The sequence below is a fragment of the Bacteroides faecis MAJ27 genome, assembly GCF_900106755.1.
Lineage (GTDB): Bacteria > Bacteroidota > Bacteroidia > Bacteroidales > Bacteroidaceae > Bacteroides > Bacteroides faecis.
In genome coordinates this window covers 115343-173013 of sequence record NZ_FNNN01000003.1, presented here as the reverse complement: position 1 = coordinate 173013, position 57671 = coordinate 115343, and the positions used below count along the sequence as shown (strand labels likewise).

At 44.0% G+C, this 57671-nt stretch carries 50 protein-coding genes, 1 tRNA gene and 2 pseudogenes (2 of these 53 running past the window's edge); 35 read left to right on the top strand and 18 right to left on the bottom strand.

Annotated features, from left to right (window positions below; all coding sequences use genetic code 11):
* Positions 1–450, bottom strand: partial view of a BamA/TamA family outer membrane protein gene (locus BLW31_RS04035; protein ID WP_010537827.1) — the beginning only. It extends 885 nt beyond the left edge of the window; the window shows 450 of its 1335 coding nt (coding positions 1–450); its start codon is at positions 448–450; its stop codon lies off the left edge, out of view.
* 174 nt (positions 451–624) lie between these two features.
* Between BLW31_RS04035 and BLW31_RS04030 the strand changes: the two genes are divergently transcribed.
* The 14 genes and pseudogenes from BLW31_RS04030 to BLW31_RS03965 all read left to right on the top strand — a co-directional run bounded on the left by BLW31_RS04030 (position 625) and on the right by BLW31_RS03965 (position 16286).
* Positions 625–2025 (top strand): C1 family peptidase, encoded by a 1401-nt coding sequence (locus BLW31_RS04030; RefSeq protein WP_010537828.1) that lies wholly within the window; start codon positions 625–627, stop codon positions 2023–2025.
* A 13-nt stretch (positions 2026–2038) separates the two neighbouring features.
* Positions 2039–3563 (top strand): annotated as a pseudogene (locus BLW31_RS04025) (Na(+)-translocating NADH-quinone reductase subunit A).
* Between the two features lie 49 nt (positions 3564–3612).
* Positions 3613–4785, top strand: coding sequence for an NADH:ubiquinone reductase (Na(+)-transporting) subunit B (locus tag BLW31_RS04020; RefSeq protein WP_010537830.1), 1173 nt, complete (start codon positions 3613–3615; stop codon positions 4783–4785).
* Positions 4786–4797: 12 nt separating this feature from the next.
* A complete protein-coding gene (locus tag BLW31_RS04015; RefSeq protein WP_010537831.1) occupies positions 4798–5472 on the top strand; it encodes a Na(+)-translocating NADH-quinone reductase subunit C in 675 nt (224 codons plus the stop codon).
* 21 nt (positions 5473–5493) lie between these two features.
* Positions 5494–6135 carry an NADH:ubiquinone reductase (Na(+)-transporting) subunit D gene (locus BLW31_RS04010; RefSeq protein WP_010537832.1) on the top strand — a complete coding sequence of 214 codons (642 nt, stop codon included), beginning with the start codon at positions 5494–5496 and terminating at the stop codon, positions 6133–6135.
* Between the two features lie 140 nt (positions 6136–6275).
* The gene (nqrE, locus tag BLW31_RS04005; protein WP_010537833.1) at positions 6276–6902 is read left to right on the top strand and encodes an NADH:ubiquinone reductase (Na(+)-transporting) subunit E; all 627 of its coding nucleotides are present in this window, start codon (positions 6276–6278) and stop codon (positions 6900–6902) included.
* A gap of 18 nt (positions 6903–6920) precedes the next feature.
* On the top strand, positions 6921–8195 hold the full coding sequence (gene nqrF / locus BLW31_RS04000) for an NADH:ubiquinone reductase (Na(+)-transporting) subunit F (protein WP_010537834.1): 1275 nt from the start codon (positions 6921–6923) through the stop codon (positions 8193–8195).
* Between the two features lie 391 nt (positions 8196–8586).
* Complete coding sequence (locus tag BLW31_RS03995) at positions 8587–9921, top strand: DEAD/DEAH box helicase (protein WP_010537835.1); 1335 nt, start codon at positions 8587–8589, stop codon at positions 9919–9921.
* A 299-nt stretch (positions 9922–10220) separates the two neighbouring features.
* Positions 10221–11288, top strand: coding sequence for a 3-phosphoserine/phosphohydroxythreonine transaminase (gene serC / locus BLW31_RS03990; RefSeq protein ID WP_010537836.1), 1068 nt, complete (start codon positions 10221–10223; stop codon positions 11286–11288).
* A gap of 115 nt (positions 11289–11403) precedes the next feature.
* Positions 11404–12324, top strand: a complete 921-nt coding sequence (locus tag BLW31_RS03985) for an NAD(P)-dependent oxidoreductase (protein ID WP_010537837.1) — start codon at positions 11404–11406, stop codon at positions 12322–12324.
* 123 nt (positions 12325–12447) lie between these two features.
* Entirely contained in the window at positions 12448–13695 is a 1248-nt protein-coding gene (locus tag BLW31_RS03980) for a DUF1015 domain-containing protein (RefSeq protein WP_010537838.1), read from the top strand.
* 232 nt (positions 13696–13927) lie between these two features.
* Positions 13928–14536, top strand: a complete 609-nt coding sequence (locus BLW31_RS03975; RefSeq protein WP_010537839.1) for an IMPACT family protein — start codon at positions 13928–13930, stop codon at positions 14534–14536.
* Between the two features lie 52 nt (positions 14537–14588).
* Positions 14589–15674 carry an HpaII family restriction endonuclease gene (locus BLW31_RS03970; protein WP_010537840.1) on the top strand — a complete coding sequence of 362 codons (1086 nt, stop codon included), beginning with the start codon at positions 14589–14591 and terminating at the stop codon, positions 15672–15674.
* 42 nt (positions 15675–15716) lie between these two features.
* Positions 15717–16286, top strand: a complete 570-nt coding sequence (locus BLW31_RS03965) for a nitroreductase family protein (protein WP_010537841.1) — start codon at positions 15717–15719, stop codon at positions 16284–16286.
* Between the two features lie 196 nt (positions 16287–16482).
* Here BLW31_RS03965 and gcvP read toward each other — a convergent pair whose 3' ends face one another.
* The 4 genes from gcvP to BLW31_RS03945 all read right to left on the bottom strand — a co-directional run bounded on the left by gcvP (position 16483) and on the right by BLW31_RS03945 (position 21705).
* Positions 16483–19332, bottom strand: coding sequence for an aminomethyl-transferring glycine dehydrogenase (gene gcvP / locus BLW31_RS03960; protein ID WP_010537842.1), 2850 nt, complete (start codon positions 19330–19332; stop codon positions 16483–16485).
* Positions 19333–19459: 127 nt separating this feature from the next.
* Entirely contained in the window at positions 19460–20098 is a 639-nt protein-coding gene (locus BLW31_RS03955; RefSeq protein ID WP_029425528.1) for an MBL fold metallo-hydrolase, read from the bottom strand.
* Positions 20099–20119: 21 nt separating this feature from the next.
* Positions 20120–20740 carry a 16S rRNA (guanine(527)-N(7))-methyltransferase RsmG gene (rsmG, locus tag BLW31_RS03950; protein ID WP_010537844.1) on the bottom strand — a complete coding sequence of 207 codons (621 nt, stop codon included), beginning with the start codon at positions 20738–20740 and terminating at the stop codon, positions 20120–20122.
* A gap of 113 nt (positions 20741–20853) precedes the next feature.
* The gene (locus BLW31_RS03945) at positions 20854–21705 is read right to left on the bottom strand and encodes a DUF3298 and DUF4163 domain-containing protein (protein WP_022301608.1); all 852 of its coding nucleotides are present in this window, start codon (positions 21703–21705) and stop codon (positions 20854–20856) included.
* 224 nt (positions 21706–21929) lie between these two features.
* Here BLW31_RS03945 and BLW31_RS03940 point away from each other — a divergent pair, with 224 nt between their 5' ends.
* Complete coding sequence (locus BLW31_RS03940) at positions 21930–22163, top strand: YecH family metal-binding protein (RefSeq protein WP_010537846.1); 234 nt, start codon at positions 21930–21932, stop codon at positions 22161–22163.
* A gap of 438 nt (positions 22164–22601) precedes the next feature.
* Positions 22602–23090, top strand: a complete 489-nt coding sequence (locus BLW31_RS03935; RefSeq protein WP_022301607.1) for a hypothetical protein — start codon at positions 22602–22604, stop codon at positions 23088–23090.
* A gap of 16 nt (positions 23091–23106) precedes the next feature.
* On the opposite strand, the gene BLW31_RS03930 is transcribed toward BLW31_RS03935, so the two are convergent.
* Both BLW31_RS03930 and BLW31_RS03925 read right to left on the bottom strand, forming a co-directional pair.
* A complete protein-coding gene (locus BLW31_RS03930) occupies positions 23107–24030 on the bottom strand; it encodes a cation diffusion facilitator family transporter (RefSeq protein ID WP_010537849.1) in 924 nt (307 codons plus the stop codon).
* 4 nt (positions 24031–24034) lie between these two features.
* Complete coding sequence (locus BLW31_RS03925; protein ID WP_022301606.1) at positions 24035–24214, bottom strand: hypothetical protein; 180 nt, start codon at positions 24212–24214, stop codon at positions 24035–24037.
* 138 nt (positions 24215–24352) lie between these two features.
* Here BLW31_RS03925 and BLW31_RS03920 point away from each other — a divergent pair, with 138 nt between their 5' ends.
* From BLW31_RS03920 to BLW31_RS03905, 4 genes are all read left to right on the top strand, one after another.
* Positions 24353–24751, top strand: coding sequence for a hypothetical protein (locus BLW31_RS03920; protein ID WP_029425530.1), 399 nt, complete (start codon positions 24353–24355; stop codon positions 24749–24751).
* Positions 24752–24886: 135 nt separating this feature from the next.
* Positions 24887–27109, top strand: a complete 2223-nt coding sequence (locus tag BLW31_RS03915) for a TonB-dependent receptor (protein WP_022301605.1) — start codon at positions 24887–24889, stop codon at positions 27107–27109.
* Between the two features lie 47 nt (positions 27110–27156).
* On the top strand, positions 27157–27516 hold the full coding sequence (locus BLW31_RS03910; RefSeq protein ID WP_022301604.1) for a heavy-metal-associated domain-containing protein: 360 nt from the start codon (positions 27157–27159) through the stop codon (positions 27514–27516).
* Positions 27517–27577: 61 nt separating this feature from the next.
* Complete coding sequence (locus BLW31_RS03905) at positions 27578–29794, top strand: heavy metal translocating P-type ATPase (RefSeq protein ID WP_010537852.1); 2217 nt, start codon at positions 27578–27580, stop codon at positions 29792–29794.
* Between the two features lie 161 nt (positions 29795–29955).
* Here the strand turns inward: BLW31_RS03905 and BLW31_RS03900 are convergent, their stop codons facing one another.
* A complete protein-coding gene (locus BLW31_RS03900; RefSeq protein ID WP_010537853.1) occupies positions 29956–30792 on the bottom strand; it encodes a helix-turn-helix domain-containing protein in 837 nt (278 codons plus the stop codon).
* A gap of 89 nt (positions 30793–30881) precedes the next feature.
* Between BLW31_RS03900 and lipB the strand changes: the two genes are divergently transcribed.
* The gene (lipB, locus tag BLW31_RS03895; protein ID WP_029425531.1) at positions 30882–31547 is read left to right on the top strand and encodes a lipoyl(octanoyl) transferase LipB; all 666 of its coding nucleotides are present in this window, start codon (positions 30882–30884) and stop codon (positions 31545–31547) included.
* Here lipB and BLW31_RS03890 read toward each other — a convergent pair.
* The 7 genes from BLW31_RS03890 to BLW31_RS03860 all read right to left on the bottom strand — a co-directional run bounded on the left by BLW31_RS03890 (position 31544) and on the right by BLW31_RS03860 (position 40012).
* Positions 31544–32476, bottom strand: coding sequence for a PorV/PorQ family protein (locus BLW31_RS03890; RefSeq protein ID WP_029425532.1), 933 nt, complete (start codon positions 32474–32476; stop codon positions 31544–31546). The two genes, lipB and BLW31_RS03890, sit on opposite strands and share 4 nt — an antisense overlap.
* An 11-nt stretch (positions 32477–32487) precedes the next feature.
* The gene (locus BLW31_RS03885; RefSeq protein WP_029425533.1) at positions 32488–34035 is read right to left on the bottom strand and encodes an N-acetylmuramoyl-L-alanine amidase-like domain-containing protein; all 1548 of its coding nucleotides are present in this window, start codon (positions 34033–34035) and stop codon (positions 32488–32490) included.
* Position 34036: 1 nt separating this feature from the next.
* The gene (locus BLW31_RS03880) at positions 34037–36025 is read right to left on the bottom strand and encodes an OPT family oligopeptide transporter (RefSeq protein WP_010537857.1); all 1989 of its coding nucleotides are present in this window, start codon (positions 36023–36025) and stop codon (positions 34037–34039) included.
* A gap of 97 nt (positions 36026–36122) precedes the next feature.
* Complete coding sequence (locus BLW31_RS03875; protein ID WP_010537858.1) at positions 36123–36530, bottom strand: DUF1573 domain-containing protein; 408 nt, start codon at positions 36528–36530, stop codon at positions 36123–36125.
* 688 nt (positions 36531–37218) lie between these two features.
* The gene (locus BLW31_RS03870) at positions 37219–37818 is read right to left on the bottom strand and encodes a DUF4923 family protein (RefSeq protein ID WP_010537859.1); all 600 of its coding nucleotides are present in this window, start codon (positions 37816–37818) and stop codon (positions 37219–37221) included.
* Positions 37819–37824: 6 nt separating this feature from the next.
* Positions 37825–38433 carry a ribosome biogenesis GTP-binding protein YihA/YsxC gene (yihA, locus tag BLW31_RS03865; protein ID WP_010537860.1) on the bottom strand — a complete coding sequence of 203 codons (609 nt, stop codon included), beginning with the start codon at positions 38431–38433 and terminating at the stop codon, positions 37825–37827.
* 124 nt (positions 38434–38557) lie between these two features.
* Positions 38558–40012: a sodium:solute symporter gene (locus tag BLW31_RS03860; RefSeq protein ID WP_010537861.1), complete on the bottom strand. Its 1455-nt coding sequence runs from the start codon at positions 40010–40012 to the stop codon at positions 38558–38560.
* 144 nt (positions 40013–40156) lie between these two features.
* On the opposite strand from BLW31_RS03860, the gene recR reads away from it, so the two are divergent.
* The 3 genes from recR to BLW31_RS03845 are packed head-to-tail and all read left to right on the top strand — an operon-like array spanning position 40157 to position 41806.
* Positions 40157–40774, top strand: coding sequence for a recombination mediator RecR (gene recR / locus BLW31_RS03855; protein ID WP_010537862.1), 618 nt, complete (start codon positions 40157–40159; stop codon positions 40772–40774).
* A gap of 36 nt (positions 40775–40810) precedes the next feature.
* Positions 40811–41260, top strand: a complete 450-nt coding sequence (locus BLW31_RS03850; RefSeq protein WP_010537863.1) for a hypothetical protein — start codon at positions 40811–40813, stop codon at positions 41258–41260.
* A 6-nt stretch (positions 41261–41266) separates the two neighbouring features.
* Positions 41267–41806 (top strand): GNAT family N-acetyltransferase, encoded by a 540-nt coding sequence (locus BLW31_RS03845; protein WP_010537864.1) that lies wholly within the window; start codon positions 41267–41269, stop codon positions 41804–41806.
* Here the strand turns inward: BLW31_RS03845 and BLW31_RS03840 are convergent.
* Positions 41803–42393: a YqgE/AlgH family protein gene (locus BLW31_RS03840; protein ID WP_010537865.1), complete on the bottom strand. Its 591-nt coding sequence runs from the start codon at positions 42391–42393 to the stop codon at positions 41803–41805. The two genes, BLW31_RS03845 and BLW31_RS03840, sit on opposite strands and share 4 nt — an antisense overlap.
* Positions 42394–42541: 148 nt before the next feature.
* The gene (locus tag BLW31_RS03835; RefSeq protein ID WP_010537866.1) at positions 42542–43858 is read right to left on the bottom strand and encodes an aminotransferase class I/II-fold pyridoxal phosphate-dependent enzyme; all 1317 of its coding nucleotides are present in this window, start codon (positions 43856–43858) and stop codon (positions 42542–42544) included.
* Between the two features lie 158 nt (positions 43859–44016).
* Here BLW31_RS03835 and BLW31_RS03830 point away from each other — a divergent pair.
* The 11 genes and pseudogenes from BLW31_RS03830 (at position 44017) to BLW31_RS03780 (ending at position 57421) form a co-directional block, all read left to right on the top strand.
* Positions 44017–44090 (top strand) — tRNA-Asp (locus tag BLW31_RS03830).
* A gap of 238 nt (positions 44091–44328) precedes the next feature.
* Positions 44329–44481: pseudogene (locus BLW31_RS23970) on the top strand (Arm DNA-binding domain-containing protein); the annotation flags it as partial.
* A 662-nt stretch (positions 44482–45143) separates the two neighbouring features.
* Positions 45144–45551: a hypothetical protein gene (locus tag BLW31_RS03820; protein ID WP_029425534.1), complete on the top strand. Its 408-nt coding sequence runs from the start codon at positions 45144–45146 to the stop codon at positions 45549–45551.
* Positions 45552–45554: 3 nt separating this feature from the next.
* Positions 45555–46859: a DUF3440 domain-containing protein gene (locus tag BLW31_RS03815; RefSeq protein ID WP_010537869.1), complete on the top strand. Its 1305-nt coding sequence runs from the start codon at positions 45555–45557 to the stop codon at positions 46857–46859.
* Complete coding sequence (locus BLW31_RS03810; protein WP_010537870.1) at positions 46856–47398, top strand: IbrB-like domain-containing protein; 543 nt, start codon at positions 46856–46858, stop codon at positions 47396–47398. The genes BLW31_RS03815 and BLW31_RS03810 overlap by 4 nt, the downstream gene beginning before the upstream one ends.
* Before the next feature lie 338 nt (positions 47399–47736).
* A complete protein-coding gene (locus tag BLW31_RS03805; RefSeq protein ID WP_010537871.1) occupies positions 47737–50568 on the top strand; it encodes a hypothetical protein in 2832 nt (943 codons plus the stop codon).
* A complete protein-coding gene (locus tag BLW31_RS03800; RefSeq protein ID WP_010537872.1) occupies positions 50565–52391 on the top strand; it encodes a hypothetical protein in 1827 nt (608 codons plus the stop codon). The genes BLW31_RS03805 and BLW31_RS03800 overlap by 4 nt, the downstream gene beginning before the upstream one ends.
* A 19-nt stretch (positions 52392–52410) precedes the next feature.
* The gene (locus BLW31_RS03795; protein WP_022301077.1) at positions 52411–52983 is read left to right on the top strand and encodes a DUF3575 domain-containing protein; all 573 of its coding nucleotides are present in this window, start codon (positions 52411–52413) and stop codon (positions 52981–52983) included.
* A gap of 6 nt (positions 52984–52989) precedes the next feature.
* Positions 52990–54513, top strand: coding sequence for a DUF3868 domain-containing protein (locus tag BLW31_RS03790; RefSeq protein ID WP_010537874.1), 1524 nt, complete (start codon positions 52990–52992; stop codon positions 54511–54513).
* A 36-nt stretch (positions 54514–54549) separates the two neighbouring features.
* Positions 54550–56247: an Mfa1 family fimbria major subunit gene (locus BLW31_RS03785; protein ID WP_010537875.1), complete on the top strand. Its 1698-nt coding sequence runs from the start codon at positions 54550–54552 to the stop codon at positions 56245–56247.
* A 220-nt stretch (positions 56248–56467) separates the two neighbouring features.
* Positions 56468–57421: a FimB/Mfa2 family fimbrial subunit gene (locus BLW31_RS03780; RefSeq protein ID WP_010537876.1), complete on the top strand. Its 954-nt coding sequence runs from the start codon at positions 56468–56470 to the stop codon at positions 57419–57421.
* Positions 57422–57527: 106 nt separating this feature from the next.
* Here the strand turns inward: BLW31_RS03780 and BLW31_RS03775 are convergent, their stop codons facing one another.
* Positions 57528–57671 carry the final stretch of a helix-turn-helix domain-containing protein gene (locus BLW31_RS03775; protein ID WP_010537877.1) on the bottom strand. Its footprint extends 816 nt past the window's final position, so the window shows 144 of its 960 coding nt (coding positions 817–960); its start codon lies beyond the right edge, outside the window — the gene reads right to left on this strand; the stop codon is at positions 57528–57530.

Below are 57671 nucleotides of genomic sequence, written 5' to 3'. Positions count from 1 at the left end.
GGTGAACAGGTTCAGACCTCCTTCGAACATCAGGGCGATAGCCATCGGAACAACCGAACGCTGCTGGGTAGTGTCACTCGGGTTCATACGGAAAGTCATCAAGGCGCTACCGCCGATCAGAAATCCGAAATCAGGAGTATAGCTGGGACCACCTAATATATTGTAGTGTAAATTACGTTTCGCTACCCGCTGACGTCGCAATTCTTTTTTGGAAAGGGTGGGAGTGGAGTCTGTCGGGGCAATCTCCCCATCTGTTGAATAAGATTCTTCATGAGCCGTAACAACTTCGTTGTTTGTCAGACTTACTTCACTATTTGTAGAAACGACTTCGTTGACAGAAGTTGCAGTCATTTGCAGTTCATCGCTTTTTACTGCTGTGTCAGCTGTTTGGGCCAACGAAATATTGATGAATAGAAACATCATCAATATACCTATTGTATATCTCTTCATATTCTTTCTTGAAATCCGCTGCAAAGGAAACTATTTTATTTCGATTAGTTTTCATTCTCATAGATAATAAATCTAAAAAAGAATCGTATTTTTGCCAATTAATAGTATGTAAAACGGAATTGCATACGGATTACTATTAGCATACAGGCAAAGTTAATTAATAAACGATCTATAATGAATAAACGAATTTTATCAGTTTTTGTTTGCTGTGCCCTTTACTATTCTGCACAGGCACAGGACGCGAAAGGAGGCATCAGCGCTGACATGATGCAGCAAATCAAACAGAGTTATCAAGGCACTTCTACCGACAAGGCTATCCGGAACGCCATCAGCAACAACGATATCCGTAAGCTTGCCCTGAATCAGGACAACATGAAGGGGATGGATACGCATTTTTCTGTCAAAGTGAACTCCAAGGGTATCACCGACCAGAAATCGTCCGGACGTTGCTGGCTCTTCACCGGTCTGAACGTAATGCGTGCCAAAGCCATCGACAAATACAATCTGGGTTCTTTCGAATTCTCGCAAACCTATCCTTTCTTTTTCGATCAGCTGGAAAAGGCTAATCTGTTCCTGCAAGGCATCATCGATACCAGCGACAAGCCGATGAACGATAAAATGGTGGAATGGCTGTTCCGCAATCCGTTGAGCGACGGCGGTACATTCACCGGAGTGGCGGACATCGTAAGCAAATACGGTCTCGTCCCCAAAGACGTGATGCCCGAAACGAACAGCAGCGAAAACACCGTCCGCATGGCGAGTCTGATCGCTCTGAAACTTCGCGAACAGGGTTTGCAGCTCCGTGACATGGCATCGAAAAACGCCAAGCCTGCCGCCATGGAGAAAGCAAAAACAGAAATGTTGAGTACCATCTACCGCATGCTTGTCCTGAACTTGGGTGTACCTCCCACAGAATTCACATGGACGCAATACAACGCCAAAGGCGAGCCCGTAGAAACCGCTACTTACACCCCGCTTTCTTTCCTGAAGAAATACGGTGACGAAAAGCTGATCGACAACTACGTAATGCTGATGAACGACCCCAGCCGCGAGTACTACAAATGTTATGAAATAGACTACGACCGCCACCGCTACGACGGCAAGAACTGGACATACGTCAACCTCCCGATAGAGGACATCAAAGAAATGGCGATCGCCTCTCTGAAAGACAGCACCATGATGTACTACTCCTGCGACGTAGGCAAGTTCCTGAACTCTGACCGTGGTCTGCTCGACGTCAAAAACTATGATTACGACTCACTGATGGGCACTACCTTCGGCATGGACAAGAAGCAGCGTATCCAAAGCTTCGCCAGCAGCTCCAGCCACGCCATGACCCTCATGGCAGTCGATCTGGACAAAAACGGAAAACCGGCCAAATGGATGGTTGAAAATAGTTGGGGTGCCGGAGCCGGCTATCAGGGACATCTCATCATGACCGACGAATGGTTCAACGAATATACCTTCCGTCTCGTTGTGGAAACAAAATACGTGACTCCGAAAGCACTCGAAGTCTTGAAACAAAAACCGATCCGCCTGCCGGCATGGGATCCAATGTTTGCCGGCGAAGAATAATCAACCGACAATCATGCTGCATCGACTTATACGCCGCAAGGTCTTCCAGCCTGCTTTATTGAAGAACGTGTGCGAACACAAAAGGAATTACGGATATTTTTCCGTAATTCCTTTCTTTTTTCCTCCCGAATCACATTATTATTTATTACTTTTGCGGCAAATTTTATGAAACCATTATTTTATATAGCATGGCAAATGTAATAAAGTTACGTAAAGGCCTTGACATAAACCTGAAAGGTAAAGCTGCTGAGACGTACACAACAGTGAAAGAGCCGGGATTTTACGCACTCGTACCCGATGATTTTCCTGGAGTGACACCGAAAGTGGTAGTGAAAGAGCAGGAGTATGTGATGGCTGGTGGACCCTTGTTTATTGACAAGTATCATCCTGAAGTGAAATTTGTTTCGCCCGTAAGTGGCGTAGTGACGAGCGTTGAACGTGGTGCTCGCCGCAAGGTATTGAACATCGTGGTGGAAGCTGCAGCTGAGCAGGACTACGAGGAATTTGGTAAGAAGAACGTATCCTCCATGGATGCGGAGGCAGTGAAGTCCGCTTTGTTGGAGGCAGGTCTGTTTGCGTTTATCAAGCAACGTCCGTATGACATCATTGCAGACCCGACAGTGACACCGAAAGGCATCTTCGTTTCCGCATTCGATACCAATCCGCTGGCTCCCGACTTCGAATTCGCATTGAAAGGCGAAGAAGCGAACTTCCAGACAGGACTTGATGCCCTCGCCAAACTGGCAAAAACTTACTTGAGTATCAGCGTGAAACAGAAAGCTGCTGCACTGACACAGGCTAAGAACGTTACCATCACCGCTTTTGACGGACCGAACCCTGCCGGCAACGTAGGTGTTCAGATCAACCACCTCGACCCCGTTTCAAAGGGCGAAACAGTGTGGACAATCGATCCGCAAGCCGTTATCTTCATCGGTCGCCTCTTCAATACAGGTCGTGTGAACTTCACTCGTACAGTAGCCGTGACAGGTTCCGAAGTGTTGAAACCTGCTTACTGCAAACTTCAGGTAGGTGCATTGCTGACCAACGTATTTGCCGGAAACGTAACAAAAGATAGAGATTTGCGCTACATCAGCGGTAACGTGCTGAGCGGCAAACAAGTTTCTCCGAACGGATTCCTGGGCGCTTTCCATAGCCAGCTGACTGTAATCCCCGAAGGTGACGACATCCACGAAATGCTCGGATGGATCATGCCACGCTTCAACCAGTTCAGTGCCAATCATTCATATTTCAGCTGGTTGATGGGCAAGAAGGAATACACGCTGGATGCACGTATCAAAGGTGGCGAACGTCACATGATCATGTCTGGCGAATATGACAAAGTGTTCCCGATGGATATCCTGCCCGAATACCTGATTAAAGCAATCATCGCCGGTGACATCGACCGCATGGAAGCGCTGGGTATCTACGAAGTGGCTCCCGAAGACTTCGCACTCTGCGAATTCGTCTGCTCTTCGAAGATGGAACTGCAACGCATCGTCCGTGCCGGACTCGATATGCTGCGTGCTGAAATGGCATAATCCGCATGGCAAATTGTAAATTGTAAATCGTAAAATAGTAAATATATTAATGAAAGCGTTAAGAAATTATCTCGATAAGATAAAGCCGAACTTTGAAGAGGGCGGTAAATTCCACGCATTCCAGTCGGTGTTCGACGGCTTCGAAACATTCCTGTTCGTGCCCAGCAAGACTGCGAAAACGGGAACGCACATACACGACGCGATCGACAGCAAGCGTATTATGTCGATTGTGGTTATTTCGTTAGTACCGGCGTTGCTGTTCGGTATGTACAACGTAGGTTACCAGCATTTCACCCATACAGGTGCTACTGGCAGCTTCATCGAAATGTTTATCTACGGATTCCTGGCTGTATTGCCTAAAATAATCGTATCTTATGTAGTAGGTCTGGGAATTGAGTTCGTTGTAGCTCAATGGAAGAAGGAAGAAATCCAGGAAGGATTCCTCGTTTCCGGTATTCTGATCCCGATGATCGTTCCGGTAGACTGTCCGCTGTGGATTCTTGCCGTAGCTACTGCATTCTCTGTGATTTTTGCAAAAGAAGTATTCGGTGGTACAGGTATGAATGTGTTCAACGTAGCGTTGATCACCCGTGCATTCCTGTTCTTCGCTTATCCTACTAAGATGTCCGGTGATGCTGTTTGGGTATCCGGCGACACGATTTTCGGTATGGGACAGGCAGTAGACGGTCTGACTGTTGCTACTCCGTTGGGACAGGCAGCTACTTCGGGTTCGGTTCCTCCGTTCAGCATGGATATGATCACAGGTCTGATTCCCGGTTCTATCGGTGAAACCAGTGTGATCGCTATCTTGATCGGTGCCGTTATCCTGTTGTGGACAGGCGTTGCAAGCTGGAAAACAATGATTTCCGTATTCGTTGGTGGTGCATTCATGGCTTGGGTATTCAATGCTATCGGCATGGAAAACAATACAATGGCTCAGATGCCTTGGTACGAACACCTTGTACTGGGTGGTTTCTGCTTCGGTGCTGTGTTCATGGCTACCGACCCCGTGACGTCCGCACGTACGGAAAGAGGTAAATACATCTTCGGATTCCTCATCGGTGTGATGGCTATCGTTATCCGCGTGCTGAACCCGGGTTATCCTGAAGGTATGATGCTCGCCATCCTGTTGATGAACATCTTCGCTCCGCTGATTGACTACTGTGTAGTACAGAGCAACATCAGCCGCCGCGAAAAACGCGCTGTTAAGTCTAACCAATAATACCGAATGAAAATGAATACAAATAGTAATAGTTATACTATCATTTATGCTTCGGTAATGGTTGTTATCGTTGCATTCCTGCTGGCATTCGTTAGTTCTTCACTGAAAGCTACACAAGACAAGAATGTGCAGTTGGACACTAAAAAGCAGATTCTTGCCGCATTGAACGTTAAGAATGTGGAAGATGCTGATGCTGAGTATCAGAAATATGTAAAAGGTGATATGCTGATGAACGTAGACGGCACACTGGCTGAAAATACAGACGAGTTTGCTACTAACTACGAGAAAGAAGCCAAAGAACACCAACGTCTGCACGTATTCGTATGTGATGTGGACGGCCAGACTAAATATGTGTTTCCAGTTTACGGTGCCGGTCTTTGGGGCGGTATCTGGGGATATGTTGCCCTGAATGAGGACAAAGACACTGTTTACGGTGTTTACTTCTCACACGCAAGTGAAACTCCGGGGTTGGGTGCGGAAATCGCTACTGAACATTTCCAAAATGAATTTGTGGGCAAAAAGACACTCGAGAATGCTGCTGTTGCCCTGGGTGTTGTAAAGAACGGCAAGGTAGAGAAACCTGATTACCAGGTAGACGGTATCTCTGGTGGTACAATCACTTCGGTGGGTGTGGACGCCATGCTGAAAGCTTGCCTGAATAGTTACATAAGTTTTTTAACTAAATAATAAAGGAGGAGGATAAAGAATATGGGACAACTGTTTTCAAAGAAGAATAAAGAAGTATTCTCTGCTCCGTTGGGAATCGATAATCCGGTAACCGTACAGGTGCTTGGTATCTGTTCTGCACTTGCTGTTACTGCCAAACTGGAGCCTGCTATCGTGATGGGGCTTTCCGTAACGGTTATTACGGCTTTCTCTAACGTGGTTATTTCACTGTTGCGTAAGACGATTCCAAACCGTATCCGTATCATCGTTCAGTTGGTAGTGGTAGCGGCTTTGGTTACCATCGTAAGTGAAATTCTGAAAGCGTTTGCATATGATGTAAGCGTACAGCTCTCGGTATATGTAGGTTTGATTATTACCAACTGTATCCTGATGGGACGTCTGGAAGCATTTGCCATGCAGAACGGTCCTTGGGAATCATTCCTTGACGGTGTTGGTAATGGTTTGGGTTATGCCAAAATTCTGGTGATCGTAGCATTCTTCCGCGAACTGCTTGGTTCGGGAACTCTGCTTGGCTTCAATATCTTGAACTACGAGCCTATCCAGAACATCGGTTATGTGAACAACGGTCTGATGTTGATGCCGCCGATGGCATTGATCATCGTAGCTTGCATTATATGGTATCAGCGTGCACGTCACAAAGAGCTGCAAGAAGAAAGTAATTAATATAAATGAAGAATGGAGAATGATGAATGAAGAATTGTCTGTGCAGTATCTGCTGTCGGGGCATTCGTTTACATCATTCCTGATTTATTAGTATGTGTAACACTCTTAAGTTCTTCATTCTTAATTCTTAATTAAAATATATGGAACATTTATTAAGTTTATTCGTCCGCTCCATCTTTGTGGACAATATGATATTCGCATTCTTCTTGGGTATGTGCTCATACTTGGCTGTATCAAAGAATGTGAAGACTGCTGTAGGACTGGGTATCGCGGTAACTTTTGTGTTACTGGTTACACTTCCGGTGAACTATTTATTGCAAACGAGAGTGCTGGCTGCCAACGCTATTATCGAAGGCGTTGACCTCAGCTTCCTGAGTTTTATTCTTTTCATTGCCGTTATTGCCGGTATCGTGCAATTGGTAGAGATGGTGGTAGAACGTTTCAGCCCGTCGCTGTACGCTTCACTGGGTATCTTCCTGCCGTTGATTGCCGTAAACTGTGCTATCATGGGTGCTTCTTTGTTTATGCAACAACGCATCAACCTGGGTGCAAGCGATCCGAAATACATCGGTGATGTATGGGATGCTCTTTCTTATGCACTCGGTTCGGGTATCGGTTGGCTGCTGGCTATCGTTGGTCTGGCTGCTATCCGCGAGAAGATGGCTTACTCTGATGTGCCTGCTCCGCTGAAAGGACTGGGTATTACATTTATCACTGTAGGTCTGATGGCAATCGCATTTATGTGTTTCTCTGGTTTGAACATCTAAAAAGAAAGGAATAAGACAATGGATATGAATTTAATATTATCAAGCATTGGGGTATTCCTTGTGGTTATTCTGTTGCTTGTTGTTATCTTGCTGGTTGCCAAGAAATTTCTGGTGCCTTCAGGAAACGTGAAACTAACGATCAATGGCGAAACAGGACTGGAAGTAGAGTCCGGTTCTACATTGCTTAATACGCTGGCTGTAAACGGAGTATTCCTGTCATCCGCTTGTGGTGGTAAGGGCTCTTGCGGACAGTGCAAATGTCAGGTACTCGAAGGTGGCGGCGAAATCCTGCCTTCTGAAGTTCCTCACTTCAGCCGTAAGCAGCAGCAAGACCACTGGCGTCTGGGCTGTCAGGTGAAAGTGAAAAGTGACATGGCTATCAAGATCGACGAGTCGGTACTTGGCGTGAAAGAGTGGGAGTGCGAAGTTATCTCCAACAAGAATGTGGCTACATTTATCAAAGAGTTTATCGTGGCATTGCCTAAGGGTGAACACATGGACTTTATCCCAGGTTCTTACGCACAGATCAAGATACCTAAATTCTCAATGGATTACGATAAGGACATTGACAAGAGCCTGATCGGTGACGAATATCTGCCTGCATGGGAGAAATTCGGCTTGATGGGCTTGAAATGTAAGAACGAAGAGGAAACAATCCGCGCTTACTCTATGGCCAACTACCCTGCTGAAGGTGACCGTATCATGCTGACTGTACGTATCGCTACCCCTCCGTTCAAGCCGAAAGAACAAGGTCCCGGATTTATGGATGTAATGCCGGGTATCGCTTCTTCTTATATCTTTACGCTGAAACCGGGTGACAAGGTAATAATGAGTGGTCCTTATGGAGACTTCCATCCGATTTTCGACTCTAACAAGGAAATGATGTGGATCGGTGGTGGTGCCGGTATGGCTCCGTTGCGTGCACAGATCATGCACTTGACGAAAACATTGCATACGACCGACCGCAAGATGTCATACTTCTATGGTGCCCGTGCGCTGAACGAAGTATTCTATCTGGAAGACTTCCTGCAAATTGAAAAGGATTTCCCGAACTTCACATTCCATCTGGCACTCGACCGTCCGGATCCTGCTGCTGATGCTGCCGGTGTGAAATATACTCCGGGCTTCGTACACAACGTAATTTATGAAACTTACTTGAAGAACCACGAAGCTCCTGAAGATATTGAATACTACATGTGTGGTCCTGGTCCGATGTCGAAAGCTGTAGAGAAGATGCTCGACGATCTGGGCGTTCCGGCTCAGAACCTGATGTTCGATAACTTCGGCGGATAACAGAGAGAGATTACTCCAAGACCTGTTTCCAGAATAACATGACATCAGTCTATGAAAAGACTGAAATGAAACTTTTGGAATATATGGCGGGAAATTTGAAAAAGACGATGGTCCTTTTCAGATTTCCCGCCTTCTTTTATAGATGTCGTCTGACCGATTTTATTGCTTCAGTACTTCTTATCAGTTGCCTCGGTGCTTAGTAGCAGTCACCTCGGTGCTTAGTAGCAGTTGCCTCGGTGCTTAGTAGCAGTCACCTCGGTGCTTAATGGCAGTAGTCACGGGGCTCAGCATTGTTCGGCTCGGTGCCCGGCAGTCGTCAGTTCGGTGCTCAGTAATCCAATAATTTGGCTACATCTTCTATTGAAGAACCTTTTTTTGTATCTTTGTCCCCATGTTAGAGAAAAATGAAATCATACAGTCCGCTCTTCAGAATCTGAAGATTGAATCTTTGAACCCGATGCAGGAAGCTGCACTCGAACAGGGAACGGGTAAGAAAGATGTTATCCTGTTGTCACCGACAGGTTCGGGTAAGACATTGGCATATCTTTTGCCTCTGCTGCTTACACTCAAACCGAATAACGATAGTGTGCAGGTACTGATCCTGGTCCCTTCCCGTGAGCTGGCTTTACAGATAGATACCGTATTCCGGAGTATGGGAACTTCGTGGAAGACTTGTTGCTGCTACGGTGGTCATCCCATTGCCGAAGAAAAGAAAAGCATCGCCGGAAATCACCCTGCTATTATAATAGGTACTCCGGGACGTATTACCGATCATCTGGCCAAAGGAAACTTTGATCCCGAAACCATCGGAACCTTGATTATCGATGAATTTGACAAGTCACTGGAGTTCGGCTTCCATGATGAAATGGCGGAGATTATTGCCCAGCTTCCCGGTTTGAAAAAGCGTGTATTGCTTTCGGCTACTGATGCCGAAGAAATCCCCCGGTTCACAGGGCTGAACCGGACGGTCAAACTGGATTTCCTTCCGGAAACTTCTCACGAGCAAGAGACCCGGTTGAAACTGATGAAGGTGCTTTCTCCTTCCAAAGATAAGATTGATACGCTTTATAATCTGCTTTGTACATTAGGAAGCAGTTCCAGTATTGTGTTCTGTAACCATCGGGATGCAGTGGACCGGGTACATAAGTTGCTGGAAGATAAGAAACTGTCTGCCGAACGTTTTCATGGCGGTATGGAACAGCCGGACCGTGAACGGGCGTTATATAAATTCCGTAACGGTAGCTGCCATGTACTGATCTCTACCGACTTGGCTGCCCGCGGACTTGATATCCCGGAAATAGAGCATATCATCCACTATCATCTGCCGGTGAACGAGGAAGCATTTACACATCGTAACGGACGTACGGCACGCTGGGACGCAACGGGTACATCTTACCTTATTCTTCATGCTGAAGAGAAACTTCCGGAATATATTCCTCAAGACATGGAAACAATGGAGTTGCCCGAAAATCCTGCCCGTCCTCCCAAATCCGTTTGGACTACTATATATATAGGTAAGGGGAAAAAGGAGAAGTTGAGCCGGATGGATATTGCCGGGTTCCTCTATAAGAAAGGTAATCTGACCCGCGAAGATGTAGGGGCGATTGATGTGAAAGAGCATTATGCTTTTGTAGCCGTTCGCCGGGCTAAAGTAAAACAGCTTCTGAACCTCATTCAAGGTGAGAAAATCAAGGGGATGAAGACTATTATCGAAGAAGCCAAGTAGGAGATTTTTCTTTTATTTTTCACTGTGTTTCTTTATAAATATTCATTTAGCAAGCATTTTTCTTTCACTCTATAAGTGATTATTCCCGTCAGGTTATATTTTCACCTTTTATCCCTTACTTGACATGTATAGATAACAATATGGTGTATATATGTTGTATAAACCAATAAAAAGAAAGAGAAATCTGCTTTAAAACAGTATTTTTATAAGGAAAGATTTGTGCACCGGAAATAAATTCGTAAATTCGCAAGGTCAAAAGACATAAACTAACGAAATGTTAAACCAAAAACAAACTTCAAATGAAAAAGCATAATTTCAATGCAGGACCTTCCATTCTTCCGCGTGAGGTGATAGAGGATACAGCGAAGGCTATTTTAGATTTCAACGGCTCTGGTCTCTCTCTGATGGAAATCAGTCACCGCGCCAAAGACTTCCAACCTGTGGTTGACGAAGCAGAGGCATTATTCAAGGAATTACTCAATATCCCCGAAGGTTATTCGGTACTGTTCCTGGGCGGTGGTGCTAGTATGGAGTTCTGCATGGTACCTTTCAACTTCCTTGAAAAAAAGGCTGCTTATCTGAATACAGGTGTGTGGGCAAAGAAAGCAATGAAAGAAGCTAAGGGGTTTGGTGAAGTTGTAGAAGTTGCTTCTTCCGCTGAAGCTACATATACTTACATCCCGAAAGATTACACAATTCCTGCTGACGCAGATTATTTTCACATAACCACAAATAACACGATTTACGGTACAGAATTGAAAAAAGACCTTGACTCTCCGGTTCCAATGGTTGCCGATATGTCTTCTGATATTTTCTCACGTCCGATCGACGTTTCTAAATATATCTGTATTTATGGTGGTGCGCAGAAAAATCTGGCTCCTGCCGGTGTTACATTCGTTATCGTGAAGAATGATGCAGTAGGTAAAGTGTCCCGTTACATCCCGTCAATGCTGAACTATCAGACTCATATTGACAACGGTTCTATGTTCAACACTCCTCCGGTAGTGCCTATCTATGCTGCATTGCTGAACTTGCGCTGGATCAAAGCACAGGGTGGTGTGAAAGAAATGGAACGTCGTGCTATCGAAAAGGCTGATATGCTGTACGCTGAAATCGACCGTAACAAAATGTTTGTAGGTACTGCTGCCAAGGAAGACCGTTCACGCATGAACATCTGCTTCGTAATGGCTCCCGAATACAAAGACCTGGAAGCTGACTTCATGAAGTTCGCTACAGAAAAAGGTATGGTAGGTATCAAAGGACACCGTTCAGTGGGTGGTTTCCGTGCTTCTTGCTACAATGCTCTGCCGAAAGAAAGCGTACAGGCTTTGATCGACTGCATGCAGGAATTTGAAAAACTTCATTAATAATATAAACAGAGTCACCACAGATTGCACGGATTTACACTGAAATCTTATTGAATATAGTGTGTAGACCGGTGAAATCTGTGGTGAATCTTTTTTCAAAAGATACAGATTAATTATGAAAGTACTTGTAGCTACTGAAAAACCGTTTGCCAAAGTTGCTGTAGACGGTATCCGTAAAGAAATCGAAGCAGCCGGATATGAGCTTGCTTTGCTGGAGAAATATACCGATAAGGCACAGTTGCTGGACGCAGTGAAAGATGCTAACGCTATCATTATCCGTAGTGATATTATTGATGCAGAAGTGCTGGATGCTGCCAAAGAATTGAAGATTGTAGTTCGTGCAGGTGCAGGATACGATAATGTAGACCTGGCTGCTGCCACTGCTCACAATGTTTGTGTAATGAATACTCCGGGACAGAACTCGAATGCAGTTGCCGAACTGGCTTTAGGGATGATGGTATACGCCGTTCGTAACTTCTATAACGGTACTTCCGGTACAGAATTGATGGGTAAGAAACTGGGTATCCATGCGTACGGAAATGTGGGTCGTAACGTTGCCCGTATAGCTAAAGGCTTCGGAATGGAAGTATATGCTTACGATGCTTTCTGCCCGAAAGAAGTGATCGAGAAAGATGGTGTGAAAGCTCTTGATTCGGCAGAAGAACTGTACAAGACTTGTCAGGTAGTGTCTCTTCATATTCCGGCAACTGCTGAGACGAAGAACTCTATCAATTACGCTTTGCTGAAGGACATGCCGAAAGGTGCTATGCTAGTGAACACTGCCCGTAAGGAAGTGATCAACGAAGCCGAGCTGATCAAATTGATGGAAGAACGTGCTGACTTCAAGTATATGACAGATATCATGCCTGCTGCTAACGCTGAATTTGCAGAGAAGTTTGCCGGACGTTATTTCTCTACTCCGAAGAAGATGGGTGCACAGACTGCCGAAGCAAATATCAATGCCGGTATTGCTGCTGCTCAACAGATTGTCGGTTTCCTGAAAGACGGTTGCGAGAAGTTCAGAGTAAACAAGTAAGTTATATTCTGAATAAAAACACTCTGTTACAGAATGTCTTTTTTAGAAATAAGTAGTATATTTGAGCCACAGATTTTCATGAAGTCTGTGGCTTTTAATTTATATATATAAAATACTAATATCATGGCAATAATTAAACCTTTCAAGGGCGTTCGTCCGCCGCAAGACCTGGTTGAACAGGTTGCTTCACGTCCTTACGATGTGTTAAATTCAGAAGAAGCACGTGCAGAAGCAGAAGGAAACGAAAAGTCTCTTTATCATATCATTAAGCCCGAAATAGATTTTCCTGTTGGCACGGATGAGCACGATGAGTGTGTTTATAAGAAAGCTGCCGAGAACTTCCAATTGTTTCAGGATAAAGGCTGGTTAGTGCAGGATGCTAAGGAAAACTATTACATCTACGCCCAGACCATGAACGGGAAAACTCAGTACGGGCTGGTAGTAGGCGCTTATGTTCCTGATTACATGAACGGCATCATCAAGAAGCACGAACTTACCCGTCGTGATAAGGAAGAAGACCGTATGAAGCATGTCCGTGTGAACAATGCGAATATCGAACCGGTATTCTTTGCTTATCCCGATAATGCGAAACTGGATACAATCATTCGGAAATATACCGCCGAGAAGCCTGTTTATGACTTCATCGCTCCGGGTGACGGCTTCGGGCACACTTTCTGGATTGTTGACCAGGACGAAGATATTGCTTCGATAACTGCTGAATTTGCTAAAATGCCGGCTCTTTATATTGCCGACGGACATCACCGTTCCGCTGCCGCCGCTTTGGTGGGGGCTGAGAAAGCAAAGCAGAATGCGAATCATCGCGGTGATGAGGAGTATAACTACTTCATGGCTGTATGTTTTCCTGCCAATCAGCTGACTATCATCGATTATAACCGTGTAGTAAAAGACCTCAACGGACTGACTCCCGAACAGTTTCTTGCAGCATTGGACAAGAACTTTGTTGTAGAGGAAAAGGGAACTGAAATTTACAAACCGTCCGGTTTACACAATTTCTCGCTCTATCTGGGTGACAAGTGGTATAGTCTGACTGCAAAGGCAGGCACGTACAATGACAATGATCCTATCGGTGTACTTGATGTTACTATTTCTTCAAATCTGATTTTAGACGAGATTTTGGGAATAAAAGACCTCCGTTCCGATAAGCGTATCGACTTTGTTGGTGGTATCCGTGGTCTGGGAGAATTGAAGAAACGTGTCGACAGTGGAGAGATGAAAGTAGCTTTGGCACTTTATCCTGTATCCATGAAGCAACTGATGGACATTGCTGACACCGGTAATATTATGCCGCCCAAAACGACTTGGTTCGAACCGAAACTTCGTTCGGGACTAGTAATTCATAAATTGGATTAAAGTATATACTTTATAAAAATCGAGCGGTCAATCTCTCACAATCAACAAGATGTTTGTGAGAAGTTGACCGCTTGTTTGTGTTGAAATAACCGCTCGATTGCCTCTGAATGGCCGTTCGAATCTGCCTGAAAACCTGCCCGATTGAATCAAATGAGGCAGTCGTTTCGGTGAGATACTCTAATATTTTCGGGCAGCAGATGGAATTTCATCAAGAAAGCCGTATCTTTGCGGCATGACTGCTGAAGATACTTATAAAACTATCGTCGAACCTTCCGAAGGTATTTATACAGAAAAGCGAAGCAAGTTTATTGCCATCGCCTTGCCTGTGCGTACCCTTGATGAGATAAAAGCACATCTTGAAACGTATCAGAAGAAGTATTATGATGCCCGGCACGTATGCTATGCTTATATGTTGGGTGCGGCGCGAAAGGATTTCCGCGCCAATGATAATGGTGAACCTTCGGGAACGGCGGGAAAGCCCATCCTCGGGCAAATAAACTCTAATGAGCTGACTGACATTCTGATTATTGTAGTCCGTTATTTTGGAGGGATCAAGTTGGGTACGAGCGGACTGATTGTTGCCTATAAAGCAGCCGCTGCCGAAGCAATTTCCGCCGCTACCATTATAGAAAAAACGGTGGATGAGGAAGTGACTGTGATGTTTGAATACCCTTTTATGAACGACATTATGCGTATTGTAAAGGAGGAAGAACCGGAAATTCTCAGTCAGTCGTACGATATGGATTGTAGCATGACGTTGCGTATCCGTCGTTCCATGATGCCCAAACTGCGTGCACGATTGGAGAAAGTAGAGACTGCACGGATTCTTGAAGAAGAGTAATCCATTGCAGCTTGTCAGGCAGAATGAATGTAATAAAGAAAAGTAAGAATATATGGCATTTGAAGCAACAAAAAGAGAATGGTGTGAACTCTATACTTTCTTTCGTCTATTGGCGGAAGGAAAAGTAGCGTTGGGCACGGCTAAGGCGAAGAAGGGAGAGATCAGCTGGCCTGTCGCAATGATTCAACGGGAAGAACATGACGGAACACGCTGTTATTATATAGAAAAAGAGAGTGTCCGCATCAAAGGCGAAAATAGTGAGAAGTCCGTTCCCCGGGAAGATTTCGGGATTGTGGCAGAGTTAATCTTACAGGCCGTCAAATCTTCTTCGGAAGAGGAGGTCACTTCTCCCGATGGCGTGGAAGAGTTTCTGGATGAGGTCGCTATTTTCGATTTGGAAGCAAAGACGGAAGATCGTACCGATTTTTATATTGCTTTCTGGCATCCGGAGGCACCGTTGAGCGGGTTCAGCGTTCGTTCGCGGCTGGGGGCTATGAACCCGTTGTTGGACGGAGGCCGCACAGCCAACTTGAAACTGGAACAGAGCGGAGTCAAATTTGCGACTCCTACCGTAAATAAGATTAATGCGTTGCCGGAAGCTCCTAATGAAGTGGCAGAGCGAATGTTGCTGATTGAACGCTTGGGCGGGGTACTCAAATATTCGGACGTGGCAGATCGGGTATTCCGTAGCAATCTTTTGATGATTGATTTACATTTCCCCCGTGTGCTGACTGAAATGGTACGCATCATGCATTTGGATGATATTACCCGTATCAGCGAATTGACGGAAGTAATCAAACAGATGAACCCGTTGAAGATAAAAGATGAGCTGGTAAACAAACATGGTTTTTATGAGTTTAAAATAAAGCAGTTCTTGATGGCGTTAGCATTGGGCATGCGTCCGGCGAAGATATATACAGGACAGGATTCGGCTGTTGAAGGTATCTTGTTGATGGATGGGAGCGGAGAAGTACTTTGCTATCATAAGTCAGAAAGACCGGTGATGGAGGATTTTCTGTTTCTGAATACCCGTTTGGAGAAAGGTTCTCTGGATAAGGACAAATACGGTTTTCTGGAAAGAGAAAACGGAACGTATTACTTCAAACTGAATGCCAAGATCGGGCTCGTAAAACGATAATTGCAAGTGGTGAACGAGTTGTAAGTATAGTAAATATAGTATATGAAAACGAATGAAGTTTTAGAGAACATCAAAGCGCGTCGTAGTGTACGGGCTTATACTGACCGGCAGGTTTCGGAAGAAGACTTGCAGGCTATTCTGGAAGCTGCCACTTTTGCCCCCAGTGGGATGCACTTGGAGACGTGGCATTTTACTGCCATTCAGAATGCAGATAAACTGTCTGAATTGAATGAACGGATTAAAGGAGCTTTCGCTAAAAGTGACGAGCCGAAATTACAGGAACGCGGTCACAGCAAAACGTATTGCTGTTATTATCATGCCCCGACTTTAGTGATCGTATCCAATGAACCGACGCAATGGTGGGCCGGTATGGACTGTGCCTGTGCTATTGAGAATATGTTTTTGGCTGCCCATTCTCTGGGGATCGGTTCTTGCTGGATCAATCAGTTAGGAACAACTTGCGATGATCCCGAAGTCCGTGAATTGATAACTTCGCTGGGTGTACCGAAAGACCATAAAGTATATGGCTGTGTAGCTTTGGGATATGCCGATCCTAAAATCTCAATGAGGGAGAAGGCGGTCAAGGCTGGAACAGTGACTGTTGTCAGATAGGACCCAGCTATGTTTCCGGCAAACATGGAATGAAGGCAGTATGATAACCGGAAGATTCCGGCATCGTTTCTTATGTTCATTTAGCTCGGTGCTTATCGGAATACTTCGGTGCCTGCAAAGGTAAGCCCGGAGCTCAGCAAATGCGAGCCCCGGGCTTATTTTTTCCTGTGTACAGATTTCCTCTGGAAGTTTATTCTTATTCGAACCTTCCGTAGCGGGTCGGCAATAACTTCCGGTCTCCCAACGTATTGTCTACGCGGGCCACGTTCACCCAGAATTTATTATCACGTACGCTTTCTATCGGATACGCAGCTTTTTCGCGTGTATAAGAATGTTCCCAATTATCATTCACAATCTCATATTCGGGATGCGGGGCATTGATTAATACATTGTCATTCTTGTCTGCTTCTCCATCTTTCACTTCTTGGATTTCTTTCCAGATATTCAGCATGACATCCACGAAATTATCCAGCTCTGCTAAACTTTCGCTTTCGGTCGGCTCAATCATCAGCGTACCGTGAACAGGGAAGGAGAGAGTCGGTGCATGATAGCCATAATCCATCAGGCGTTTGGCAATATCATTCTCAGAGATTCCCGTTTCTTCATGTACTTTGCGGCATTCCAGAATCATTTCGTGTCCAACGAAACCGGTAGCTCCCCGATAAACAATACCGTAAGTATCTTTCAGACAGGCAGCCAGATAGTTGGCATTGAGAATGGCGATTTTAGTTGCCTGAGTCAGCCCTTCTGCTCCCATCATCCGGATATAACCGTACGTGATAGGCAAGATACCCGCACTACCGAACGGAGCTGCGGAAACTTGGTTTTGTGTATTGCCGAAGATCGAGTGTCCCGGTAAGAACGGCACCAGATGCTCTGCTACACAGATAGGACCTACACCCGGACCGCCACCACCATGCGGTGAAGCAAACGTCTTATGTAAGTTCAAGTGACAAACATCTGCACCGATGAATCCCGGATTGGTCAATCCTACTTGTGCATTCATGTTGGCCCCGTCCATATATACTTGTGCGCCGCAGGCATGGATAATCTCACAGATTTCTTTTATTTCCGTTTCGAAGATACCGTGTGTTGACGGATAGGTAATCATCAATGCTGCCAGTTCTTCTTTGTTTTCCAAGGCTTTGGCACGCAGGTCGTTCATATCCACATTTCCTTGCTCATCGCATGCGCAGGTGACGGTCTCAAATCCGGCTTGTATGGCAGATGCCGGATTTGTGCCGTGTGCCGAAGCCGGAATCAATATCTTATTGCGGTGTCCCTGACCGATACTTTCAAGATATGCACGAATAACGCGCAGGCCGGCATATTCTCCCGCAGCACCCGAATTTGGCTGCAGGCTGACACCTGCAAATCCGGTGATAACCTTCAGATCCTCACTCAGATTGCCGATCAGTTCACGATATCCTTCTGCCTGATCTTCCGGTACTAACGGGTGCATGCTCATAAATTCCGGACGACTCAAAGGCAGCATTTCAGCGGCTGCATTGAGCTTCATAGTGCACGATCCGAGAGAAATCATAGACTGTGCCAATGAAATATCCTTCCGGTCCAGACGTTTGATGTAACGCATCATTTCCGTTTCCGTATGGTATTTGGAGAATACTTCATGCGTGAGAAAAGAGGTGGTACGTTTCAGCGTTTTGTCGATGTTGCTCTTTTCCGGTACATCTTCTACCTTCTGGTAATCCTTGCCGGCAGCGATGGCGAAGATGGAAAGCAGCACATTCGTAGCTGCTACATCTGTTGTCTCGTCAATGCTGAAGCCTACATCTCCATTCTCATAATAGCGCAGGTTTACTTCCTTGCTCAATGCAATCGTGCGAATCTGTTGGGCTGAAACGTGTTCCGGCAGTTCGAAACGTAGTGTGTCGAAATACTGTGTATTGACTTGGGTATATCCGAATTTCTTTAATTGCTTGTCAAGGAAAACGGTGATGCTGTGGATGCGCGAAGCAATCGTTTTGATTCCTTCCTGTCCGTGATATACGGCGTAGAAGCCGGCCATTGTTGCGAGTAATGCCTGAGCCGTACAAATATTGGAAGTCGCTTTTTCCCGTTTGATGTGCTGTTCGCGTGTCTGCAGGGCCATTCGGTAGCAGAGTTTGCCATATTTATCTTTGGACCATCCGATGATTCGTCCCGGCATATTCCGCTTGTACTCGTCACGTGTGGCGAAGTAACCAGCCGAAGGACCACCGTAAAACATCGGTGTACCCAGGCGTTGTGTGGTACCGAATACAATATCCGCTCCCCATTCTCCCGGAGGAGTCAGCAGGGCAAGGCTCAGAATATCGGCGGCAACGGCAACTTTACAGTCCGCGTCATGTGCTTTCTTCGTAAAGTCGGCATAGTTTTCTACATTTCCGCTGGAATTAGGATATTGAAGAATGCAGGCGAAGATTTCCGGTGAGGGTTCAAATTCTTTGTATCTGCCTACGCGCAATTCAATTCCTTGTGGAATGGCACGTGTAGTCATTACTGCTAAAGTCTGCGGGAAAATGTTTTCGTCTACAAAGACTACATTGGCACCTGCTTTCTGCTGAGTGCGTGAACGAAGTGCGTACATCATGGTTACGGCTTCGGCAGCGGCAGTCGCTTCATCCAGCAGCGAACAGTTGGCAAGCGGCATAGCGGTGAGATCACAGACGGCGGTCTGGAAATTCATCAATGCTTCCAGTCTTCCCTGTGATACTTCCGTCTGATAAGGCGTGTAGGAAGTATACCACACGGGATTTTCGAATACATTCCGTTGGATAACGGCAGGAGTAATTGTATTATACCACCCCAATCCGATGTACGTAGTATACAGTTTGTTTTTACTTGCCAGTCCGGCAATGTGTTTCCCAAATTCGTATTCCGTCAACGGACTAGCCAGTGCCAGTGGTTCCTTCAGGCGGATGTTGGCAGGAATGGTTTTGTTGATCAGTTCATCCAGTGAGTCTACGCCTATTTTACGAAGCATCACGGCTGTGTCTTGTTCATTGATGCCGATGTGACGGCTAGCTAACAAATCTGTTTTCATAATTTTTGATTTATAAGTATCAGGTATTAAGTATTAGGTATTACCCATGCGGATATGAATATCATAAAGCTACGGTTATCATCAGCTACGGTTAATACCTAATACCTAATACTTAATACCTGAATTACTATCTGAAAAATGGGTTCTCTGCTTTTTCCATTCCGATGGTCGTAGGTGCACCGTGTCCGGGGTAGACGACTGTCTCGTTAGGAAGTACGAATAGACGGCTGCAAATGTGATCGATCAGTTCGTCGAAGTTGCCTCCTGACAGGTCGGCGCGACCGATACTGCCTTGAAACAATACGTCACCGGAGAACATGCAGTTGTCTTCTTTACAATAATACACGAGGCTGCCGGGTGAGTGTCCGGGAACATGGATTGCTTCCAGCTTGGTGTGTCCGAAGGTGATAATATCTCCGTCGTGCAGATATTTTCCCAATGGAACCGGCTTTTCCTGTAATTGGAAGCCGAACATGCGGCTTTGTTTCGGAGCTTCATCAATCCAGAACTCATCCGCTTTGTTGGCTTCTGCCGACAGACCGAATTCTTTCAGCATAAATGGATTGCCGAAGATGTGATCCAGATGTAAATGAGTATTCAGCAGATGCTTTACATTCAATTCATTGGTGAGGATGAACTTCTTTAGTGCTTGTTTTTCCTCTTCATAGAAGCAGCCCGGATCAATGACCACCGCTTCTTTTGTGTCATCCCATAAAACGTAGCAATTTACGGGAAACATATTAAATTCAAATCTCTTTATTTTCATGGTTTTGATAACTCCTGATTCCTATATTTGTGAATATACTACCTTTTTGGTTTCAAAGAACTCTTCCTCAAAGTCTTCGCTCAGGCTGTGAATGACTGTTTTATGCTTGAACGGCATTGTTTCGTGCTCCAGTTCGCCTCCTTTGAGACAGATCAGTCCGTTAGGCAGAGCATTCTGCTGCTTGGGAGAAATGTTCTTTTTGATAATCTTGATCAGATCCGCCAAAGGCATTACGGCACGACTTACCACAAAGTCGAACAGTTGTTTTTCCTCTTCTGCACGGGCATGGCGGAAGGTGACGTTTTTCAGTCCGATGGCATTTGCCACTTCTGTTGCCACGCGTACTTTCTTACCGATGCTGTCTACCAGATGAAACTTGGTGTCGGGGAAAAGAATTGCGAGCGGAATGCCGGGAAAGCCTCCTCCTGTACCCAGATCCATGATGCTGGTTCCGGGACGGAATTGAATCACTTTGGCGATGCCTAATGAATGGAGCACATGATGCTCGTATAAATTCTCGATGTCTTTGCGGGAGATGACGTTGATTTTCGCATTCCAGTCGATGTAGAGGTCGTATAGAGCAGCAAACTGTTGGCGCTGCTCTTCCGTCAGATCCGGAAAATATTTCAGTATGATTTCCACTTTAAGTATTTTGAATGGTGAATTTAGAATTATAAGTGAAATGAATATCCTCTTGCATCACACGGGGCAATAACAATAGGATATTCATTGGTGTTCAATCTTTTAATAACTGTTTAATTTTTCAAATCTCCGAGAATAGGGTTGCTGCCCAGCAGGTGTTCCATTATGGCGTATGGAATCGTGACTTTGACAGGACCCATCGAATACGGTGTGATATCGTATATATTATAGTAGAAGGTGATACCTTCCTTGCTCAGATAAAAGTTTTCTGTCGGTGTGATGTCTCCGGTCGAGGCATATCCCATGTCTTCCAGTGCCTCGTGTGTTGTCACTTTGTTGTCGGCCATCAGCTGGTTCCATATCAGGTCTGTCAGGGCTTCCTGATAGTCGCCTACAAAAATATCGTCGAGGCGAAGCGGACGCATCAGGGTAAGGTCCATATTTAGGAAAGTTGACATGTACATGCCATGTGCGCCTCCGGTATATTCGTTATAGTCAACGCGGTATACAAGCAGGTCTTTCTCATATAGTTGCACATGACTTTCGATACTCTTGTAGTAGGAATACCATGCGCCTACCACTGCATCGCTCTCTTTATTCTTTTCGTCTTCGGCATACATAGGCTCCTGGTCGTGGCGGTACTCGTCAATATAGCTCTGAGCGTATTGCTTCACTACTGCTTCCGGTTTTTCACCGATATATTTGTCTCCGAAGCATACGGAGATGAAGTATGCATTCAGACTATCTTTCAGCATATCATCCGATGACTTGACAGGATAGGCGAAGTTGACGATAATATTGCATGCCGGTTTGGCTGTATCATTAAAGAGGTGTGCCGTCTCGTTTACCTGTATACTATCGAATTGTAATGCTCCTGTATTTTTGTTCATCTTGTCATGACAAGAAAACAAAAAGCCGCTTACCGAAAGTATAACCGCAAGCAGGCTGACATATTGTTTTTTCATACCCGTTTTTTCTATAAATTCAACATTGATCATATCTATCACTATCGACAAATATAAATGAAATAACCGAATACTGCGAATAAAAAAGGAAAAATATTCAGCTAGTTTTTTGGGTAATGCATATAGGGGATGCCATTGTTAATGATTCTTTTTTTCTTGCTTTTGTCACATATGTTACAGTTTTAATCGATGCACTGCACTTATCTTTGCAGAAAAAATAGATTATGGAACAGTTACATGCACATGAAGTCCTTCACATGATGGAGGGAAATAGTTATACTGAAGCAACTCTGAGAGCTGCAATCGTGGAGAAGTTTGGCGAACATCAGCGTTTTTATGCTTGTTCGGCAGATAATATGGAAGTAGACGAACTGATAGAGTTTCTCAAAAGAAAAGGGAAATTCATGCCAGCCGGTGAAGAGTTTACGGTGGATATCAGTAAGGTTTGCAGCCATTGATTCTTGGCGGGTGCTGTGGATAGCCAAGCGGTATAGTAGTCAATAGGAATAATTAGACAAAGAAATGACGAGGGTGTGTCAAAACTCAATTTTTAAGAAGATGAACTTTTAATTTGAAATTAGAACATCCTAAAAGACTAAAGAAAGGGGCATATCATTACTCAAAACGAAGTTTGATATGCCCCTTTTAGATGTTATAGTTACAATCTGTAATTTTTCGGAGTAGTCATTTTAGTTTCGACATACCCTCGTTTTTTTCTTCAGGGTGTGAGGGGGGATGAAAAGGGTTTGTTAGTTGTAGGTTGCCCCTGTTGTTTTTCTTAGCTAGGGAAATTTTCATAGGTAGGGAAATCCCTATTTGCAAATAGGAAGAAGTCTTTGCAAAGAGAGTTTTCTCATGCTACATTTGTAGTATAAAACTACTAAACTATACTTAATATGAAAAAGAATCAGTACCTTATGTCTTTGTTGCTGGTGATACTGCTCAGCAGTTGCTTTACCAGCAGAATTAATTATGAAAAATTGAGTCGTATCCAACTCGGGATGTCTTCTGGAGGGGTGATAGCTATTTTGGGTAAGCCAACTTATCGAAGTTTTGATGAAAAGGAAGAGGTCTTAGAGTTTTGCTATGGATTAAATATCGCAAAGATTTGGTTTGTTGATGACAAAGTAACTAAGATGAAGAATTATTATGACTATGATTGTAATAAAATTCGGATCGTAGAGGATAAGAAAGAAGACGATAAATCCTCAAAGAAAGATAAAAAAGAAGATACAAGTTCCAGAATACGTGTAACGACGGATGGAAAGCATATAATACAGACCGGTTCCATCATAGTCACTCCGGATGGAAAACATGAAACAGTGGTAAGTGATCTGGGTGGAATCATTATAACAGGGTCCGGTGAACATATACATGTTCATTAGTACTTGCAGTTAATAGTTAATTCACCATACCTTTATCAATTCCGAATTTCTCATCCGTCTGGCATTCACCGGCAGGTTCTACATGTACCAAAATATCATAGACATTGTCTATAGAGCTTTTTATACTTTTTTCCACAGAATCGGCTATCTGATGTGCCTGTGTGATTGTTATTTGCGGGTTTACCTCTATGTCGAGAGTAATCATATAAAGATTCCCGATCATTCTTGACCTTACCCGGTGTGGATTACTCGCACCGGGTACTTGCTCCACCGCTTCGAATATCTTATTATATACATTGACATCTTTGACTCCATCCATCAATTCTACATTCGAATCGATGAAAATACTGATCGAAGATTTTATAATAAAGAGACTGATGATTAGTCCTGTGATAGAGTCGAGTATAGGCAGTTTGAATATGAACGTGAATATAAGTCCCAGCAACACACCGGAGGAGATGATCACGTCATTACGCATATTGATCGCATTGGCTGTCAGCATGGAACTGTCTATTTTCTTTCCCTGTTTGTATTGATATGAAGCCAGCAGGAGTTTGCCGATGATAGAAAATATAGTGACGTATATAGCAATGGCCGACGGAATTTCTTTACTCTCGTCAGTGAAGATGCTTCCAATGGATGATATCAACATTTGCACACCCGCGTAAAAAATCACAAGTGACAGAATCTTAGTTGCAATCCCTTCGGCCTTTTCATAACCGAATACATACTTCTTGGAAGGCGGCTGATTGATAATGCGTGCTGTGAAAATCATGACAATGGAGATGATTACGTCCGTTGCCGAATCGATACCGTCGCCCAGCACGGCAAGACTACCGGCAAATAAGCCTATGATGATTTTTGATGCGGAAAGTATGGCGTTCCCGATAGTACTTATCCAAGAAGTTCTGATTAATATCTGCTCCCTTTTTGCTTTCATGTGATTAAGCCTTTGACATACCGGTTAGTATGTAGCTGCCTTTCAAGTTGTTTTCTTTCATATAATTGACCACTTCTACCCGGCAGGCCGACATTAAAGCGTATCCCGTTAAGTTCCCGTTTATAGCTTTGATGAACGAATACTCTGTATCGTTGTGGATGAAAGATATACGATGATATTCCATAACATAATGTGTTTAATAAGGACTAATATGTGGTCAAATATACGGATAATATCAGTAGTATGGATGAAAAAGGAGAATTATTTAATTTGATCATATTGCTGGAATAGTACATTTTTATTTTTATCTTTGCCTCCCGAAATGAAAAGACTAGCCTACATAACAGCAGTGATTCTTTCTCTCCTGATTATCTATTCAGGGGCAGGAGTGTCTATTGTCCATTACTGCTGTTCCCGTTGTGAGGCAGTGCAAGGCTGTTGTGCCAATGGCTGTCCCAAGTGTAAGAAGTCTCATACGTGCGATTCAAAGAAAGACTGTAGAGAAAAGGGCTGTACAGCCACTATCTATAAGCTCGATTTGATGAAGCATGTTTCCGAACTGACAGTTTCTGTTCCGGTGGTAACGCTTTTCTGTGAACAATCTTGTCAGTTATTTGCTTTTGCTTCCATAGATCAAACGGCAGACTATTCCAGTCTTCCCTTTCCGCCACCTTCCTGTCCGAGGCAGAAGTTGGCGTTACATTCTGTTCTTCTGATTTAGCGTTATTTCATTTTTTTGTGTCCGATGGAACTTTGTTTTCAGCCATTGCAGGTTATGAAAGCAAAGGGAATGAATGCAATTTAGTTGCAAGAGAAATGAATTAATTTTGTATCTCAACAATAAGTTTAAGAAAGAATGAAATATATGATAATGGGCCTGTTCTCATTACTTGCGGTTACAACCTATGCGCAAGTACGGGGGACGGTCAAAGATAATACCGGAGAACCCATTCCGGGTGCTAATGTATTCTGGATGAATACGGGTCAGGGAGTAACAACGAAAGAAGATGGTAGTTTTTCTATCTCCAAACCTTCGAAAAGTCACATGCTGGTGGTCAGTTTTATCGGTTTTCAGAATGATACGATTCATGTCAGCAAGAAGAATCAGGAGCTGGATATCATCCTTCGGGATGGTGTAGAGCTGAATGAAGTGAATGTGGTCAGCCGCAGAATGGGAACGATGAAGTTGCGGAGCAGTGTGATGAATGAAGAGATGATAAGCAGTGCCGAATTGAGTAGAGCTGCCTGTTGCAATCTTGGAGAAAGCTTTGTGACCAACCCTTCGGTGGACGTGAGTTATTCGGATGCTGCAACGGGAGCCAAACAGATTAAACTGCTCGGATTGTCCGGAACTTATGTGCAGATGCTGACAGAGAATATCCCGAACTATCGTGGCGCGGCTTCCCCTTATGGACTGGGATATGTTCCCGGTCCGTGGATGCAGAGCATACAGGTTTCCAAAGGAATCTCTTCTGTGAAGAATGGCTACGAAGCTATCACAGGACAAATCAATGTCGAGTTTAAAAAGCCGCAGTTGCCGGAAGCCGACTGGGTATCCGCCAATCTTTTCGCAAGCAGTACCAGTCGGTATGAGGCGAATGCAGATGCCACCCTGAAGTTGTCCAAACGCTGGAGCACCTCTCTGCTGGCACATTATGAGAACGAGACCAAAGCACACGACGGCAATGATGACGGCTTCGTAGATATTCCCCGGGTAGAGCAATATAATGTCTGGAACCGATGGGCATATATGGGAGATCACTATGTTTTTCAAGCAGGTTTCAAGGCATTGTCCGAAAGCCGGAACAGCGGACAGGCACATCATGCAGGTATGCAGTCCGATGATCTCTATAAGGTAGGAATCGATACCGAGCGTTATGAGCTTTTTACTAAGAATGCTTATATATTCAATAAGGAGAAGAATACGAATCTGGCATTGATTCTTTCTGCCAGCTGGCACAATCAGGATGCGATGTACGGACGAAAACTCTACAATGTAGACCAGACGAATGCGTATGCTTCTTTGATGTTTGAAACGGAATTTAATAAGCAGAACAGTTTCTCGGCAGGATTGAGTTTCAACTATGACGCCTATGACCAGCATTATCGGCTGGAGAATAAAACGGAATTGCCGCTTATAAAGGCATTTGCCAAAGAAGCGGTTCCCGGAGTCTATGTGCAATATACGTTGAATCTGAATGACCAGTGGATGCTGATGGCAGGTCTGCGCGGCGATTATAGCAGTGAGCACGGCTTCTTTGTGACCCCGCGTGCGCATCTGAAATACAATCCGAATGAGTATGTACACTTCCGCCTGTCTGCCGGAAAAGGTTACCGTACGAATCATGTACTGGCAGAGAACAATTACCTGCTTTCCAGCAGCCGAAAGGTTGAAATAGCGAACGGGCTGGATATGGAAGAAGCATGGAACTATGGCGCCAGCGTATCTACATATATACCCATATTAGGCAAGACGCTGAATATCAATGCCGAGTACTATTACACCAACTTCCTGAAACAAGTAGTAGTAGATATGGACAGCAATCCTCACGAAGTCGCTTTTTACAATCTCGATGGACGTTCCTATTCGCATGTGTTCCAAGTAGAGGCAAGCTATCCTTTTTTCAAAGGATTTACTTTGACAGGGGCTTACCGTCTGACGGATGCTCAGACAACCTACAAAGGTCAGCGGATGGAGAAACCACTGACCAGTAAATACAAGGGATTGCTGACCGCTTCGTATCAGACACCACTCGGAATATGGCAGTTTGATGCTACGCTCCAACTCAATGGCGGAGGAAGAATGCCTGCTCCTTATGAATTGGCGGACGGTCAGTTGTCCTGGGAGCGCCGCTACGGTAGTTTCGAACAATTGAGCGCTCAAATAACCCGCTATTTCCGTCGTTGGTCCATCTACGTAGGAGGGGAGAACCTGACCAACTTCAAACAGAAGAACCCGATCATTGATGCTGCGAATCCGTGGGGAAGTAACTTTGACTCTACGATGATATGGGGACCTGTGCACGGAGCAAAGGCGTATATCGGAGTACGTTTCAATCTGGCAAGAAACAGTGACTAAAGTGATAAAAACAGAAATGAATGATGACCATTAAAAGAATAAGAAAAATGAAAACAAGAAGATGGATGGCCACTTTCGTGGTGGCTCTTTTGAGTGTGACAGCTGTACTGGCAAAAGACATTCGCGTCGTAGTATTCAAAGTCTCTCAGATGCATTGCGAGAACTGCGAGAAGAAAGTGAAAAACAATATGCGCTTTGAAAAAGGTGTGAAAGAACTTTCTACCGAGCTGAAGGACAAAACGGTGTCTATCACCTACGATGCCGAGAAGACGGACGTGAAGAAGTTGCAGGCAGGATTCAAGAAGTTCAATTACGAGGCGGAGTTTGTGAAAGAAACCAAACAGGAAGGCAAGAAAGACGGCAAACAAGAATCTCAAAAAGAAGAAAAGAAAGCCGATAAGAAGTAATCGAACAAATACCCATATTGGCTTGTTTTATAACTACTAATCATTAAAGAGTAAGGATTATATGGGTAATATAGCAAAAAAGGCGTTTCCCGTGCTCAATATGCATTGTGCGGGATGCGCTAACAATGTAGAAAAAACAGTGAAAAAGTTGTCGGGAGTCGTTGATGCTTCCGTCAACTTTGCTTCAAATACATTGACGATTTCTTATGAGGACGACAAGCTGACTCCCGGAGAAATTCGTGCAGCGGTACTTGCTGCCGGTTATGACTTGATTGTAGAAGAAGCGAATAAAGAAGAACGTCGGGAGGAGGAGCAGCATAAGCGTTATCTCCGCCTGAAACGGAAAGTGATCGGTGCGTGGATATTTGTCGTACCGCTCCTTATCTTTTCTATGGTATTGATGCACATGCCATATTCTAACGAGATACAGATGGTGCTCACCATTCCGGTAATGGTACTCTTCGGAGGCAGTTTCTTTACGGGAGCATGGAAGCAGGCCAAGGTCGGGCGTAGTAATATGGATACGCTGGTCGCGTTAAGTACCTCGATAGCCTTCCTTTTCAGTTTATTCAATACCTTCTTTCCGCAGTTCTGGACAGATCGCGGATTGGAACCACACGTCTATTACGAAGCTTCCGCAGTGATCATTGCTTTCGTTCTGACCGGAAAAATGATGGAGGAACGTGCCAAAGGAAATACTTCGGACGCAATTCGCAGGCTGATGGGAATGCAGCCCAAAGTGGCGCGTGTGTTGCGTGGCGGGATAGAGGAGGAGATACAAATAGACCTCTTGCAGGTAGGCGATAGGGTTGTAGTCCGTCCCGGCGAACAGATTCCGGTGGATGGCCAGCTTTCGGAAGGAGAATCGTATGTGGATGAAAGTATGATTAGCGGTGAGCCGATTCCGGTAGAGAAGAAAAAGGGCGACAAAGTCCTTGCCGGGACAATCAATCAGCGCGGGTCATTTATCATTCGTGCCTCCCAGGTGGGAAGTGATACAGTGCTTGCGCGCATCATTCACATGGTGCAGGAAGCACAAGGCAGCAAAGCTCCTGTGCAGCGTATTGTCGACCGTATTACTGGGATTTTTGTCCCTGTCGTGCTCGGAATCGCCATCCTGACATTTATATTGTGGGTTGCCATCGGTGGCAGTGAGTATATTTCTTACGGTATTCTTTCTGCTGTATCTGTTCTGGTCATAGCCTGTCCCTGTGCTTTGGGGCTTGCCACTCCTACTGCATTAATGGTAGGAATCGGTAAGGCTGCCGGACAGCATATTCTGATCAAAGATGCCGTTGCTCTGGAACAGATGCGTAAGGTCAATGTAGTGGTGCTGGATAAAACCGGGACATTGACTGAAGGGCATCCTACCGCTACCGGATGGTTGTGGGCACAGCCGCAGGAAGAACATTTCAAGAATGTACTTCTGGCTGCCGAACTAAAATCGGAGCATCCGTTGGCAGGTGCGATTGTAACTGTACTTCAGGATGAGGAAAAGATAACTCCCGCTCCTTTGAGCAGCTTTGAAAGTATCACAGGAAAAGGGATAAAGGTGTCTTATCAGGGCAATACTTACTGGGTAGGAAGCCACAAACTTCTGAAAGATTTCAGTGCTACGGTCAGTGATGTCATGGCGGATATGCTGGTACATTACGAATCGGATGGGAACGGAATTATATACTTTGGACGTGAGAACGAGCTTCTGGCTATTATTGCAGTTTCCGACCCGATAAAGGCAACTTCTGCTGAAGCGGTGAAAGAACTGAAACGACAGGGTATTGACATCTGTATGCTCACCGGTGACGGACAGCGGACGGCTTTGGCGGTCTCTTCCCGTCTGGGCATTGAGCGTTTTGTGGCAGATGCCTTGCCGGATGACAAAGCCGAATTTGTGCGTGAACTGCAAATGCAAGGAAAGAAAGTAGCCATGGTGGGCGACGGTATCAATGACTCGCAGGCTCTTGCATTGGCTGACGTCAGCATTGCGATGGGGAAGGGAACGGACATCGCCATGGATGTCGCTATGGTGACATTGATGACTTCCGATTTGTTGTTACTCCCCAAAGCCTTTGAACTGTCCAGACAGACTGTACGACTGATCCATCAGAATCTTTTCTGGGCATTCATCTACAATCTGATCGGTATTCCTATCGCTGCCGGAGTCTTATTTCCTGTCAACGGATTGTTGCTGAATCCGATGCTGGCAAGTGCTGCTATGGCATTCTCCAGTGTGAGTGTAGTGCTCAATTCGTTGAGTTTGGGAAGAAGGAAGATTTAAGCAGAGAGCATATAAAGCGCTCCTTTATGATTTTAAATTAGGCACGGATTAACACGGTTTTTAATAGTTTGTTTAATCTCTTAAAACCGTGTTAATCCGTGTAATCCGTGCCTAATATTATTATGTTGACCGATGTTTAGAAGTAGCTTTTATTACCAGACTCAACTGTTTCTAAACTCCAGAGGAGACATTCCCACATGCCGTCTGAAGAATTTGCAGAAGAAAGAGGGATTAGGAAAATTCAACGAATAAGCTATCTCCTGAATCGTCATATCCGTGCCTTTTAGTTGCGCTTTGGCATCGATAATGACGATATAGGCTATGGTATCCAGCACGCTTTTTCCCGTCACTTGCTTGACGGTGGTGCTCAGATGCTGAAGAGAGATTCCCAGCTGATCGGCATAGAACTGTGCACAGCGCTGATCCTTGTAGTGTTCAGTAATTAATTGAATCAACTTCCGGCAAATCTCCTTCTTACGGTTTGAATGATTGTTTCCCGTATAATTCCGGTACATCAGCTGGACACTTGTCAGAATAGTCTGAAGCGACAGGTCTGCCAATTTGGAATCCATTTTGAAAGACTCGTCACAACTGGCATGAGATAATAAGGCAAAATATTCCTTCAGATAGTCGGCGATATTTTCGGAAAGAGGGATGATAGGCTGTTCTATCAGTTTGGGATAGGCGCTTCCGATTGTCGTCAACAGATTGATATGCCCGATACATTTGGCGGAGAAACCGGCAAAGCAGAGACTTACCTTTTCCGCTTTCTCGCGGAACTGAATGATGGTGCCGGGCAATAAAGTGATCAGGTCATTCGGGTGAACCTCATATTCCAGCAGGTTGATGGAGACTTTCATAGTACCTTCCGTACAGACTGCGAAAATGCACGCCTGTAACCGGCACGATTGTTTGTAGATGTTCAGAATATCTTCAGTTACTTTGGTCCATGCTAACACCTCCAGGGGCAAATCTACTTGTGGAACTTCCATTTTCATAAGAGTGTTTGTTATCTTTGGTTTAAAGTGCTTGTTATATTCGGTCTACAAATGTACGATTTTTCTTTTTATTTCTTACTTTTGTCCTCATGAAAACTGTATTAGTCGATTGGAATTTGATTCCGTACTCCGAAGCATGGCAGCGGCAGACGGAATGGTTTGATGCCGTTGTCCGTGCAAAAGCGCAGGGAGAAACGTACGAAAATCGTATTATAATGTGCGAACATCCGCATGTCTATACTTTGGGGCGTAGCGGAAAGGAAAATAATATGCTGTTGAATGACGAGCAGTTGAAAGCCATTCAGGCTATCCTTTATCATATAGATCGGGGAGGGGACATCACTTATCATGGTCCCGGACAGTTAGTTTGTTATCCGATATTGAATCTGGAGGAGTTTCAGCTGGGATTGAAGGAATATGTGCACCTGCTCGAAGAGGCTGTGATACGTGTCTGTGCTTCCTATGGCATTGAAGCGGGGCGGCTTGAGAAGGCGACAGGTGTATGGCTGGAGGGAAACACCCCCCGTGCCCGTAAGATTTGCGCGATCGGAGTGAGGAGCAGCCACTACGTCACTATGCACGGTCTGGCTCTGAATGTGAATACGGATTTACGCTATTTCAGCTATATTCATCCCTGTGGATTTATAGATAAAGGCGTCACTTCCCTTCGTCAAGAGTTGAAGCACGAAGTGCCTGTGGACGAAGTGAAGCAACGCCTTGAATGCGAGCTTAGGAAACTGCTTGAAAGAGCTTAGAACACTATTCCAACACTGAGTTGCCACGTACGGTGCATAAAGCAGTCGCTGTCTGCCAGTGCGTACGAGAAGTCTGCACGGATTGGCCAGAAGTTGATTCCGCATCCCAGTGTACCGTAGTTGCCTGTACCTTTGTCATTGTCTCCGAAATGGTATCCTGCGCGGACTACACCGTATTTCAAGAAGTTGTATTCAGCTCCGATACCGGCTTGAAGATGGCGGTATTCGGATGGCAGCAGATAGTTCAAGTCGAGTGCTACTTGCAGGCGGTTTTCCATGCTGAACGGAAGATCGACCGCTCCACCCAGTCCGAGTCGGGCAGGCAGCTTCTGACCGTCCAGTTTACCGCCTAAGTTGGCAGCCTGAAAGCCGATAGTCCATGAAGCCATTTCATCCAGAATAGCCATGCTGCGATGATAGCTGGCACCGAAATCCATAGATACCGATCCTTTGCTGTCCGCGTCCTTATAGGCTTTTGCCTGTAGATATCTGAGCGTTAATGATACCGACAGGTTCTTGGCTATATTTCTGAAATAGGCAGCCTCCAGATTCCAGGCACGGGCATGGTCTTTCGGACCATCCTCCCAATGAAAATCAGCATCTTTATAATGACGGAATCCTACGGTAAATCCATGTTTCCCTTCCCGTCCGATGCGGTAGAAGAGGGAAGCGCTGTGCATACCATAGTTCTTATTTATGTCAGCGTATGAGTAGCTGGCACCCATTACATCCTGTGAGAAAGCGATGGTGGAAGCGTTATGAAAGATAGCCGTACTTCCGTTGTCAGTGATAGCTAATCCTGTGCCGGCCATACCTGCCGATTGGGCATCCGGAGTAATCTCCAGAAAAGAGGCGTTTGCCACTCCTTGTGCTCCCAGAAAAGCAGGCAACAAACACGAGGCGAGAAGGAAATGTTTTACTCGTTTCATAATCATTTGTTTTAAGGGTGAGACATCCGGACGACACGTATGCCTGTCCACGATTTGTTATTGTTGAGCATTTGGCTGAGAGGCTCTTCGCTGAGGACAACCTTGCCCAGAGTAGAAGAAGCATGGAGCAAATGCAACTTTCCGTTTACAAAGTTAGCTATCCCTACATGAGCTATATCCAGTCCCGGAAGCTTCGTGGTGATAGCAATCACGTCTCCGTCCATGATCCACGGGAGTCCCGTGTCGGGCAGTTTGTTTTTAGGCAGCCAGTGCACCTTCTTTCCGGACAATGCTTTCTCATATTCAGCCATCCGTTTGACGTTTTCCGGCGAATCTGCCAGATGCTTGTATTGCTTGGGATGGGTGGACATATAAGAGAGGGATAGCTTGGTGGTCTGTGCGCTGTTTCGGGCGGTGACATCTTCCAGAAGTCCCTGGCGGACACCGTTCTCAATCCAGTCGGAGGTATAGTGAAGCCGCGAAGTATAGCCGTCTATGATGCCGTCCCGGTAACGTATCTTTTGCAGGTTATCGGCAAAAGAAGAACCCAATGCCTGTGCCAGCGTATATTCTACAAAGGTGAGGCAATCTACTGTTTGGGGGGCGATGACTAACGTCTCTTCTGTTCCCTGATCCAGCGTGTTGGCTACATACTTTGTGCCCAGATACGATTTTCCGATTCTTAGCATCGGCTCCGCATCTTGGGGAAATACGGCACCGTCACGCAGCCACTTTTCCAGTTCCTGCGTCCACTGTTGCTTGTATTTGAAGTTGTCCCGATATCCCCAGCCATGTCCTCCTGTAGGGTAGACATGAAGTGATGCGGGAACATTGTTCTTCTGTAGGGCGAGATAATAATTCACCCCGTTGGAAGGAGGCACAGCGCCGTCATCGGAGGAGAGAACGATAAATGCCTGCGGAGTATCAGATGTCACTTGCAGTTCGTTGGAGAAGTGTCGTATCTGCTCCGTTGTCGGGCTTTTGCCCAGAAGCTCATTTCTCGAACCTCCATGAGTATTTTGCAGCATGGTAACTACCGGATAGAGCAGAATCTGAAAATCCGGACGGGTTTCCGCACTGTAATGGGTAGCGAGGGTAGAGGCCAGGTGACCTCCCGCAGATGCTCCCATAATTCCTATTTTACGAGGGTTGATGTTCCATTCTCCGGCATGTTCACGTACGATGCGAATTGCTCTTTCTGCATCCGACAAGGGCACTTCGCAATGACCGTTCGGCATCCGGTATTTCAGTACAATGTAAGTGATGCCTTGTCCGCAGAACCAAGGTGCCATGTCATGTCCTTCATGATCCATCGCAAGGCGGCTGTAGCCGCCTCCGGGACACATGATGACCGCCATTCCGTTCGGCTGTGGGGCACGGTAAACGGTTATGGTGGGGGCTGTGACATTGCTGAGCCTATGGGGTGACACTTCCTTTTCACCACCGGTCAGTCCGTTGGAGTTGGGAGCACCGTCGGGCCACAAAGGCAGCTCGACAGGCTGTTGTGCAAATGTCATTGCAGTCATAAGTGATACTATAACAGATAATAGTTTCCTCATATTATTTTACTTTCATGGAAGCCTTGATAAAGTAGAGGATCAATAAAGCGTAAGCTCCTAATGCTAACACTTCCGACCAAGTATTGTTCAGCCATGTTTCGTTGACCAGATTGACGCCGCCGAAACGCATTGCCGCACTGACTACGCCCATCAGAGCGCCTCCCGCAATGAAGCCGGATGCCAGCAGTGTTCCCTTTTCACCTCGTTCCGTATTGAGCGCTGTATCTTTGCTGCGGCTCGTAACGTACCAGTTGACGGCACCACCCACTACCAACGGCACGTTCAGTTCCAATGGAATAAACATACCCAGTGCGAATGCCAGTGCGGGAATTTTGAAGAATGTCAGTACAATGGCCAGTACAGCACCGATACCGTACAGCAACCAAGGTGCGCCTACACCGCTCATCAACGGCTCTATCACGGCAGCCATCGCATTGGCCTGCGGTGCAGCCAGTGCGCCACTGGTGAATCCGTATGTCTTGTTCAGGATAATCATGACACCGCCTACTGTAGCTGCTGAAACGATTGTTCCCAAGAATTTCCATGTTTCCTGTTTGGCAGGTGTGCTACCCAGCCAATAACCAATTTTCAGGTCAGTGATGAAACCGCCTGCCATTGAAAGTGCCGTACATACCACACCACCCATGACGAGCGCGGCAACCATGCCCGAAGGACCTTTCAGTCCGACAGCCACCATCACTACGGAAGCCAGAATCAGTGTCATCAGCGTCATTCCCGATACCGGATTGGTTCCTACGATGGCGATCGCATTGGCGGCTACGGTAGTAAACAGGAACGAAATACCTGCTACGAGTGCAATCGCTACCAGTGTATGTACTATATTTCCCTGCATGATGTCGAAGTAGAAGAACAGTACAATCAGAATCAGCGTAATGATAGAACCGATAGCGATGATTTTCATTGAAAGGTCGCGCTGTGTACGCATGATATTTTTTTCTACGTTGCCCTTGCCACCCATTTCTTTGGCAGCCAGTCCGACAGCGCTCTTGATGATTCCCCATGAGCGGATGATACCGATGACACCTGCCATGGCAATACCGCCGATACCGATGCTTTTGGCATAATACTTGAAGATTTCTTCGGGGCTCATCATGCCTACCGTAGAGGTGATCTCAGGATTCCATGCGTTCAATACGCTGTCTCCCCAGATGGCAGACATTCCGGGAATGATGATCCACCACACTGCCAGTGATCCGGCACAGATGATGGAAGCATATTTCAGTCCGACGATGTAGCCCAGGCCGAGTACGGCAGCTCCTGTATTTACTTTAAATACCAGTTTCGCTTTCTCTGCCAGCATTTCTCCGGCGCCGCATACACGGGTAGTGAAGTTCTCGTTCCACCAGCCGAAAGTGGCTACGATGAAGTCATACAATCCACCGATCATTCCTGCCATCAGTAACGGTTTAGCCTGACTGCCGCCTTTTTCGCCGGATACCAGTACCTGCGTTGTAGCAGTCGCTTCCGGGAAAGGATATTTGCCGTGCATATCGCTGACGAAGTATTTACGGAAAGGAATCAGGAACAGGATACCCAATACACCACCCAGCAATGAACTGATAAATACCTGCATAAAGCTGACCGTCATTTCGGGATATTTGACTTGAAGGATATAGAGGGCGGGAAGGGTGAAGATGGCTCCGGCTACGATGACACCGGAACATGCCCCGATGGACTGGATAATTACATTTTCTCCTAACGCATTTTTTCTTTTAGCTGCTCCAGAGACTCCTACGGCGATGATGGCGATTGGAATAGCTGCCTCGAACACTTGTCCCACTTTCAGCCCCAAATAGGCGGCTGCTGCCGAGAAAAGGATTGCCATGGCGATACCCCACGTTACTGACCAAAAATTTACTTCCGGATAATTCTTGGAAGGACTCATCAGGGGATTGTACACTTCCCCCGGTTTTAACTCTCTGAACGCGTTTTCAGGTAGTCCGGTGAATTTGTCTTCTTCTTGTTTCATATTATATTTTTAGTAGTTTATGCTTTAAGACTTCAAAGTAAACAAAAAAAAAGGAGAACCAAAAGATTCTCCTTTACGTTTTATGGTCTATTTTTTCTTACTTCTCATCTTTCTTCTCATCTTTCGGGGTCATATCGCCTTCAATATAGAGTCGTACCATCTCTGTTTTTGCATTGGTACGCAGGGTAATTGATTTTTTGAAGTGTCCCGGATATTTGCCTGTTCCGTTATAAGTTACTTTGATTGTACCTTTCTTTCCCGGCTGGATCGGTTCTTTGGTATATTCCGGCACTGTACATCCGCAAGATGCTACTGCCTGATGAATTACTAAAGGAGCGTCACCGATATTAGTGAAAGTGAATACGCAGCTTACTACCGGACTGTTTTCAGAGAATTTTCCAAAATCGTGTGTTGTTTTGTCAAACTTGATATCAGCGTTAGTCTGGGCAAAAGCGAAACTTACTCCTACCACTAACAAGGTCATTAAAAAAAGTATCTTTTTCATTCTTCCTTCTTTTTATTGATTACGAATGACAAAGGTAATGCTTTTTCCGGAAAGTATCCCGTTGGCAGAGTTAATTTAATCGAAAAAAGGGAATAAAATACTTCGGCTTGTCGTTGAGCTCCCGGCTTGGTAACCTTGACCGCCGAGCTTAATAAACCTGACCAGCGAGGTGAGAATGATTAAGCACCGAAGTGGGCAGGGTTAAGCACCGAGGCGAATCGAACTGAGTACCGGGACGAATAACTCTGTTTGCCCGATTAATTTCTTTCCGAATGGTTTTGAATGAAGAATTGGCTGCGCTATCACGCTGCAAAGTAATTCTTCATTCTTCATTTCAAATCGGAAATGAACTAAATTATAAATTGAGGATTAGGCACGGATTACACGGATTTCACGGTTTTAGTGCTATGATTACGTAAAAAACAACCGTGTTCATCCGCGTAATCCGTGCTTAAATATATTCTTTTCCGATTCGAAAGCAAATCGGCGGCGGCGAAATTCTTTCTTTTCTTTCTTAATAATTCTATTTCTTTAGAATAGAATTCTCTACTCTTCTCTTCTCTACTGGTTTTGATTGGGTTTTTGCGCCCTATTCATGGGCGTTTCAGAGCTTAGGTTTTTTTATTAAGCCATTTTTTCCGCCATGTTTTTCATCTGATTTTCTCCAGCCGAATGAACTAAATGAAGACTATTTCTTTAATCCGAATCCCAGCATCATCCCGTCGTAGTTTTCAGCAAGTGAGCTTACTGTTTTCAGTGCGGTGCTGTTTGTCTTGCTGCCGAGGAATGTCATTAATTTGAGTAGTTTGTCGGAGTTGAACAGCAGGTCCATAGAGTTGGAGGTGCAGTTCACTTTCGCGTGCAGGTTCAGGAGTTTCAGGTATTTCAAGTCTACCTGTTTGGTAGAAGCGTTATATGAATAGGTACCACTCAGTTTCTTTTTTCCAACAGTGCTTGTAAAGGTGCTGTCGGCGTTGAAAGTGAAACTCATTTGTCCTTCTTTGATGCCCACTTTGGTTAGTTGTTCGTTCAACTTGTTTTCTGCCATCGTGGCGGCTGCGGCTCCTCCTGCTTTCATCAGCAGATTGTCCGATTCAAATTCTACTGCCGATCCGCTGTAAGTCCATGTGCCTGTCATGTCTATCGTTTCGGGTGTTCCGGTGATGGCGTTTACTACTTTGGAAATGTTGTCTTTATTGAGCAAATCTTTTAATGATTGTGCCTGACTGTTGCTTGCTGTCAATGAGAATATTGCAATCCATGCAATAAATAAAATGTTCTTTTTCATTTACGTTTACTTATTTTTATAGAGTTCTTTACTGATGTTTTCTATATAGTCGAGGATTTCGGTACGTCCTGTGCGGTCTTCCGAGGAAGAGACGAAATAAGGAGGGAGTTCTTCCCATTGCTTGCCCAGTTCGCGCAGATAAGCGTTGATATTCATTTTCAGACGTCCGCCTTTCAGCTTGTCTGCTTTGGTGAAGATGATAGAGAAAGGGATGCCGTTTTCGCCTAACCATTCCATAAATTCCAGATCTATTTTCTGAGGCTCCAGACGACTGTCTATCAGTACAAACAGGTTTGTCATCTGTTCCCGTTCGAGGATATAGTCTTCGATGATGGTACGTATCTGGTCTTTGCCTTTTTGTCCGCGTCTGGCGTAGCCGTATCCGGGAAGATCGACCAGATACCAGCTTTGGTTAATCAGGAAGTGATTGATGAGCATTGTTTTACCCGGTGTGGCTGAGGTCATTGCCAGTCCTTTGCGGGCAGTCAGCATATTGATAAGGCTCGACTTTCCTACATTCGAACGGCCAATGAAGGCGTATTCGGGAAATACTCCTGTCGGACATTTCCTTACGTCCGTGTTGCTAATCACAAATTCTGCACTTGTTATTTCCATTTTATTGTCATTTATTTCTTTGTTTTTCTACTTCTAATAAACTCTCTTGTCATTTCTAATAAACTATTGCGTCGTTTATAATAAATTCTATCATTATTTATTATAAACGTTGGAACACCTGTTTTTAAGGGGTTTTTACCGCTTTCTCTTTTCCGGACAGCAACATGATCCCCGCAAAGGTAAGGCTTCCGTTTAACATTAGCAATTCATAGCCAAATTTATATCCGGTTTCTTTGCTGATCCACCAGTCCAGAGCGTAGCAGAGCACCGGAGAGGCGATGGCGATGAGCGGGACCAGCCGGTCGTTTGTCTGCCGGCGGGTGAATAATCCGAAGGCGAACATGCCCAGTAAAGGTCCGTATGTGTAGGATGCGATGATGTAGATCGCGTCAATCACGCTTTTGTTGTTCAGCATTTCCACCAGACAGATGAAGAAAGCCAGCAGGACGGAGAGGAGCAGATGCACTCTCTTTCTTTTGCGGCGGGCCACTTCTTCCGTGTCCTTCTCTGTGTTTAGCAGGTCTATGCATACGCTGGTGGTCATGGCAGTCAGGGCGGAATCCGAATTGCTGAAAGCTGCGGCGATGATGCCGATCGTAAAAAGAATCAGTACCGAATGTCCCAGATATCCTTGTGTGGCAAACATGGGAAGGATATCATCATTCATAGCCGGCAGTTCCAGTTGCATTTGCCCGGCTAAGGCAAGCAGCAGGATGCCCAGACACAAAAACAGGAAATTCAGCGGGATGAATGAGAATCCGTAGCAGTACATATTCTTTTTGGCCTCGCGCAGGTTGCGGCAGGAGAGGTTCTTTTGCATCATATCTTGGTCGAGTCCGGTCATTACGATCACGATAAAGATTCCGCTAAAGAATTGTTTGAAGAAGTTTTGGCGGGAAATCCAGTCGTCGAATACGAAAATCCGGCTATGTTCGCTGTTGCGGATGGTTTGTACGATGCCGTCAAAGCCTGTATCCAGCTTCTGTATCGTGAAGTAGATAATGAAAAGCAGGGCTGCGATCAGGCAGAACGTTTGCAGGGTATCTGTCCATACAATCGTTTTGATTCCACTTTTGTGGGTGTATATCCATACGAGGGTTACGGAGCCGACAGCAATCACCCAGAAAGGAATATGCATCTCCTGAAACACATGAGTGTGCAGGATCAGACAGACGAGATACAGTTTGGCTGCTGTTCCCAGCATACGGGAGAGCAGGAAGAAGAAAGAACCGGTGCGGTAAGTATGTACGCCGATACGTGTGCCGAGATATCCGTAGATGCTTGTCAGGTTTAGCTTGTAGTATAGCGGCAGCAATACATGTGCTACGATCATGTAGCCGAAAAAGAAGCCGAGCACCGTTTGCATGTACGTCATGTCCATTCCCCGTACCATGCCCGGTACGGATACGAACGTCACGCCGGAAATAGAAGCGCCAATCATGCCAAAAGAGACTACATACCAAGGTGATTTGTTTTCTCCTTTAAAGAACGCTGCATTTGATCCGCCTTTGTGTCCGGTGATGTGGGCTATCAACAATAACCCTGCAAAATAGCATACAATAGTGACAAGTATCATCATATCGGCTGCAAAGGTAACACTTTTAGCTCCTTTTTATATATCAAATAGCACTATTTATCGACAAATTCCGTTTGATATAGGTATAAAAAAACAATAATCCGTATCTTTGCGCTCGAAACAGATCGAATTTCATTTGTAGTCTATATGAACCAACAATATCCTTCCGTCCTGCTCGAAAAAGCAGTAGGCGAATTTTCCAAACTTCCGGGCATCGGGCGTAAGACGGCGATGCGGCTTGTATTACATCTGCTCCGGCAGGATAAAGCCACTGTGGAGGCATTCGGCAACTCCATTATTACGCTGAAACGTGAAGTGAAGTATTGTAGAGTATGCCATAATATATCGGATACTGAAACTTGCCAGATTTGTGCCAATCCGCAGCGTGATGCTTCCACTGTCTGCGTGGTAGAGAACATCCGCGACGTGATGGCGGTAGAGGCTACCCAGCAGTATCGGGGACTTTATCACGTACTGGGCGGAGTGATCTCTCCGATGGACGGGGTAGGACCGAGTGACCTGCAAATTGAGAGTCTGGTACAGCGGGTATCCGAAGGCGGGATCAAAGAGGTCATCCTCGCTTTGAGCACTACGATGGAAGGAGATACCACCAATTTCTATATCTACCGTAAACTGGAGAAGATGGGAGTCAGACTGAGCGTAATCGCACGTGGCATATCTGTTGGCGACGAACTGGAATATGCCGATGAAATCACCCTGGGACGCAGTATTGTCAACCGGACTCTTTTTACCGGAACCGTATAACCTGAATTAATTATTTGAACGAATATCGTAACTAACATGGAAGAACAGATAAAACGCGCAGTGAGAAACTTGAATATCAGTTATGTTTTCTTTTGGGTGCTTCCCGCATTCTTGCTCGGGGCAGGGGAGTTCGACCTCCTTCCTGTGGGAGCTTTGGTTGACAATGTGCAGGCTACCTATTATTTTGAGACTATTGGCATTCTGCTGACCGCTTTATGCGTGCCGCTTGCATTGAAGCTATTCAGCCTGGTACTGAAAAAGAAAATAGACTACATGACCATTCCCCTTGCATTAAAACGTTATGTGCAGTGGAGCATGGTACGCCTCGGATTGCTCGAAGCGGCTATCATCCTCAACGTATTGTGCTATTATCTGACTCTCAGCAACACCGGAAACCTCTGTATGCTGATCGGTCTGACCGCTTCCCTTTTCTGTCTGCCCAGCGAGAAAAGACTTCGTAACGAACTTCATATCAATAAAGAGTAGGCCGGTATGAAACAGTCTTTTTTGAACAACGACCGCATCTATCTCCGGGCGGTAGAACCGGAAGATCTGGATGTCATGTATGAGATGGAGAACGATCCTTCCATGTGGGACATCAGTAATTTTACAGTCCCTTATTCCCGCTACGTATTGCGGCAATATATAGAAGGTTCACAGTGCGACGTATTCGCCGACAAGCAGTTACGCCTGATGATAATAAGCAGGTCTGATCACCGTGTGCTGGGGACGATTGATATCACTGATTTTGTACCTCTTCATGCTCGTGGCGAGGTAGGGATTGCCGTTTCTAAGGCTGACCGTCAGCAGGGATATGCTTCGGATGCATTGCGGTTGTTGTGTGAATATGCCTTTGATTTCTTGTCGCTGACTCAGCTTTATGCTCATGTGGCTACGGACAATGAAATCTGCATGAAGCTGTTTACTTCATGTGGCTTCGTTCAATGCGGACTATTGAAGAACTGGTTGCAAGTCGGGGGATGTTACAAAGATGCTGCTATTTTCCAGTATCTGAATCCGAAGAAACATTAATTGAAAGTCGGCACTCGTGGAAAGCGGGACCAGGCTTCATACTTGCTGCCCAGTTTTTCCAAGGCTTCTTTCCACATATCCTTGGTGTCACTGTTCATCAGGTAGTCCTTATCTTCTTTAGAGACGAGCCATGTGTTCTCTTTGAGCTCGTCATTCAGTTGTTCGCCTTCCCAGCCGCAGTATCCCAGGAAGAAGCGGATGTGCTGATCTACTTTATTGCCTTGCAGGATGTATTTCTTTATCTCATCAAAGTCTCCGTTCAGATACAGACCTTTGCTGACGGGTATTGCGCCGGAGATATTTGCCAAGGTATGAAGGTAGAACAGGGTATCTGTGGCAACGGGGCCACCTTTGTATAAGGGTATGTCGTTGATATATTTGAACTCTTTGATAATGTCATTGACGAATATCGGTAATGGCTTGTTGATAATCAGCCCCATCGTGCCTTCATCAGTATGATCGATAAGCAGAATTACGGACCTGCCGAATGTGGCATCACGAAGGAAAGGCTCGGAGATGAGAATCTTTCCTCGTGATGGCAATACATTATTTGATTGAATTTTAAATATGTCAGAGTCTATATCCATGCCATCAGATTGATATTCGTGCCACTAATATAAGAAAATAAATGGAATAATAGCCATACTTTCCCATTTTTTTTGTTTTAAGAGCAGCTTTTATGAATCTGTCACCTGATGTGAATATGAATATCCGGGAAAATCTGTCATTCGGCTGTCAGCCAATCGGGTGATGTTGGGCAAACAATTTCATCCTTTCGTCAAGCTGAGCGTACTGATGATCCTTAATAAAAGAGGTACATGCGCGCAATCCTTCTTGATGGCTTCCGGTGGTGACCAGTGAAATGGCACTCACTCCGTAGTACATCAGTTCTTTGGCTAGTTCGCCGCTTGTCATTCCAGGATAGCCGATAGTGAAGTAGAATCCGTCGGCAATCGGATCACCCAAATCGTTGTCATATACCAGGTAAAATCCGTGACGGAGGAAAATTTCCTTTAACCTTTGCGCCCTGTCGCCATATACTTTTACTTCGTTGAGGAAGTTGTATTGACCTTCATTGGCAGCTTTCAGCATGGCAGCCATAGCAAACTGTGCCGAATGGCTTGTTCCGGAAGAAAGCGCATAGAGTACGCGGTGGATAAAGACCGTACCGAATGTTCCCCCGCCATAACGTTTGGTCAGTCCGGGATAACTGCGGTGATACAACTTATCGGAGATGCAGCTCACACCGATACGTTGCCCAGCATAGCTGAAGGCTTTGGAACCGGAAATCAGCAATACGTAATTATCTGTGTAGTGAGCTACTGAAGGTTGGAACGGAGCTTGATAAGGAGTGCTCAGGTCCTGACGGAAATCCATCGCAAAGTATGCCAGATCTTCCAGCACGATTACGTCATATCGGGTAGCAAGTTCACCGATAATGCGCAGCTCTTCGTCTTTCAGGCAAATCCAGCTCGGATTATTGGGATTCGAATAAATAATAGCCGATATATTTCCTTTTTCCAGATAGCTTTCTAGCTTTTCTTTCAGTTTGTCGCCACGGTAGTCGTACACATCGAATGTTTCATACTTTTGTCCCATCACTACCAGCTGCTGTTTCTGCACCGGAAATCCCGGATCGATAAACAGGATCGTGTCTTTCTTTTCGTCGCACTGGCTGCAAGTCAGGAATGAAGCGAATGTTCCCTGCATAGAACCGGTGACGGGCACACAACCTTCCGGACTTAAATCTACATTGATAAATGCCTTGATAAAGTTGGACGCTTCTTTTTTCAGTTCCGGCAGTCCGTTGATGTCGGGATACAGACTTGCAATTCCGTTCTGCAATGCTTCGATTTCCGCTTTCACTCCCACAGCGGAAGCCGGCAGCCCCGGAACACCCATTTCCATTTTGATAAATTCAACGCCTGATGTTGCTTCCGCTTTCGAAGCGATAGCTTTCACTTCACGGATAGTAGCCTTTGAAAAGTCGACAATTTGAAACTCATTGATCGTTTCGTCAATCACATTTCGTTCGATTGGTGTATTTTTCATTCTATTTTCTATTTATTGTAATGCTTGCAAATGTACATGATAATTCTTAATAAATACACTTTTTCAGAAAAAAGATACTCATCCTATTGTAGGTTTCAAAAAAATGTCTACCTTTGCATCCGCAATCGAGAGAGATGCGGATTATTAAAAGAAATTTTGGTGCGTTAGTTCAGTTGGTTAGAATACATGCCTGTCACGCATGGGGTCACGGGTTCGAGTCCCGTACGCACCGCTTTCTTATGAAACAAAATAAAGAAAAGTCCTGAAGTACAATGCTTTAGGACTTTTCTTTTTATCCAATACCCCCCACCCAAAAGCAGCGGAATAGCGTAGTTGGCACTGGCTTATCTGTTGGACTTTCCGGGGAAAAATTCAACGATTAAGATTTGTTTTCGCTGATTCTCAATATTCTGCATAGTCTGATTTGGAACAATACGATTTAACTTTGTACCACTAAAAATGCAAGAAGTATGGGAATTGAAAAAAGACGTAGTACACTCTGTGTGTTGTTTTACATCAAGCGGCAGAAGCTGCTGAAAAACGGGGAGGCTCCCGTCTGTATGCGTATCACCGTTGATAAGCGGAAAGCGGAGATTGTGATCAAGCGCAGTGTGCCGGTAGAAAACGAGGAGCGTATAACAGATCGTAATGTAGCCTTTGAAATGCATTGTGGATTGAACCTGGTGAACGCGATGGTGCACGGAAGAGATAAAAAGGTAGGAAGCTATGCGCTTTTTCCGGCTCTTCTGTTTGAAAACAGGCAGATAAAAGTGAGGCAGGAGGCGGTGATCAATATCATAGAAGAGGCAATAAGAAATGATTATAATATCTGCCTTATGAAAGTGAACCGGCACACGAATGAAGTGGTAGGAGAAGGGGAAATGGTGCTGATACATGAATGATAATGAAACCGGATTGAAAAAATAATCTTTATTCATTAGTACAAGAATAGGATTAAAATAAAATCATTAATAAAAAATAGATTGTGTATGACATAGAAAAGGACTTGAAAAATAATGAAATCATTGAGCTGATGAAATGGAAAAAAACGGATTCCACAAAGATAAAACGGGCTATGTATGAATGAGCATGCTATTTCCATTCAACTTGGTCGTGACTTAAACTAGATGGATTGCATAGTTTGCGGTATGGATAAAAGTGAGACAGGTCAGAGTGAAGTAATGCTGAACATGAAAAATAATCGCTCATTAATAAATGTTTTATGCAGATTTGTGCCGACAAGCGAAATTTTTTATCTATTTTTGTATGTCTATTTTTGAATGCTATGATACAGGTAATACAATTAAAAGGAAAAGACAAACATTTATATCAGCTTTTGGCGCCTCTAGTAATGGATCCGGATGTAATACGTGCAAATAATAACTATCCGTTCAAAACAAACGAGGATTTCGTTTGGTACATTGCGATTGACAATAGAGAAGTGGTGGGTTTCGTTCCGATTGAACAAAAAAGCGGAAAGAAGGCTGTCATTAATAATTATTATGTAGCTGCAGTGGACGAGCAAAGAAAAGATATCTTGTCGCTTCTGCTATCTTCTATAGTCACGGCATTCATACCTGAAGGGTGGACGCTTGATTCTGTCACGCTGATACAGGATCAGGAAACTTTTGAGAAATTCGAGTTTACGTCTATGGACAAAAAGTGGACACGCTATGTAAAAATGAACAGATGAATTATGGGAAAAAAAACAATCACAGGAACAAAAAATGTATATGAATTAGCACAAGAACGACTGAAAGTAATATTTAACGAGTTTGATAATATTTATGTATCTTTCTCGGGAGGGAAAGATAGTGGGGTACTGCTCAATATGTGTATCGACTATATCAGGCGGAATAATCTGAAAATACGTTTGGGGGTATTTCACATGGATTATGAAATCCAATACAAGATGACCATCGACTATGTGGACAGAATACTGGAAGCAAATAAAGACATTGTGGATGTATACCGGGTATGCGTTCCTTTCCGGGTATCTACCTGTACGTCCATGTACCAGTCTTTCTGGCGACCTTGGGAAGATAATAAAAAGGATATATGGGTGCGCTCCATGCCTAAAAAGGCTATGAAGAAAGAGGATTTCCCTTTTTACAATACTACCATGTGGGATTATGAATTCCAGATGCGCTTTGCACAATGGATACATCAGAAGAAGGATGCGGTGCGCACTTGCTGCCTGATCGGTATCCGTACACAGGAAAGCTTTAACCGCTGGCGCTGTATCTACATGAGCCGTAAATTTCAAATGTATCATAAATATAAATGGACCTCAAAGGTGGGAAATGACATCTACAATGCATATCCCATTTTTGACTGGAAAACGACGGATGTATGGACGGCGAACGGGAAATTCCAATGGGACTATAACATCCTGTATGACCTTTATTATCGTGCGGGAGTGAACCTGGAACGTCAGCGGGTGGCGAGCCCGTTCATTAATGAAGCACAGGAGAGTCTGGCCCTCTATCGGGTACTCGACCCCAACACATGGGGAAAGATGATAGGAAGGGTGAATGGAGTGAACTTCACCGGTATGTACGGCGGCACACATGCGATGGGCTGGCAGTCGGTGAAACTGCCCGAAGGCTATACCTGGCGCGAGTTCATGTATTTCCTGTTGTCTACCTTGCCGGAACGGGCACGCAAGAATTATCTGCGAAAACTGTCTGTCAGCGTACATTTCTGGCGGACTAAAGGTGGATGTCTGAGCGATGCAACCATCCAAAAATTAATTGATGCCAAAGTGCCGATTATCGTGATGGATAACAGTAACTATAAAACGTATAAGAAACCTGTACGCATGGAGTATCAGGATGATATTGATATTCCGGAGTTCAGGGAGATACCTACTTACAAGCGTATGTGTGTTTGTATCCTCAAGAATGATCATGCCTGCAAATACATGGGATTCTCGCCGACAAAGGAAGAGATGAGTAAAAGAAGTCAAGTAATGGAACAATATAGAATTATAGTATCATGAGTGTAGATAAAAGCCCGGTCTACGAGGTAAAAGCAGTACCTGTAGAAAAAGTGTATGCGAACGATTACAATCCGAATGTCGTAGCTCCGCCCGAAATGAAGTTGCTGGAACTTTCGATTTGGGAGGACGGCTTTACGATGCCTTGTGTGTGTTATTATAATAAAGAGGAAGACAACTATATCCTGGTGGATGGTTATCACCGGTATACGGTGCTGAAAACCTCGAAACGTATTTATAAACGTGAAAACGGTTTGCTTCCGATTGTGGTGATCGACAAGGATTTGTCGAACCGAATGAGTTCCACTATCCGGCATAACCGTGCCCGTGGAATGCATAATATCGAACTGATGTGTAATATTGTGGCAGAACTGGACAGAGCCGGAATGTCTGATCAGTGGATCATGAAGAACATTGGTATGGACCGGGATGAACTGTTGCGTCTGAAGCAGATTTCGGGACTTGCGGATCTATTTGCCAATCGGGAGTTCAGTATCCCGGATGAGGTGGCACCTACGGAGATGGAACGGAAAACGCTGTAGACGTTATCAACTCAGAATAAAGCTTGAAAAGGCCCTTGGATGATTTCATTCAGGGGCCTTTTTTAATATGGATTTTATTTATAATAATTCACTTCAAAAGTTTCGAATGCCGTAACTTTTGGATTTTTTATATTCGAATAATGCAAAATAAAGATTTGATCCTTATTGCCTTTCATTATTCGTAAGCGCATTGGAGTTCTCCTGCATTTTTAGTCTTTTATTTAAACTTTCATTGTCAGTATGAGAAATGGATGAAATTCCTTATCTCATGCAATATACCGACATTTGCAATATCTGATTAAAACGTTTTTTGCGTGTCTAATAAATACAACTATTTAATGAGAGAGATTAAACATAACATATACAATAGAGGGCCGATTATTTTCCTGTTATTGCTGATTATTTCATCTTGTATAGATGAGACTTTCATTGATAACGATGATAAGATTAAAAGCTCATATATATCCATCAGAGGGATTGGAGCCAAGGTTGGTATACATCCGGGAACAACTCCTGATGATTATGTTATTGAAACTCTCCGTATTCTGGCTTTTGATAAGGTTACTGAAAACTGTGTGTCTAACGTTCGCTATAATGCTGCGAATGGTGATATTATACAACATCCTATTAATCCGGATAGTTATGATTTTGTTTTTTTGGCGAATGAACCGGCGAATACACTTATTATAGATCAGTTGGATGGAATAACTAAATATGAAGATTTAAACGATATTGCATATCCGGAGAGATATTTTTCGTCTGATTTGATTATTCCAATGATACAGGAAATTAAGAATATAACTGTATTGCCCAATGGTCAGGGAGCTCAGGTAAATGGTGGCGCGGTTGTTAATGTGCTGCAATTGGGACTTGACAGGTTAGCCGTCCGCTTGGATGTTGTGTTGGAGGCTGAAGATAATCTGGAAGCTACCTTTACTGGAATTATATTGGAAAATATTCCCAATGCGGTGCCACTTACGAATAATTATACAGGTGAAGTGGAAAGGAATGTAACACGTACTTTTACTAAAGCAGCTGATGCCGGTTATTTTTCGGACGAGACTCCAACTGCTTCGGACAGATCATGGGCAAAAGGAGTGAATCGAATTATTCTGCCTGCCAATGAGTTGAAGACAGTGGGAGATGCGAGTAAAGCAGTGACTCTTATAGTAGGCATGGGGAATAACTATAGTCCCTCCACTCAATTGAAGACCGCTAGTGATCCGACAGTGAGTTATAGTCTTCCGATAAATACAAAACTTGATTTTCTTGGTATCATCAAAGAGCCCTTGGAAGTGAATATTAAGGCATCAGAATGGGATAAGATTGGAGAAGACTGGGAGATTTCCGGTACCAGAGTCTTGAATGTGTCTGATATTGAGGTTAATATAACAGACTTCAATGGAGCACGAATTGCATTTTGGTCAAATATGCCGGTTGTGAGAGTGTTGGATGTGGTATATGATGAGAATGGTGCTGAAAAAGTGACGAATAATATATTTAATGCCTTGTCTTCTCAAAACTATGCTCCTAACGATGACTTCAGAATCAGGTATGATGCGAAAACAGGACTGGGATATATGGATATTGTGTTGGATCGGCCTAATACCGATGATAATGTGGCAGGTGATAAAACATATACTCTTACTTTATCAGCTTCAGAAGATCATGCGGGGACCAATGCCCTCCAAAGGAAAATTATTGTGCATGTAAAGCAGGAAGGTGTACGATATGTCTTTGAGAAAAATGCTTCTGACAATTTGTGGTCTACTCCTTATGTAGGAGCTTTTTGGGATGATAATGAAGTCGGAGAGAGAGTGATCAAGGGTATAAGATGGGACTATTGGTGGAATTGGACGGTAACAGTGCCTGATGAATACAGGGATTTTATTGTCATAAGTGCCAGCCCGAGTTTTGACCCGAATATTGGTACGGATAATCCAGGGGACGCTGAAGATTATCCGGTTGTTCCTAATGCTTTTAGATTTGAAACAGGGAGCTCTGTAGCAGGGAAAGGACGTGTTTATTTCAGAATAGGATTGAAAAGTAAAAATACAACAGGAAGCCCTAGATATGGTTTTGTGAATGTTCATTACGAAAAGTCTGAAAACAATGTAGTAACGTCTTATGATACTAAATTATTTGTTCGTCAGGGAGGCGATCCGGATTATCTGATGCGGAGTGGGAGTATAAGAGGTGCTTCTGATTATGGAGCTAAATTCTCGCCGTATAACTTGACGATGAAAGCGTTTAAGGATACTCCGGGTACCACAGTTCAGTATCAGGCTATAAATTATAGTAATCTAGCAGGTGAAGTTGATTTTGTAAAGTATCCTACCCAGGCCGGGGCGCATTTTCAGTGGGCACTGCCCATTGCGAATGTAGCTAAGGGACTCCGAGGATATCATCCTACGAATGTGAATATGGGAAGTGCCCCTTGGGCTATAACAGGGTGGCCGATAGAACGTATCAATGGTGTGAACCTTTTTTGGAATCCTTCGACGGGAACTATCCTGAAGAATTATTATGAAATATGTCCTCCCGGGTATGTTCGTCCCACTGATGGACCGGAGGATCGGATTGCAGTGAATAGTTATAATTACGATCAGGTTTATATGTCGGACTGGAGAATGTCTTTATTTGCCGATCCTATGCGGGGAGATGCGGCTTCCAATACGGTAGATAGTCCATATCCGACTAATGGGACATATAAACCGGAATTATATACTCCTGTGCCGCTTTCTGAAGTTATGTATGGATTTTATGCTGATGGTTTCTTTGACAGACGTCCGATCAAGGAGAAAACGATGGTTGATGGCACAACTAGAGGAGAAGGAACATTAGGTTATACTAAATATAGAGGTGTCAGTTTGGACAACGCTGATGCGGCTTATGGTGGTGTGTTAGTATATAACAGTAATACTAGTGCTTCTATCTTCTTTCCGGCTGCGGGAAGAAGATGGCATCTGGATGGTAGTTTGGAATATGCCGGCCAAACGGGATATTATTGGGCTTCCTCTGTTGCACCGGGGTGGACTAAGGTAGTTAGTGGCAATGAAACCGGAGCACCTTATGGAAATATATGGACGATGCAACTTAATTATGCAGAGCCACGCCCGATATCTACAGGACATGTATTTGGGTATTCAATACGATGTGTGAAGAAATGAGGAAAATAGTAATACATATAAATAAACTGTTCTATCTGCTCTTGCTACTGTTGATATCAAGCTGCGAGCATGATATCAATAGTACAGAGCAGCAAGGCGGAGGGAATGATTCGGATGATAAAGTACAGATTGAAATTTTTACTCGTGCTCATTCATACGATCTTCCATCGACGAGGGCTGCTGAAAATGATATCAGCATGACACCTTGGGTGCTTGTGTTTAAGGGAAATGGAGGAAGTGCCACCTTTGTAGAGGCAGTGCAAGCTTTCGAAATGGTAGGAAAAAGATATGTAATATTGACCAAACAAAGTAGTAAATGTCAGTTGCTAATTTTGGCAAATACTCAGAGTAAGTTTTATTATAATAATGATAATGCTAATGGATATGTATTTAATGAGACGAATCTTAATACAAGATTGAGTGGTGTAACGCTGGCGGATGCATGCTCAAAGTTGTTGACTGAACCATTAGCAAGTCCTTCGCTTACAATAATTCCATATAGCGGAACTGGTGAAATAATTCCGATGAGTGCTGTGCTGGAAGTAAATAAGATAGATAATGATACTAAAATACAGAATTCAGATCCGTCTAAGGGGGCATTGTTACTCACTCGTGCAGTAGCTAGAATAGCAGTAGTGAATACAGCAGACAATTTTGAGTTAAATGGAATTATGGCTTTATTCAATGTACCTCGACAGGGACAGTTGCATAACTATAGCAACTCGATCATGAATAATACTTCTAATTTGACGGAGTATCAGGGAGCTTCAGATTACTCAACCCCTTTGGTGGCTGCAAGTGTAGTGACTGAGGGACAGAGTACAAATAGCAATCCCATATATATATACGAGTCTAACACGCTGAATAATACATATATGATTATTCAGGGAAAGTATGATAATAAGGATTACTATTATAAAATGGCTATCGTCGATAAAAACTTGAACGCAATAGATTTGTCTCGTAACAAGTCTTATACGTTTACCATTATAAAAGCCAAGGGACCTGGTTACGACACAATGGCTGATGCTAAAGTGGCTAAACCTTCGAATGTCGACCTTGATTTCAAAATAATTGTGGATGATGGCGATTCGTATGAAATTATAGCTAATAATGATTATTATCTGGGGGTGAGTAATTCGGTCTATATTACTTACTCAGATGTGGATAATATCTATAATGCTTTTGATTTAATAACAGATTGTACAAAGGTTTTTCCTGATACAAGAAATATAACAGATAATAGGGGAGAAGTATCAGGAGCTTTTTCATTAAGTTCTCCCGTAGATGGAAAAATACCTGTTGTAACCGGGGGAGTTGCTTCCCCTCGTATTACTACAGTGAGGGTCTTTACATATACCTGGCTGATGTATTTTGAAAACGGTCAATTTGAAAACGGAGTTGAGAAAAATAATGCATATATAACATTAAAACTTGGAAATTTGGAAAAACAGGTTCATATCAGACAAAGACAGGCGATTAACGCAAGTGGAACTGTACTGGAGTATAGACCTACTGATAGCTATCCGTATCCGGGTACTTACCCTAACTTAATGGACTATCATTGTCTTACCGGTCAGGTTGAGGATGGCGATGATAATCCTAAAAATTGGATAAAATTGCGCCCTTCGACAATGGTTGAAAGAGAAGATACGGAACGGATTATAGTAGAAGATGGACAGATTTTTATTGAAGTATTGCCTAATACTACTAATAATCGCAGAAGGGGAACTGTATATTTGACAACAGTTATGTCTAATGGATCATCGGTAGGTGGGAGTTCTGTGAAGCGTATAAAGATTGATATCACCCAAAAAGGGTGACCTATAAATGTAAGATATAATGAAGAAAGTTATTATACTCATAGTACTTATGCTGGGATGCGTTGCTTTCGAGAGTAAAGCCCAGAAGATAGCTCTGAAAAGCAATCTTCTGTATGATGCTACTACTACCATGAATCTCGGTTTGGAGTTTGGACTGGCACGCAAATGGACATTGGATGTTCCTGTGAATTATAATCCCTGGAAGCCTGATAATGGCAGACGTTTGCGGCATTGGGGAGTACAACCGGAGGTTCGATATTGGTTCTGTGAGAGCTTCAGACGAACATTTATAGGAGTACACGGGCATTATGCGGATTTCAATGTAGGCGGATTTCCTGACTGGTCGTTTATTAGTGAGAATATGCAGAATACCCGTTACCAGGGACATCTGTATGGAGGAGGTATTTCGATAGGACATTCGTGGATATTGAGAAAACGTTGGAGTATCGAAGCATCGGTAGGAGTGGGATATGCACATATTGTATACGAGAAATATCCTTGTGCAACGTGTGGTACTAAACTGAAGGATTCGAGCAAAAATTATTTCGGTCCTACAAAAGCGAGTGTATCACTTATTTATGTAATTAAATAAAATAGAATGATGAAAAGGAGTATACAACTCATCGTATTGGTACTGATGGTTTTATGCCAGAATATAGGTTCGGCTGTTGCCCAGACGCGTTCTTATGATGGAACTATCTCTGTGGTGCTGGTACAACTGGAACAACGCGGTAAATCGGTTTATATAAATATTGACTTCGTCCTGAATGATGTAAGGGTGAAGTCGGCACATGGAGTGGATTTTATTCCACGGCTGATTGCTCCGACACGTAATCTTAATCTTCCGAAAGTGTCAATCAAAGGACACAATGAGTACTTGGCTTATGAACGTTGGCTTTCTCTGATGAGTACTAAGGAGAAGAATCTCTACGAAAAGCCTTATGTTGTAGAGAAAAGTAGTAAGAGAAGAAATGATACGATAAAGTATAGATATGTATTGCCTTATGAATCGTGGATGGATGATGCTCAAGTGGAGGTACAACGTGATGAGTGTGGCTGTGGTGAAACTCAATTGATGAGTGTGGAACCATTAGGTGACGTTGATCTGGAACGTATGCTGGTGCCGTATGTGGTAGTGCCTCACCTTGCTTATTTGCAACCGGCTGCGGAAGAAGTGAAGAACCGTGAAATACAAGCGGAATGTTTCCTTGATTTTGAGGTGAATAAAATTAATATTCGTCCGGAGTACATGAATAATCCGAAGGAGCTGGCCAAAATTCGTGCAATGATTGATGAATTGAAGTCTGATCCCAGTATTAAGGTAAACAAGCTGGATATTGTGGGCTATGCTTCACCTGAAGGATCATTGGCGAATAACAAGCGTCTGTCCGAAGGACGTGCAATGGCATTGCGTGATTATCTGGCATCAAAATATGATTTCTCACGAAATCAGTATTATATCGTCTTCGGCGGTGAAAACTGGGATGGATTGGTGAAAGCATTGGATTCGTTTGAAATGGAGTATAAAGATGAAGTACTGAATATTATCAAAGATGTTCCTCTGGAAAAAGGAAGAGAAACTAAGTTGATGCAGCTTCGTGGTGGTGTACCTTATCGATATATGTTGAAATATATTTTCCCAAGTCTTCGTGTGGCTATTTGTAAAGTGAATTATGAGATTAAGAATTTTAATGTAGACGAAGCGAAAGAGATTATTAAGACACGTCCTCAGAATTTGAGTCTGAATGAGATGTTCTTGGTGGCTAATACTTATCCGAAGGGCTCGCAAGAGTTTATCGATGTATTCGAGACAGCTGTACGGATGTATCCTAAGGATGAAATAGCCAGCATCAATGCTGCTATGGCTGCCCTTTCGCGCAATGACTTGGTATCTGCGGAACGCTATTTGAAAATGGTAAACGCTCATAAGCAATTACCTGAATATAGCAATGCTATGGGTGTATTAATGTTATTAAAAGGAGATTATGAACATGCGGAAGAATATTTGAAAGCAGCTGCCGAAGCTGGTCTGGAGGCTGCCGGACAGAATTTGGAGGAATTGGCTACGAAAAGAACGAATGCAGCTGAAATTGAAAAGAAAAATAAAAATAGAGATAAATAAACTAGTTACAAACGCTTTTATTAATTTGTAAGAACAATGAAAAAGAAGAATTTTCTTATGTTAGCGCTTGCTGCTGTGGCTTTTGCTGCTTGTAGTAACGAAGATTTGGTGCCGGTGGATAATCCGGGCAACAATAATGACTTGGTGACAGACCCGAATGCAGACGCATGGGTGGCATTAGCAGTAAAGACTCCGGTACAAACTCGTGGATTACATAACCCGAATCAGGAAGCTGCAACTGAAGATGAATCAAAAATCACTAAAGTACGTGCCATATTTTTTACGGCAAATGCAAATGAGGATGCTGCAACTGTGACTGCTGATATCACATTGTCTAATGATCAGGCGGGGCTTGATGCCAATGGTATACCAAGTGGAACTGCAGGCAAGGCTTTTAAAGTTCCTGCAACTTCTAAGAGAATATTGATTATTGCGAATCCATCTCCAGAGTTTGAAAAAAAGACTGTTAGTATGACAGATCAAAAATGGCCTGTTGGAACGCTATATTCAACGGTTAATGCTGCTCTTGATGATGCTGTATCAGATCTGACAATTGCTGGTGAATTTATGATGTCTAACGCCAAAGGATCGTTAGAACCTTCGGATGATGTTGAAACTTCACCAACATTTGGTGATCCCATCGATTTGTCTCTTTATGCAAATGAGACAGCGGCTACTAATAATCCATTGTCTATCAGAATTGACCGTGTTGTAGCAAAAGTTCGTGTATATGTAACTGCTGATTCTGATGCTAAAGCAACAATCTCGGATGCAGGATGGATATTGAATGCTACTAATAAGACATACTTCCCTGTATCTAAGAGAACATTGACTTGGAATGAAACTCCGGCTAATAAGCCAGGTGCTCGCGGTGAGTGTATTACTCCGTTTGACCAGTATAAGATAGGTTCATACAGAATTGACCCTAACTATGGTACTCAAAACTTGAGCTACTATAACTCTTATAGCAGTACTTCAGCTCCTTCTAATTGGAATGATCCTACAACTACGATAAATAAAGTTGCTGAATATTGTCTTGAAAATACGCAGACTGCAACTCATAATGTGCACGCTTATACTACGCATGTATTGTTGAAAGCTAAATTCATCCCGTCTGAATATGGTAGACCTGCACCTAATGATGGTACTCCATCTACAGATCAGGAAACAGACCCGGCGCTTGCTGGTGACTGGATGTTAATTAATGGTGGTTTCTATACTTTTGCTACATTAATGGAGTGGATTGAGGCAGAATTGAAAGCTAAATATGCTGATGGAGAACCTGCTACATTCCCGACTGCTCGTACTACTGCGTACAATAGATATTTAGTAGCTGTTGGTGTGGGTGCAATTGGGCTTCCTCCTACAGCCGATGCTACAGCTATTACTGCTCTTGTTGACGATTTTAAAAATACGAAAGCTCTTGTGGCAGCTATTGCAGCTAAAGACAGAGCTAAAACAGTAACAGGGCTTACTTATTATGTAGGTGCAGTAAGCTACTACAAAATCATGATCAAACATGATGATACTAGCGCTGCAACAAATGAGTTAGGTGAGTTTGGAGTAGTTCGTAACTCTGTTTATGACATTAATGTTAAGAAGTTTAATAACCCGGGATATCCGGCTATTCCAGATCCGGATCCAGATACTCCGGACGAAAGCGACGAAGGCTGGTTATCTATTGAAATTACACCTAATCCTTGGACTTGGTATACTCAAGAGGAAATCATGTAATTCAGAATTAGTAATAGAAATAGATTTTTCAAATAAAAAGTTGTGGGAGAAACTCTCCCACAACTTTACTCCCAACATTTTCAAAGTTGCCGAAAACTTTAAAAAAACTTCGGGATATAGCTTTTGATGGAATTATTGAGGTATTCCATCCTCTGGATTAGGAAATAACGAGAGAAGAAATAGTTTCTTTTCCTCTATATATAATTGAAAAAAGGAAAATATGAATCTAAAAAGCCTTATATGTTACGTTGTCTTAGGAATTCTTCTGATGGGTTCCGGGATAGTAGTTTCATGCGACAGCTTTAATGAAGACTTGCCGGAATGCCGCTTGCTTGTGAAGTTTAAGTATGACTATAACATGGAATTTGCAGATGCGTTCCATGCTCAGGTTGATAAAGTGGAGCTTTATATATTCGATAAAGACGGGAAGTTTATGTTTAAGCAGGCGGAAGAAGGGAGTGCACTGTCAACCGGTAATTATCTGATGGAAGTAGAATTGCCCGTCGGACAATATCAGTTTATGGCATGGGCCGGTGCACGTGATTCATATGACATTACTCCATTGACGCCCGGCGTTTCTACCATTACTGACTTGAAGTTAAAGCTAAAGCGTGAAGCCTCTCTCATTATCAATAAAAAGATGGAAACGCTTTGGTATGGTGAAATCATTGGTGTCAACTTCACAGGAACTGAACACCAAACGGAGACTATTAATCTGATCAGAGATACTAAAATAGTGAGATTTGGCTTCCAGTCTTATACCGGTACCTGGACACTGGATATGAATGATTACGATTATGAGATTATAGAATCCAATGGACACCTGGGACATGACAATTCATTGCAGGATGATGATGTGCTGAGTTTCCGTCCTTATTATATGGAGCAGAAAGATCCTGCTACAGCTTTTGTGGATATGAATACAATGAGGTTGATGGCGGATCGTAAGACTCGCTTGGTGCTTACAGAGAAGGCTTCGGGAAAGAAAGTATTCGATATAAATCTGATTGATTATTTGGCTATGACCAATGCGGAAGGTAAGAATTTGAGTACACAAGAATATTTGGATCGACAAAGCAACTACCATATTATATTTTTCTTATCTGAGTCATGGTTGGCCGTGCAGATTGTTGTGAATGGATGGGTACATCGCATTCAGGAAGAAAATCAATAATAAGATATTTAAGAGAATAGTGGGGAACTATTGTTAGCGGGACAGGATGAATCATCCTGAATAAGGGAAGACAGACCAGATCAATAACGATCTGGTCTGTTTTTGTTTACAGAGTATCGATGATTGCCAGTTGTTTTTGCAAAAACTCAATACGTTGGGCCTCTCCACTTTCCGAAATCAGAGTAGAGTGGCGTTTTAGTGACTGAATCCAGTTTCGTTGGATCTGGCAGATTTGCGGGCTCTGTGAATC

Coding starts and splice junctions, on each gene's coding strand:
- BLW31_RS04030 (WP_010537828.1), top strand. CDS start 625: ATGAATAAACGAATTTTATCAGTTTTTGTTTGCTGTGCCCTTTACTAT.
- BLW31_RS04020 (WP_010537830.1), top strand. CDS start 3,613: ATGAAAGCGTTAAGAAATTATCTCGATAAGATAAAGCCGAACTTTGAA.
- BLW31_RS04015 (WP_010537831.1), top strand. CDS start 4,798: ATGAATACAAATAGTAATAGTTATACTATCATTTATGCTTCGGTAATG.
- BLW31_RS04010 (WP_010537832.1), top strand. CDS start 5,494: ATGGGACAACTGTTTTCAAAGAAGAATAAAGAAGTATTCTCTGCTCCG.
- nqrE (WP_010537833.1), top strand. CDS start 6,276: ATGGAACATTTATTAAGTTTATTCGTCCGCTCCATCTTTGTGGACAAT.
- nqrF (WP_010537834.1), top strand. CDS start 6,921: ATGGATATGAATTTAATATTATCAAGCATTGGGGTATTCCTTGTGGTT.
- BLW31_RS03995 (WP_010537835.1), top strand. CDS start 8,587: ATGTTAGAGAAAAATGAAATCATACAGTCCGCTCTTCAGAATCTGAAG.
- serC (WP_010537836.1), top strand. CDS start 10,221: ATGAAAAAGCATAATTTCAATGCAGGACCTTCCATTCTTCCGCGTGAG.
- BLW31_RS03985 (WP_010537837.1), top strand. CDS start 11,404: ATGAAAGTACTTGTAGCTACTGAAAAACCGTTTGCCAAAGTTGCTGTA.
- BLW31_RS03980 (WP_010537838.1), top strand. CDS start 12,448: ATGGCAATAATTAAACCTTTCAAGGGCGTTCGTCCGCCGCAAGACCTG.
- BLW31_RS03975 (WP_010537839.1), top strand. CDS start 13,928: ATGACTGCTGAAGATACTTATAAAACTATCGTCGAACCTTCCGAAGGT.
- BLW31_RS03970 (WP_010537840.1), top strand. CDS start 14,589: ATGGCATTTGAAGCAACAAAAAGAGAATGGTGTGAACTCTATACTTTC.
- BLW31_RS03965 (WP_010537841.1), top strand. CDS start 15,717: ATGAAAACGAATGAAGTTTTAGAGAACATCAAAGCGCGTCGTAGTGTA.
- gcvP (WP_010537842.1), bottom strand. CDS start 19,332: ATGAAAACAGATTTGTTAGCTAGCCGTCACATCGGCATCAATGAACAA.
- BLW31_RS03955 (WP_029425528.1), bottom strand. CDS start 20,098: ATGAAAATAAAGAGATTTGAATTTAATATGTTTCCCGTAAATTGCTAC.
- BLW31_RS03945 (WP_022301608.1), bottom strand. CDS start 21,705: ATGAAAAAACAATATGTCAGCCTGCTTGCGGTTATACTTTCGGTAAGC.
- BLW31_RS03940 (WP_010537846.1), top strand. CDS start 21,930: ATGGAACAGTTACATGCACATGAAGTCCTTCACATGATGGAGGGAAAT.
- BLW31_RS03935 (WP_022301607.1), top strand. CDS start 22,602: ATGAAAAAGAATCAGTACCTTATGTCTTTGTTGCTGGTGATACTGCTC.
- BLW31_RS03930 (WP_010537849.1), bottom strand. CDS start 24,030: ATGAAAGCAAAAAGGGAGCAGATATTAATCAGAACTTCTTGGATAAGT.
- BLW31_RS03925 (WP_022301606.1), bottom strand. CDS start 24,214: ATGGAATATCATCGTATATCTTTCATCCACAACGATACAGAGTATTCG.
- BLW31_RS03920 (WP_029425530.1), top strand. CDS start 24,353: ATGAAAAGACTAGCCTACATAACAGCAGTGATTCTTTCTCTCCTGATT.
- BLW31_RS03915 (WP_022301605.1), top strand. CDS start 24,887: ATGAAATATATGATAATGGGCCTGTTCTCATTACTTGCGGTTACAACC.
- BLW31_RS03910 (WP_022301604.1), top strand. CDS start 27,157: ATGAAAACAAGAAGATGGATGGCCACTTTCGTGGTGGCTCTTTTGAGT.
- BLW31_RS03905 (WP_010537852.1), top strand. CDS start 27,578: ATGGGTAATATAGCAAAAAAGGCGTTTCCCGTGCTCAATATGCATTGT.
- BLW31_RS03900 (WP_010537853.1), bottom strand. CDS start 30,792: ATGAAAATGGAAGTTCCACAAGTAGATTTGCCCCTGGAGGTGTTAGCA.
- lipB (WP_029425531.1), top strand. CDS start 30,882: ATGAAAACTGTATTAGTCGATTGGAATTTGATTCCGTACTCCGAAGCA.
- BLW31_RS03890 (WP_029425532.1), bottom strand. CDS start 32,476: ATGAAACGAGTAAAACATTTCCTTCTCGCCTCGTGTTTGTTGCCTGCT.
- BLW31_RS03885 (WP_029425533.1), bottom strand. CDS start 34,035: ATGAGGAAACTATTATCTGTTATAGTATCACTTATGACTGCAATGACA.
- BLW31_RS03880 (WP_010537857.1), bottom strand. CDS start 36,025: ATGAAACAAGAAGAAGACAAATTCACCGGACTACCTGAAAACGCGTTC.
- BLW31_RS03875 (WP_010537858.1), bottom strand. CDS start 36,530: ATGAAAAAGATACTTTTTTTAATGACCTTGTTAGTGGTAGGAGTAAGT.
- BLW31_RS03870 (WP_010537859.1), bottom strand. CDS start 37,818: ATGAAAAAGAACATTTTATTTATTGCATGGATTGCAATATTCTCATTG.
- yihA (WP_010537860.1), bottom strand. CDS start 38,433: ATGGAAATAACAAGTGCAGAATTTGTGATTAGCAACACGGACGTAAGG.
- BLW31_RS03860 (WP_010537861.1), bottom strand. CDS start 40,012: ATGATGATACTTGTCACTATTGTATGCTATTTTGCAGGGTTATTGTTG.
- recR (WP_010537862.1), top strand. CDS start 40,157: ATGAACCAACAATATCCTTCCGTCCTGCTCGAAAAAGCAGTAGGCGAA.
- BLW31_RS03850 (WP_010537863.1), top strand. CDS start 40,811: ATGGAAGAACAGATAAAACGCGCAGTGAGAAACTTGAATATCAGTTAT.
- BLW31_RS03845 (WP_010537864.1), top strand. CDS start 41,267: ATGAAACAGTCTTTTTTGAACAACGACCGCATCTATCTCCGGGCGGTA.
- BLW31_RS03840 (WP_010537865.1), bottom strand. CDS start 42,393: ATGGATATAGACTCTGACATATTTAAAATTCAATCAAATAATGTATTG.
- BLW31_RS03835 (WP_010537866.1), bottom strand. CDS start 43,858: ATGAAAAATACACCAATCGAACGAAATGTGATTGACGAAACGATCAAT.
- BLW31_RS03820 (WP_029425534.1), top strand. CDS start 45,144: ATGATACAGGTAATACAATTAAAAGGAAAAGACAAACATTTATATCAG.
- BLW31_RS03815 (WP_010537869.1), top strand. CDS start 45,555: ATGGGAAAAAAAACAATCACAGGAACAAAAAATGTATATGAATTAGCA.
- BLW31_RS03810 (WP_010537870.1), top strand. CDS start 46,856: ATGAGTGTAGATAAAAGCCCGGTCTACGAGGTAAAAGCAGTACCTGTA.
- BLW31_RS03805 (WP_010537871.1), top strand. CDS start 47,737: ATGAGAGAGATTAAACATAACATATACAATAGAGGGCCGATTATTTTC.
- BLW31_RS03800 (WP_010537872.1), top strand. CDS start 50,565: ATGAGGAAAATAGTAATACATATAAATAAACTGTTCTATCTGCTCTTG.
- BLW31_RS03795 (WP_022301077.1), top strand. CDS start 52,411: ATGAAGAAAGTTATTATACTCATAGTACTTATGCTGGGATGCGTTGCT.
- BLW31_RS03790 (WP_010537874.1), top strand. CDS start 52,990: ATGATGAAAAGGAGTATACAACTCATCGTATTGGTACTGATGGTTTTA.
- BLW31_RS03785 (WP_010537875.1), top strand. CDS start 54,550: ATGAAAAAGAAGAATTTTCTTATGTTAGCGCTTGCTGCTGTGGCTTTT.
- BLW31_RS03780 (WP_010537876.1), top strand. CDS start 56,468: ATGAATCTAAAAAGCCTTATATGTTACGTTGTCTTAGGAATTCTTCTG.